Below are 56460 nucleotides of genomic sequence, written 5' to 3' on the forward strand. Positions count from 1 at the left end.
CAGAATAATAGCAAGGAGTAGTAATTTCTCATTACGCTTATGTGTTGTATGATATACTCCAGATATCGTAAATAAAAAACAGGGGTAATAAGGGTGAAAAACGTCAAGAAACCCAAGAGCACGAAGTCAAACAAAAACCTCCCAGGAAAGTTTTCTCGGCTATTTAGCAATAAAAAAATAGTGGTGCTGGTCGTTTTTGTACTAGCTTTTTCGTTAGTCGGTTCATACAGACTCTATAGCACCAGTGCAGCTGGCCAGAAGACAGTAAACACCTGCCGAGACCGTAACATTACCCTACGACGCGGCTCCACGGGGCCATGCGTAGAGACCGTCCAAAAGCTGATGACAGCCTTCAAGAATTTTAATGATCCCTCTTGGCCCGTACTCAGGGTTGACGGTCAATACGGACCCCAAACAGAAGCTACCGTTAGAAAATACCAAAAACTCTCAGGCATAGCAGCCGACGGCGTAGTGGGCCCTCAAACATGGAGAGCACTTGATCTCAGCTGCATCCACTACGACCGAGACTTTGGCAAATACTATTCCGGCTGCGACTACTTCAATGGCTAGATAGCCATGCTAACAGCCACAAGCAAGGACGGTCATGGACGCGCCCAATAAGCACCAAACCGGCTGGAACAGACACGCGTATATTGTCGTAGCCCTTGGTATTATCTTGATCACTTTGTGGTCATGGATGATGAGACTGCGTATCACCACCCTGACCGGATCGTTCTTTGTTGGATACTTGTTTGCGATGCTCGGGTTCATTACCATAGTCGCCCTCAGTGTGGCTGGTTTTTGGCTGACCATCCGCTATTTTATGGCAGAGTATGCCAGCAAGAAACGCATTTCGTACTGGTTTTTGGTAAGACTTTTTGTCGTGTGGGCAGCGGTCGAATATACGATCTCTATACTGGTAGCCATAGTCTGGATGGGACGAGGTGGTAGCCTGGACACCGTCTTGCCATTTGGCTCGTTCACTCCCTTTCTGGCCTATACGCCATTTGGGCTACTGGCCCGTTTTGTCGGTTTTTACGGCCTATCGGCAGCTTTTGTAGTGATTGCAACCACATTGGCTGGTAAAAAGCTACGACGGTTTGCTATACCACTCATACTGGGCGCCAGCATTCTGATAGCAATAAGTTGGCTGGCATACCGACAGCCAACTGGACCAAGCACCAAAGTGCAGATCATAAGCAACAAGCTCGAGGACTGGCCTGCCGAGGCATCGACAGACAGCCAAATAGTTTTGTATCCAGAATATGGCCTGGATTACGCATCTCCCCGGATCATCGACAGCTTGTTCAAGAACAATACTGCCACAGATGCCCTCTATATAGGCTCGTGGCATAACCAGACTTCAGGCGGTGCTCAAAACGAGCTAGTTTTTGGATCTCACAAAAAGGGCGTTTTTGCCAGCCGCCAAAAAGCCCGGCTGATTCCTGCCGGCGAATACATACCTTACGCAGCAGAATACATCCTAAAAGCTACACATTCCCGCACCATGCTTGCCAACTTTAAAGTCCAACGCGAACTACAACCCGGCACGGTCAAGGCCGCACCGGTCAGTCTAGGTAATGGAATCGTTGTGGGCAGTGGCGTGTGCGCTAGTATCATAGCGCCCGAAGATTATCGTCATATGACAAAGAACGGTGCGACCCTCCTAACCAATTCTGCCTCGCTTGGCATATTCGACAGCCCGATCTTCGATATCGAGCATGCCGGACTAGCAAAGTTTATGGCCACGGCCAACGCACGTCCCTTTGTGCAGTCATCCAGCAACGGCTATGCCTTTGGCCTAGACCATAACGGCAGGACACAGACCAGGATCAAACCAGGGACCAGTACCGTAACCACCCGTACAAACGCAAAGAAAACCCCCTACACATACCTTGGTGAATGGGTAGCTTATGTAGGTCTGGGTGCTATGACGTATGGCGGGCTCAAAAAACTAAGAGCCATGAAGGCCCGTCGCTCAGCAGGCACTAGGCAGCCAGCGCCGCAAGGACCAAAGCCAAAGCAGCGGTAGACGAAAGTGTCCGGACCGTATGCAGCCACACCCACCTAGAACTGGGACCCTGAAATTTCGTACGAATCTTTTCCGCTTTAGCCTCGGACAGCTGGGCAGTATCAACCTTCATGAGTTCTGCATTCAGCGGCAAATGGCCAGCTACTGTTACTGCGTTGCTGCCAACAATTTGCACAATAGTGGCTGCTAGTAGCAGCCCAAAACCCGGCTCGCCGCGCGTCAAAAATACGCCCGTGGGCAGTAAGATAACCGGCCCAAGAAAACTCAGCATAAAGACAGGATTCACAATAGTGCAATCAATAGCCTGAAACATTTCTATGTGTGCTTTTGGTTTTAGTTTGCGCAAGGCAGGGACCACATCCACGCTAAAATCATAAAGTAATCCTGCGTGAAGCACGGTCAGGACTCCTGCTGTTATAACTAGGAGAAGATCTCACGCTGCGCCTGCTAGCAAGTGGTGGCTACTCTGCAACAGTGCTGCAGTACCAAGAACTTGGTGCGTGGGATTACAAGGGCTATCTTGGCACCCGCTAGGTCACAACTGGCCCCCTGTTCAAGCTCCTGGCCATAGAAGCTTCTGGCAGGCGCCTCAATAAACTAGACGATTTGGTAGGCACCGAAGTCGAACTACCCTACATGACACCAGATACCGAAATGAGCATTGTTCACAGCTACAGAATTCCGGTCGAAGGTCCCCAGTGGCGCGAGGTGGCCGGACAAAATGGAACCCTACGGGCTCAGACCGAAAAAATGCCGCTAGAACTCTCCCAAGTATATTTTGGCACCACACAAAAACACCCGCTGTTTTGACTAATATCTAGCCGCAACCGACAGCGACAAAGTCTAGTCAAGCTTGTGCAAAATGTTCTTTATGTCCGCTGCCTGAGCTGCCACGTCTTCTAGTCCGGCGTGGAAGCGTAGTACGGTTCCTTGGGGCGAGCTAGCGTGATCAGCTAGGTCTTGGGGCTGGAAAGGCAACACCAAGCTTTTGGTGCCACCCCAGGATTCACCAATAGAAAAAACCCGAAGACCGCTCAAAATATCCTGCAGCTCTTCATTGCTGTAGACGCGGTATAGCTCAACAGCAAACAGCCCGTTGGATCCTTTTAGCTCGGTAGTAGCCGATGGCCCACCGCAAAAGATTCGCGCAACTGCCGGTGATTTTCGTACAATGCGTAACAGCCTAGCGGCACTACGGGCATGAGCAATAATACGCGTCGGAAGGGTTTCCAGCCCACGCTGGACAAGCATTGCAGAAAATGGCGACACGGTATAGCCGTGCACCCGATGGTCATAAGCAAGCTGCTTGTACAGCTGTTCGTCTCGGGTCGTCACCGACCCCATAAACACATCAGAGTACCCCGCGGCATATTTGGTCAGGCTTAGTATGCTGATATCAACACCCGTATCGAGCGGTTTGCAGAGCACACCAGACGCCCAGGTATTGTCAGCAGAAACTAACAAGCTATGCCCGCGGGCAATTGCCACCACACCCGCAATAGGTGTTGTCTCGAACGTTACAGAACACGGTGATTCTATATGAATAAGCTTGCTATGTGGCGTAATGAGACGCTGCAATGACTGGGGATCGAGCGGATCGTACATGTCATACGAAATATCGTAGCGCTCTTTGAGGTATCGGGCATATCGTTGCATCGGCCCGTACACGCCAGCTGGGAGCAACCAGTGATCACCCGATCGCAGCAAACCACCAAGTGCCGTCAAAGCCGTCATGCCGCTAGAATACAGGAGGCTACGGCTGCCATTTTCTAATTGCGACACGGCATCTTGCAAGGCATGGCAGGTTGGATTGCCCTGCAGGCCATAGCCATTATCAAGTCCGCGAGCGGTTTGTCCTGCAAGCTTCGGTGCGCCCTCGCCCGCCTGTACAAAATCCCCCAGGCTATCAAAGTGCAAGCTACTGCTCAAATGCACATGTCGAGTTATACCATTGTGTTGTCTGGACATCTTATACCTCTCCTTTTCCCGTATCGTAAAAGCCTATTGTCACATACCCTCATGTGGGCACAAGATTCGAAATTTATTGGCCGACTTGTACAACCTCGCCGCCTAGTTTAGAGACAAAGAAACTATCGTGAGAGATATAAATAATCGCCCCGTGATACTGCATGAGAGCGTTTTCGAGCTCCTCGATGCTTGGTAGGTCAAGGTGGTTGGTTGGTTCGTCGATAATAAGTATCTGAGGGTCACTGGCCAGCATTGCAATGAGCTGCAGGCGCGCCTTTTGGCCACCACTGAGTTTCATAACTGGCATATCACCATCGGCGGCGGGGTTGAACAAGTAGTCTCCCAGCAATTGCTTGATATGCTGTGGATTAATAGGCAAGTCTTTGTCTCGCAGTATTTGCTCGACCGCGCCTGATAGTGTCAGGGATAGATATTTCTGGCTTATCTCTTGTTCGTATAGTCCAATTCTCAGCTCTTTTGCCAGGTGTATTTTGCCAGCAAAGCACTGCGATAACAAAGGCGTTCCTTGGACTTGCGCCATAATAGCCTGGACCAGCGTAGTCTTGCCGGCACCATTGCGTCCGTGCAGCCGCAGCCGTTCGCCTTCATGCAGCGAAAAGCTGATCCCGCTGAATAACGGCTGACTGTCATAGCCCAGGCTCAGGTCAGTGGCTTGAACCAAGAGTTTTTCGCCTTGGTCGGTTGCTTTTGCACGGGTGCGCACACGAATGTTTGTGGCCTTGTATTTATCATAGGTGTCAGCAAGTTTATGATGCATGCTTCCGGCCGATTCTTGATCGATCCAGAATGACGGTTTATCTAGTGCGGACAGCTTCTCTAGTTCGTCCTTGGCTTTCTGTTCTTGCGATTTAAAGCGACGGATAGTGCCGGGTGTGCGTGATTTTTCTTTCATCCGGCGAAAGCGTATGACATCTTCCTTCAGGTTCTCTATGCGCTTTTGGGTCAGGTCATAGGTATTCACCTGCGCCGACATTTGGTTTTTGTTGGTCTTTAGATATTTATCGTAGTTGCCGTTAAAGGTATAACTTATGCCGTCACGGATTTCTATAATACGGTCCACGCTGCCTAACACATCGCGGTCATGGGTAATCACTACCACCGCTTCATTGGTGGCTCTGAGCCATTTGATAAATGACTCTTTGGCAATGTAGTCCATGTGGTTGGTTGGCTCATCGATAAGTGCCAGGTGACCCCGACTACGCTGTACCTTGATGAGTTCTATCATGCGCTTTTGGCCACCACTCAGTGATCCCAGCGGCTGGTGCATGTATGCTGGATCTATCTGATACGCCTCAAAAGCTTGTTCGATTTCATTCTCTAGCTGGTAGTACCCAAGCTCAGAAAAACGATCCAGTGCGTTAGTGAATTCCTGTATCTTGCGCGGAACACTGCCCATCGTGGCAGGATAGGTATCGATAATATGCACCAGCTGCCGATATTCAGGCAGGTCACCCTGAATATATTCCAAGACCGTTTTGTCTTCGAGGCCGTGGTGTTCCTGGCGGCTGCTAACAATAATAGAACCTTTACGCACTTGCACCTCGCCCTGGAAGTCCTTGTCTTCGCCAGAAAGAATATTGAACAAGGTAGACTTGCCGGTGCCATTGCGCCCGATCAGCCCAATTTTTTCTTTGTCTTGGATTTCAATAGCAACTCCTGTGTGCAGGAATTTGTTTCCAAAAGATTTTTCCGTAATAGTGGCAGATAGTAGCATGTTGTTCCTTGTCGGTGCTACTCAGTATAGCCTGGGTGACCCCTTGTCCGAAGAAATCGGCTCAAACTAAATTCTGTTACTGACGCTTTTTTGTCTTTGAAGCAGACTGCTTCTGTTTCTCGGCCCGATCGCGTTTGTGTCTAAAATGACTCTCTGCTGTCCCCGCAAAGGTAGCTACGCCCCCGGCAAGCGTACCAACAATCACGTTACCCTGGAGCGTAGTGATCGTAGCTACGATCCCGCTTACAAGAGCAAGCGGAAGCAGAATCTTGCTAGCTAAAGGCACTGGTGATGCAAGCCACATAGCAAGCGGCATGAAAGCGATCAGAATAAATAAGCTGCCAACTGGAGACATAGGCCTATTCTACTGCCAATCCTTCTGCAACTCGCGAGGATTTCTCACAACCGTAGAGTACGTACCATGGGAAGTTTGGTGGTGGCGTAGTGAGCCTCTAGCTCTTCAGGGGAGGGTACTGCCACCGTAGGGCCATATTCACTTATGCACAAACGTGCCATGATGGTTGCCGTATTACCTACCTCGTGCCAAGGCTTCTTGGCAATAATATCCAGGAGCGTGCCGGCAACCACCGAGTCACCAGCACCAGTTGTATCTACTATTGGCAGCGCGTCCTCCCTCTGTGCTCCTGGCGGCTCCCACCATGGGGCCGCTACGGCGTGAACAGTCAGGTCGTCCTCGTCACGCACATACGCTACGCTCATGTACAAGTTCTCATCCCGACCAATCGTCTCACCCGCTCCAAGGGTAATTACTGCCGACTTGCACCTTTGAAAGCGGCGCAAGTAGGCTAAAGCCGCTGCTTCGTAGTCCATTTCCATCAGCCCACTCACTTCATCTTTATTCACGAATAAATAAGTAACTGGCTCAAAGAGGTCTTGATTTCGTTCCAGCAATGATACTTGACGACCGTCCGTATCGAGACCAAAAGTATAAAGTGCCCCGGGCGAAAAACTTACAGGAGCACCATTATCGCTTACTTTTTTCAGTGTATTTTGTAATATTTGAGTCTGCTTGTCCCTTAGGAAAGTTGCAGCGTGCACTAGGGTGTCCGGCCGCTGTGCGGTTAGCTCAGTAACTCTAGCCGCATCCTGTTCACCATACTGGTTAGTTGCACTGTTGGGAGTGATTGAGTTCAGAATAAACCGGCCACCCCCTTTGTACACAATTACTTCAGTAAGGGGAGTATCGGCCCCAGGAATAACGCGCACTAAACCATCAGTATAAACACCCCTACGTTCCAGCTCTTCAAGCACACAGAGACCGTTGGGGTTCTCCCCCGTAACGCAGTTCATACCCACAGACGCGTGCCGAGCCATGGCAACAAGGGTGTTGGTGGCCGAACCACCTACATGCCTGTCTGTGTGCTCAGCCACGAATGTATTGTCGCTATCAATCCCGTAGTCTTCCCCCACTGCAGTGATTCTATCTAGATTAAGAGCACCCACACCAACAGCGTCAAGAACCGGGCTCTCTCCTTCTAGAAAACTCATAACTAACTCCAAAAGTCATTTACTTATTGAACGATCAGTCCGCTAGTATACATACCTGAAATGTAAGAATAAGTAAGTATAAATATCTGCTTCTCCAGAGTGCCAAAAAACGAATTAGATAACAAAAATTCATGATGTGCTGTTGTTTGTACGGCCGCCTGAGAATAATATTTCTAGTGCGAGACGGTAGGGTTTGTGTTCCTCGATTGACCCATCCATGCTCAGGAAAATCTATTGATGTAATGCGTAAGTGAGGATAAAATAAGAAAATGAACAAGGAGTATCTAGATTTTGCCACGTCCCTGGCTCATCAAGCTGGTGATATTATGCTCGCACATTTTCAATTTGGCGTGAGCTACGAGAGAAAAGCCGACAAGACTCATTTAACCATTGCCGACACTGCCATCAACAAAATGGTAGTAGACAAAGTGGCTAGTACTTTTCCTGAGCATAGGGTACTTGGCGAGGAAGAAAGCAGCGTAGCTAATGACAGTGAGTTTGTATGGGTCTGCGATCCAATCGATGGAACAACTTCTTACGTGTTTGGGCTAGCTACAAATGTGTTTAGCCTCGTCTTAGTTCACAAAGGTATCCCTTTGCTTGGGGTAGTGTACGATCCTCATATGAAACGCCTCTTTACTGCCGAGAAAGGTCAGGGCGCTTATATGAATGGCGAGCGTCTTAGGGTGAACAGCCTTACGGTCGAGGAGTCCGTCATTGGGTGCACGGGCAAAAGGTCCAAGACTGTAGACTCAGCTGGGCTTCATGCCGCTATTGAGCGCACAGCTCATAGAATGATGTTTCTGGGGTGTGTTGTTTATGAGGGCATGCTAACTGCCGCAGGACATATGGGCGGCCATGTTTACTCGGGCTCCAACCCCTATGACGGTGTAGCAAGTGCACTTTTTGTCAAAGAAGCTGGAGGCAAAGTGACCAACCTGCTTGGCGAGGACCAAAAGTACGATCGTGAGATCAAAGGCATAGTAGCTACAAATGGAGTTGTTCACGACGATATCCTACGCTTAGTCCAAAAGAGTTTACTTCAAAAGTAAAATAGACACTTTTTTGATACAGTGCCTATGAACTAATTCTTATTTCCGTCCGCAATATAAAAACCCCAGCTTTTGACTGGGCCTTTTTCTTTGGCAGGGGCTCCAGTTCGGTGATCGAACTCTCCTAGAGGATGACAGCATACTTTAGCAAGGCAAATTACTCTGCGTGCATTGCTATGTCATGGCGGCTAACGTACGCTAGATCTAAGATGAATTATGCACGCCGTCTCCGGCCGCTATTTATGGCGGAGTTTTGTATGGGTTTTATGTTTTATTGGCCCATCTTGTATCCCCTTATGAGTAGCAGGGGACTCGACCTACATAAGATCGGTTTGTTTTTGATATTTTCGAACTGTATCACACTCCTGTTGGAGATACCCTCCGGGTTGCTAGCTGACAGATGGAGCCGCAAGGGTGTGGCACTGGCAAGCATCGGCTCATTGCTAATCGGGACACTTTTACTCTCACGCGCACAAGTCTTTCTGGACTTCTTGCTCAGCGCCGTGTTTGTCAGCGCTTATTTTGCGCTCAGTTCAGGCATGAAAGAAGCTATGATGTATGATCTGTTGCTTGAATATAACGAACGTCCGACATATGAGAAGCAGCTTGGACGCTTGAAGGGTATTAGTGCCATTGGGAATATCGTGAGCTCGCTATGCGGGGGGCTCATTGCCGCAGCCACGAGCTTTGCTGTGCCTTTTTATATGACCGCCGTTAGCTGCGTGCTGGCAATTCCATTTTTGCTGCGCTTCAAGGAACCCCAATTGCACAAGGAGGTAGAGACATCGCGCCTTCTAAAGCACATTGCTGATTTGTTTCGCTATCTTGGAAGCCACAAGGAAATGCGCTGGCTCGTTATTACAAGTGTGCTGGCTGGCATTGAATTTTCATTTATGAGCGAGCTGGACCAGTTCTGGCCGTTGGCACTAGGGTTAGCCTTGGCATGGTATGGGCCATTAAACGCATTATTGATGGTAGGGATCGGGCTAGCTGAGCCTATAGCGGCATGGACAGCAAAGAATTATCGACGCAGCGCCATCATAGCCGCCGCATCGATTATTGCCGCTGTTGGGTTACTCATAGAAAATATTTGGATCGTTGCTTTTAGCGAGTTCCTATTGGTCGCCATGGCTACGTCTCTACGAGTTGTGCTGAGTGGACGGATCCAGGATGGGCTGCCATCATCGCATCGTTCGGGGGCTGAGTCGGCCGTGAGCACCATTGCGAGTCTGATTTTTATCGGTGTAACATTCATGTTTTCTCATTTGGCCAACACTTATTCCGTGTTTGTCGCGGCATGGATAGTGGTCGCCGTGGCAGTACTGACCGCTATTGGCATTTACTCGAGCCTGTACCTCCGCCAGTCCGCTACCGCTGCACCACCGCAAAATCAGTAATAGCTGACATACCAGCATACTTACCCAAACTTGCAACCTCCAGATGCCCCTGAAGGCTCTCATCAGGAGGAAGTTTTTGCCATACTTGAACAAATGGAGCCGCCAGTTACCCAGGCAGCCGAGCGATGACAGTGGGGAGGTGAAACTGATTTACGATTCGCTTTAAGATATACTTCCACTATGTGGTTTATCTTTTCAGCACTTGCTGGCTTGTTGTATACGGGCGATGGTTTGCTCCGGCGCCACTTTCTACGCAAGCAAAAGGACGCATGGGCATTCTCCTTTTTCTATAGTCTTGTCGGAGCTATTGTCAGCTTTCCCCTCATGCTCGCATCGCCCGTTCTGCCGACCTCGATTGGCCCTTGGCTGGGCGCACTGCTGGTAGGCTTGCTCATAGTTGGCAATAATCTTCTGTTATTCAAAGCCGCCAACCATATCGAAGCATCAATAATCGGCACTCTGTTCAAATTAAAATACGTCTGGATATTCGCGCTCAGTATCCTACTTCTTGGTAATGCTTTTGAGTGGACAAAACTCGGAGGCGTAATCCTGACTATGGCCGCGGGCATCATCATTATGCATCGGTTTAAGCGGCCGAAAGACAATACGGGCGTTTCTCTCGTATTGCTGGCTACATTGTTTAACGCCCTGCTTATCATCGCGTCCAAGTATCTACTGGACTATTTCAACGCACCAAGCCTAACCTTCTTTGCTACCTTTTTGCCCGCTCTGCTATTGAATTTTATTCTCATGCCCAGGGCAAGATCGCGCATAGGAAGTATGTTTAAGGCAGACTGGAAGGTAGTTTTTGGGATATGCGCCGTAGGGGCAGCAGCTAGCTTGGCACTCAATCAGGCGCTCTCTCTGCATGACGCAACGAGTGTCATTATCATTAGTGAGGTATTCTTGGTGCTCATTCTCGCGGGAGAGCACCTTGTACTGAAAGAGAAAGAACAGCTTTGGGTTAAACTTGGCAGTATCATGCTTGCGATAGCCGGCGCTGCAATGATCTTACTCTAAACTGCCAAAAAGCCACAGCTGCAGAGCTTTCTTGGAGCAAGCTCCTGTGAGAGAACCTACGACTTTAGTATTTTGCAAAGCAAAATCCTAGTCGTAGAACCAAGACTTGCAGCAAAGCCAAGACAAAACCCGGTCTTTCGACCGGGCCTTATCTTGGCAGGGGTGGCCGGACTCGAACCGGCAGCACGACTTTTGGAGAGTCGCCGCTTACCATTAACGAACACCCCTACGTGCTCTTACCAAATTCACTATAAATCATTTTAAGCAATTTGCCGAGAGCGCTGTCTAGATACCTTATGCTGACGCACCCCGGATATCCAATGCGTGTGTTCTTGCCAGTGTTTGGTTTTAAGTAAGGTTTATGGAACTGGGATATGGGAATTTCTGTTACTTTGGACCAGAACCGCAGCTGTTTCTCCTGGTTATGATATTCATGCAAATGTATCAGGGCTCTGAACTTGTTCTCCTGAATGGGGAATCCCTCTCTAAGTAGTGATAGGAACTTCTGGATCATGGCTGGGTCAGAGTTAATAAACTGTATACCCCCTCTTACATCCTTTCCTCCTTCGCACCAGAACAGGACAGAGCAGAGTAATTTCTTATGATCTAGGGATAAGGGTGCGTGCTCTACAATCTTGCGTGCACTCTCGCCTAGAAGATCGTCTCGCTCTTTATGTCTTTGTTTATTTAAAGCAGCGAGATGGGTAACCTTCGCTTGTTGGGCGACTCTGAGCCGCGCCTCGCTTCTATTCTTTTCGCCTTGGCTCAAATGCAAACCATGAGTCCATGAATATGCAGTTGATTTGGCAATCTCCAACTCTCTAGCTATCTCTGCAAACAAAAAGCCCTCTCGTCTTAGTGCTATTGCTTGAGATTTTATATCTTTTGAACGCATAAAATATAGTTACGTAACTTGTATACATTGTATATTAACACTCAATAACAGACCAGTCGGTTAGTACACTGCCTGGGGTAAAATTTCGCTTTGTAAAGCATAAGCTTTTTTGTATGATGGATTTTCATGCAAAACATTACATCACCCGAAGCACCAGCAGTACTCATGTTATATGGCCACCATGGCGAGCACCCGTGGGCCGAAGATATGTTTAGACGACCAGACCAGTTACAGGCTGGTTTTGCCGCCCAGGGCTTTCGGTTCGACATTGGGATGGCGCTAGACAAACCCACACCAGGCGACAAATTGCCGGAGCGGGTGCTGATTGCTCAGAATCCCCAGTATGATGAGTTTGGCGAAGTGCAAGACGCACACTTTCAGCCGGGCCGTATAGAAGATTATCCGGTGGTGATCGACCATTGGGTCGCAAACTTTCAGGACTTGGTAAAGCAACCAGATGGCAGCCTGCTGCGCACGGCCTACGGTATTGGTCTGCCGCCAGAGCGGTTGTGGAACCATAAAAGCATTCAGGGCTTTGGAAACCGCAAGGATTTTATGGATGAAGTGCTGCGCAGCGAGGGCGTAGCCATCGATACCTGGAATGTCCTGGAACTTGAAAAGCTGGGTGAGGTGCACGGCGATACAAAGGTTATATATAAACCGGTGGACGGGTCGCGAAGCAAAGGCGTAGAGGTATTTCCTAGCCTAAGTGCCTTGCGCCAAGCCGTGCAGATGGGCAGGTTGGCAACCAGTGGACTTATCCAGCCGTATTTTCCTATTCATACACCCATAGAAGGACTGGAGCCATCGGACGATGCGGGTGCCGAAACCATGAAGTACGCCAACGCACCAGACAGGGCTCACGAAATCCGCATGCATGTCCTGACTTCAACCACGGCTGATGGCGAGCTGCAAGTCGAAACCTATCCTTCCTTCGTATACACACTGCCAGATGTTGAATTTATGACGTCCGCCGGGTACGTTGCCCTCAACCCATCCTGCATCTCCGAGGGGTCATATATACATGACAAAACCGTAGCCCTAGCCAAAGCCCTAAGTGCTCGTGCCGGGGGCGATGGACCGCCTATACCGCAGTGGTATGGAGCATTCGACTGGTTTGCCGCCGGAGATATCAATAATCCAGAACACGTAAAGGCTGTCGAAGGTAACTGCCGCGGACCAGGCTTGGATGTACAGGCGGTAGCTACCCGCGAGGCATTTGTGCGAGTTCTGGCAGGCAGCGGTTTACGCAATATGGGTGTGAGATAGTTCACACACTAAACCCAGGCTTTGTCTTACTATGAACATGATTAAGCAAAAGGGGTACGAGCATGCACATTACACAAAACTTTCGTGACTATGGTAAACAGCTTTCTTTTATAGTCGCCACGTTACTTATAGCGCTGGTGGTACCAGCTTCGGCCGCAGCTGCGCCAAATCCGTGGACGGGCAGGCGAGTTCTTAATATTGCTCACCAGGGTGGGGAGTTTGAGGCACCGTCTGATACACTGTTTGCTTTTAAAACTGCCGTAGACAAGGGCGCAGATGTTCTGGAACTGGATGTACATGCTACCGCCGACGGCGAGATCGTTGCCCTGCACGATGCCACAGTAGACCGCACCACTAACGGCACCGGACGCGTAGACCAGCAAACGCTGGCGCAGCTAAAGGCACTAGACGCCGCCTACTGGTTTGCCACCAACTGTGGCACCTGCCATGACCAACCGGCTGGCAACTATACCTACCGTGGATATGCTACGGGCACACCCATTCCACCAGAGCTAAGCGCCTACCAAGCCAACGACTTCCGTGTTCCTACCTTGCGTGAAGTCCTGCAAACTTTCCCGGACAAGCTGATCAATATCGAAATAAAAGCCACCACGCCAGACACTACACCGTACGAAAATAAAGTAGCGGCCCTCATGAATGAGTTTGGTCGCAACACAGACACTATTGTCGTGTCATTCAACGACGCTTCTATGGCACTGTTCAAACTAAATCAGACAGCAGTCAGCGCCGCTCCCGGCATTGTCACCACCGGCGTTTTCTGGGCCGCTACCCAGAGTATTCTGCCCGGCATACCGCTGCCTGGCTACCACGCGCTGCAAGTACCCACCTCCTACCAGGGCCTCAATATTGTGTCGCAGCCGTTCATAACCAAGGCGCACAACAATAACTTGGCCGTACATGTCTGGACTATCGAAGATCGAGCCCAAATGGAGCAGCTGATCGACCAAGGTGTCGATGGCATCATGACCAATCGCCCTACACTTCTAGAAGAAGTCCTGACAGAGAAGGGTGTCCGATACGAACCGTAAGTGGCTTAAGAACTCATACCTACGTACTAAATACGTACCTATGAATGCTTAAAAAAATTCATCGTAGTGGGCCGCCCTGGGTTGGGGTTGTGGGCGGCCCACTACGATGTTTGTGTTCAGGGGTCCTAGACGCGCGCGTCGGCGACGATCAGGTTGGCGGTGCCGGTCGTGACCAGCGTGTCGAGCTCCTTGAGAAGCTCCGTCACGAACCTGCGGCAGGTGGTGCGGGCCATCACGCGCTGCAAGATGACGATCGCGATAGATACCTTGCCCTCGACGGATCCATTGTTCTCGACCCGAGCAGACTCGACACCGTCGACACGCTCCACCAGCGACTCCAGCACCTGGGCGGGCACCTGCGACAGGTCGAGCGCTCGGTGGGAGATGTAGTGGGTGGTACCACCCATGACGTCGTTGCAGTAGAAGTCTTCCGGCCTCAGTTCGATTTTCACGAGCATATGTATGCCTCCTGGCATGTCGTAGGGATATAGATGCAGGGTAGCAACCTTTCCTTGTGTGAAAGGCTCGTATCCTGCATATATATGCCTGAACAACTGAATGTGCTCTCATACTCTATGAGAATTGATATATTATACTATAAAATTAAAAATAAAGCAATATTTTCTCTGTAGATCATGTGTGCTTTTAAAAAATATCATCGTAGTGGGTGGCCCGGGTAGGGTTGTGGGCCAGCCCACTACGATGAAAGGGGTGTCAGGTGCTCTGGGGGTGGGGACAGGATTCGGCGACGTCGCCGTCGGCAGGAACTGTCTTCAGCTCCTCGACGAGCCAGTGCACGAAGCCCCGGGCATTGGACTCATAGAAGGGACCGGCTACCACCACGCTCAGAGACCTTCCATCGGCCACCACATGCGCAGAGATGACGTAACTGATGCGGGCAATTACTCGTCCCAGTAGCACGGGTGATAGCTGGGCAAAATCAACCCCTCCATGTCGGACTGTGAAGGTCGTGACATCTATGGACCACCGTCCGCTGCCGGTGACGCTGAAGTCTTCAACGTCCAATTGCATGCTGTCTCCTGATACTCGGATGCTGGGGCTACAGGGTGTTAGCCCTAGGGATGGGACTTGGCCTGGGTTGAGCAACGACGGCCTCGGATGTCGGAAGCGCCTGCAGCTCTTGGATGAGGTTGCACACGAAGCTGGACACGCGGGTTCTGCGCATGATCATGTCGGACACGACGACGACCACAGAGCGCCCATCTGGCCGCACATGTGCGGAGAGGACACCGTGGACCTCTGCCGCCCGTCCGACTGCAACAGCCGACAGGCTGCCAAAGTCGGCCGACGGATGTCGGACAGTGAACATCTGACCATAACTACCAACCGAGGCACCCTCGTCGATGAGGAAGGCTCCGGGATATAGTTACATTTTGTGCCTCCAGGCACTCGGGAGTTGGGTATAGATGCGAGGTATCAACCCTCGAACAAGAGAGCTGGTATCTCGCATCATACAACCTGACACTAGTAAAGTACTTATCCCTTACGAGATAAGTTACAGTACTATACCATTAAAATAGCGTAATTCAATGTCCTCGCACTCTAGATCCACACCTGTCTGCATTGCTTATCATATCCGTCTAATCTGTTATGGTTATCGCCGTAATCTGTGAAGCTGTTTGTATATAGAGGATAATTGTTATAATTTAGTAACTGATGGATAGAACTCACTTCCAGACCCTCTTTCGACTACAAAGTCTGCCTGGTGCACAAAACGCCTGTTTTGCTTCACGACGTATCAACGGATACGTCGCGTCGCAAGAACAGGCGTTTTGCACTACCAGGACAGCCTTTTCGACTACAAAAGGGGTCCAGAAGTGAGTTCTGCTAAACTTTTCTTGAACAAACCCACCCTCATTTTGCTGTATGGCTTTCCCGGCGCCGGCAAGACCTTTTTTGCCAGGCAATTATGCGACGATATCAGCGCCGCACATGTACAGGGCGACCGCATTCGGTTTGAGCTGTTTGACCAGCCCCGTTATGACCGTCAAGAGAACGAAATCGTAAACCATCTCATGGAATACATGGCCGAAGAGTTCCTGAACGCTGGTATCAGCGTAGTGTATGACATGAACGCCTCACGCTTGTCACAGCGCCGAGCTCTGCGCGACCTAGCCCGTCGGGTTAAGGCGCAGCCCGTTCTTATATGGATGCAAGTAGACGTCGAGAGCGCCTTTGCCCGCAGCAGCAAGCGTGACCGCCGCAAAGCAGACGACAAGTTTGCCATGCCGCTCGATCGCAGCACCTACGAATCCATCGCCGGACAGATGCAAAATCCAGAGATGACCGAGGACTTCATGGTTATCAGCGGCAAGCACACCTATCATACGCAGCGCAGCGCGGTTATGAAGAAGCTCTACGACATCGGACTTGTCAGTCCCGACAACGCCAACACCAAGATGGTCAAGCCCGGCTTGGTCAACCTGGTGCCCAACCCTATGGGTGGCCGCGTTGATCAGTCCCGTCGAAATATTGTTATTAGATAGGCAAAACTATGGCAGTAAAAGTTGTGACCATACCAGATTTGGGGACGGTGCATTTATACAAACGTCGTGGCGTCCGCAGCTTGCGGCTGACCATTGCTCATGATGGAGCCATAAAAGTCAGCATGCCATATTGGCTGCCCTACGCCGCAGGGGCAGAGTTTGCTCGCAGCAAACGAGCCTGGATACAGACCAAGCAGGTTGTCACCCAACCCCTGGTCCATGGTACCCGTATTGGCAAATCTCATCACCTGAGCTTTATTGCCGAAAGGGGCCGTACTACCATGGCCACTCGCATAACCACCACGGGCGAAATTCGGATCTATCACCCGCATACCGTGCAGTCCTCGCACCAGAGCGTCCAGGATGCCGCTGTCAAAGCCAGCGTCAGGGCCCTGAAGAAACAAGCCCAACGGCTGCTGCCAGGACGCCTGAGGTTTCTGGCCGGGCAACACGGCTTTCAGTACGGCACGGTCAAGATAAAGCGAATGACCAGCCGTTGGGGCAGCTGCACCGACCAGAAAGACATAGTGCTCAATTGCTACCTCATGCAACTCCCATGGCACCTCATAGACTACGTGCTACTGCACGAACTGTTGCACACCCGCATTATGGCCCACGGCCAACCATTTTGGTCCGAGATGGAAGCATTTGTGCCTAACATACAGGCAGTTCGCAAAGAGATAAAGGCCTACCGCCCAATTTTGCAGACTAGCTAACAGCTCTAGGTGGTGGAAACCACAAGCTTTGTCTATACTGGGTGTTAATGGCCAGCACCAAACATCCGCCAGTTGTCACTCCAAAAATTGCCGAGCTGGAGCGCGAGCGGCTTATAAGTCTCATCAACAGCATGGGCGACGGTGTTGTAGCCATAGACGAAAACTTCAAGATCGTGGTTACCAACGGTGCGGCGCTAAACATACTGGACATCAACACCTCTCTGGCAAACCGCAAAGTCACAGACATCCTGCACCTGATAGACAAGAACAACAAACCCATCAAGCTAGAAAAGCTCATAGCCGACACCAAGACGTCGCTGGCCTCACGCGACTGGAAACTAAAGTACGCCGACAACAACGTCATCAATCTGTACACCAGCATAGCCCCGGTACGCCTGGGCTATGGCCAGAAGGGCATGAAGGGCTATGTCATACTGCTGCGTGATATCACGCGCGAAAAGTCGCTCGAAGAAGAGCGGGACGAGTTCATTAGCGTAGCCAGCCACGAGTTGCGCACACCGTTGGCTATTGCCGAAGGCAACATCAGCAATGCCGAATTTATTTTTCACAAATCTGGCAGCGAAGACAAGGCTGTGTCTGACGCCCTGGCCCAAGCCCATACCCAGATAACTTTTCTGGCTGGTCTAGTAAACGACCTAGCCACCTTGTCCCGGGCCGAACGCGGCAACCTGACCCTGGATATCGAATCCATAAACGCCCACGAGGTGGTCAACGAAGTAGCCAAAGCCTATCAGCCAGAGGCCGCCGCTAAACAACTAGGGATAAAGACAGAGCTAGATCCATCGCTAGAACTCATCAAATCCGGCAAACTGTACGTGCGTGAAATTTTGCAAAACTTTGTCACCAACGCCATCAAATACACAGAGAAGGGGCATGTCACCATTGGCGCCCGAAAAGCTGCGGGCGGGGTAAAATTTTATGTAGCAGACACCGGCATTGGCATCAGCAAGACCGACCAACAGAAAGTCTTCGAAAAATTCTTTCGTTCAGAAGATTACCGCACCCGCGTCAACAACGGCACCGGCCTAGGCCTGTATGTCACCCAAAAACTGGCTAGCCTCCTCAAGGCAAAAATAGAGGTAGAGAGCGAACTAGACAAAGGCTCCACCTTCACTATTTTTATCCCCAATCTTCGATGAACAACAGTGCAGCTACAGGATCAGCCAGCATCGCCAAAAATTACATCGACCAGCCTTGCCTTGTCATAAGAAGCGTTCATGTTTAGCTTCAAGAACTCATTTTTAGTAAACCATCCCCATTTTGCAACATGGTCGGTTTTCTTAAGCAACTCCTCTGGCACTGATGCCCTGAAGAATAAGTTCATCCGCGGGACAGCATTCACAACGTTTCCAATGTTGTAATGCACAATCTGAAAATCAGACGAAACCTCTTTAGCTGAGACACCAAGTTCTTCCTCTACTTCACGCATCAGAGATATTTCAACCGCTTCGCCGTGGTCTACCCCACCGCCAGGCAGTGCCCACCACATATCCTGGGCCTCTTTAACCAAAAGTACTCTGTCGTTTTGAACTATTAACACCCTTATCGCGACGCGGTACAAGCAATCATCGATATCGTTTAATCGTGGATCTATTTGCATGCTCTAAGCATACCTTATCTGATAACTCGCGGCTCCATAGCTGCAGTACGTGCCAACATGTACCTTGCTTATTTTTGATCAAGAGGCGGCAGCTTTGGGTAGACGTGCATGACCGGGATGCAGATGTTACGACCTTTCCAATCTATAACCGAGAATTCGTAGCGATACATCGATATCAGGCCATAAGCCAGCTCCATGGCCGCAGCAACCGGAAAGTTCACGAGCGCTATCGGTACATTCCCGGGGTTGCTCACATAGACAATCAGTACGTGGGTTGCTACTAGCAGCACACAGGCCGCAGCGGCCAGCGCCTGCGTCGCCCCAAATCCCCAGGCGATACCCGACAGCACAACCACAAAAGGCCCATGCACCAAAAAGATCTGTATGCAGGTCAGGGCAAAGGCAACCTCTGGACGGCGCCGAATCTGCGGGTAGTGCATGCGAATAGCCGTGTCTTGCTGGTCGTTTGGGCTCTTTCTGGTCTGCACGTCTAGTTCGTCGTCGGCCCGCACAAAGCTATAGCCATCAGTCTTCAGCAGAGCACGGGCAAAGTATCCCTCGGGAATAATGGCGTGGCTTACTGCCCCAAATCCACCAAGCTTCTGGAGGGCCTTGCGCCGGATAACCCAGCACGTGCTCAAAACCGGCGGACGATTCACGTAGCGGCGTGGCAGCGCCAATTCCCACCAGTAGCGCATGGGCTGTACAAATGCCACCAGCGGGTTGCTATCCATACGACGTGGCAACACGCTAACCATATCTTTTTTACGTTCTTGGGCAGTTGCTACCAACGCTTTTATGGTGTGCGGGCCCAGACGTACGTCGACCCCACAGAATAAAATGAACTCGCCATTGGCCTCGCTAGCCAGCCGATCATACGCCTGATTCTTGGCCAGCCAACGGTCTTCCGGGGGACTTCCTTTGATAAACCGCACGCCGTCCTGGGCAAAGGATTTGATAACATCAGCTGTCTTGTCCTGAGAACAATCGTCCAGCACGAGTATCTCCAGCTTTGGATAGTCGCTGGCCACTACAGATTTCAGACAAGCCTCTAGGTCAGCAGTTTCGTTGCGAGCCGGAATGGCCACCGTAACGGTTGGCATGTCGCGATCAGCCGTATGCGAAGAACGAGGTACGTGACGTGATTTTATGAGGTTGCGTATAGTCAGCAACAGAACGCCCGCAGCCCCCACCAACTGCACCGCAGCCAAGGGTCCCAAGACGTCCCTAAACGTAGCCGGCACGGTGCTTAGCAAGAGGACCGTCGCTACCTGCAAAAATCCCAGCACCAAGCCTGTCCGTCGAGTACTATGCAGCAGATAGCTTTGGTGCATCCGACCTTGCGCGATTCGCAGTTGGTTAAACAAACGGAAGCTTGCAATCAGAACCACCACAAATGCCAGAACGGTTCCATACTCATAGAGAATACCCGCCGCTCCGAAAGCTGTGAGCATAATAGGCAACGCCACCCAAATGCGGCGGCCGCGCCACATAAAACGTCCCGTGTATAATACCCATTCCAGGGCAACACTTAGGAGAAGCAAAAGCGCGATCATTTCCTACTGACTATAGCATCTCTTAATGGCAATCGCTTGGTATCCTTAGGGTTTGCCTTCCGTGAGTCATGTGATATGCTTGACATGTGCAAGAACTACCGTACGTGGTAGTTTTTTAAATTCAGGAGTATACCAGAGTGGCAGAAGCAAAGAAGAAGCGTCGCGTAGTCAAGCAAGTCGAGACCGTTCGCGAACAAGCAAATAAGGCTCAAGCAGCCCCAGCCAAAGAGCGACGTGCTCGCCGCACGGCATCAATCGCCGCCAAGCCCATTCGGGCAACTGGTCGAGTGGTCGCCAAAGGCGCCCGACCATTTAGTTTCCTACTAAAGCCCTTCAAGACCCGGCCCTTACGTTTTGTGGGACGTCTTTTGTATAAAATCCTCTTTATTGGATACTTCCGCAGCAGCTGGCAAGAAGTCCGCAAGGTAGAATGGCCCGGCAGTCGCGAAACCGTCAAACTGACCTTTGCGGTGTTTGTGTTTGCCATTACCTTTGGCCTGGTGGTAGCCCTGGTAGATTTTGGCCTGGATAAAGTCTTTAAACAATTACTATTGAGCTAGGGTGGACAAGGAGAGATTATGACGAAACGCTATGACGCCAGCAAACAATGGTACGCCATCCATACCTACAGCGGCTACGAAGAAAAGGTGGCTGAAAGTATCCGCCAACGCGCCGATTCTTTAGACATGAAAGACAAGATCTTTCAGGTATTAGTCCCCAAAGAAAAAATGATCGAAGTTAAAAACGGCAAACGCAAGGTTGTAGAAAAGCGTATTTTCCAGGGCTATGTTTTGGTTCAGATGAAGATGAGTGAAGACGCCTGGTATATTGTACGCAACACCCCTAGTGTTACTGGGTTTGTAGGCAGCGGCTCAGAACCAACACCCGTTGGTAACGACGAGATGGAAAAGATCATGAAGCGCATGGGCCGCGAAGAGCCCAAGCACAAGATCGACTACCGCATTGGCGAAGTTGTGAGTATTACCGACGGACCATTCAAGAGCTTTGATGGAACCATCAACGAGATTGACCCTGCCAAGGGCAAGCTAAAAGTCTTAGTTAACATGTTCGGCCGCGAAACACCGGTAGAGCTAGACAGTCTCCAGGTCAAACGCGTCTAAGAGCCTGTTCCAGATCTCGCTTACATGGCTGACCTCACCCCCGAGGCCATAGCTACCGTACCGTATCATGCACTAGAAAAAGGGCATGTGGTCTATTTGCAGCAACTTGATTTAGATGGACTTTCATCTGTTATTCGTGAGGCGCTTGCCCAGGACCCACCCAAGACACACTCGTGGCGACTATTGGTGGCATGGGTATTGGAGCCTTCAGTGAAATCCCAAAAGTCCCGGGCAATGCCGGTGCCCCCTTACTCTTCGGTGCGCATCTGATTGGGCAGCTCAGGCTGAACGAACGGCTCGGTCTTGAACCACCTTCGCCGGTGTAGAACTGTTGTGAGAATTCTTACATAGTTGCAAAATTATAGTTATTTCTAAATACTATACTTAATGACCATGCAAACTTATGTTGAGGGTGGCCAGGAAGTACTCGAACACTTTACTGCGCCCGCCGATGAAATCAAGGCGCCAGATACCGAATCGCCCGAGGAGCAATCAGCCGAAGAAGTAGGCTCGCTGACAGGCGACGAAGCTACCATGTCCTATGACGGACTGGCGTCGGCCACCACCCCAGAAGCTCCAGCCACGGACGACGCTGACATGAAAGCACGGATTGCCGCTCGCCGCGAAAGACGCCACCGTCGTATGCAAACAGGCCATCGCCAAGGTGGGGCCGATGCCCTAGGCGCATTCCTCAACGAAATCGGTACCGTCTCCCTCCTGACCGCAAATGATGAAAAGGAGCTGGCTCAAACCATAGAAGCCGGGCGTAAGGCCGAAAAACGGACAAACATGGCCCAAAAAGAGGGCCGCCCACCAGAAGACAAAGACCTAGCCACTATGACCGACGGTGCAGATGCAAAAAAACGTTTCATGGTGGCCAACCTGCGGCTGGTGGTTAGCATTGCCAAAAAATACCCCTTGCCGGCCAGCATGGAGTTACTGGATCTTATCCAAGAGGGTATCCTCGGACTGGACCGTGCCGTGGACAAGTTTGACTGGCGCAAAGGGTTTAAGTTCTCTACCTATGCCACTTGGTGGATTCGCCAGGCAGTGGGCCGGGCACTTGACCAAAAAGGTAGCCTCGTCCGCATTCGTGGCGAGGCAGGCCCCAACCTCCGGCGGGCTCTCAGGGAAGGCGGCGAGGAAGCCCTAGATGGTGAACTTCTGAGAGTCTACCGCATATCCAGCCCTTTTTCGCTGAATAGGCCGAGCGATCCGAATGAGAAAAAGCTAGAGTTTGGCGATATGCTTGCCTCGGACGACAGCACCCCAGAAGACGTCGTGGTGCACGGCACCGGACTGTACCGTTCCATCGAAGAGACAAGCCATAAGATGACCGACGAACAACGTCAAGCTGTAGAAATGCGTTATATGGGGGACGACGAACCGCCCACCTTCGCCGAGATAGGCAAGGAACTGGGTGGCATCAGCGCAGAAGAGGCCAGAAAACTGACCGCCGCAGGCGTAGATGTATTGCGTGAACCTCTGGAAGTGCTCACCGAGTGGGCAAAGGCAGAAGCCCGGAAGAGAGAGCGCACCCAAGCACACAAGCGTAAGCGTGATGTACAAGCAGGCCAAGAATCTTAGCCTGTGCATAGAATTTCTCGCATTGCGGACTGGCCAGCCTCCGGGGATACGTGCGACAGCATGCCGAAGATACTTAATTGCAAAACTATACCACTTTTTAGATACTAGCCTAATGGAACTGCAAGCATGCGCAAAAACCGAACCGCTGGAATTCGCAGCCACAGAGGACACCGTTGAAGAAACGGTAGGTGAAATTGTCAGCGACGAAGCGCCCCTAGCACATAATGGGCTTGCACAAACCGTAATCCACCGCCAAATAGACACACCAGACGACCGCGAGGCCGAGCGGGCCAGTCGCCAAGAAGCCGCTCGCCAAAGGCGGCAACACCGTCTGCGCAGCCCACGCAGGACGGGCCAAGACTCTATGAGCTGGTACCTAAGCGAGATTAGCGTGGTCCCACTGCTGACCAAGAAGAAAGAGATCGAACTAGCAAAAGCCATCGAAACGGGCCGTACAGCAACCGAGCTGATCGACCAAGGACGTCGCTCTCGGAAACTTCACCAGACCGCGCAAGCAGGACAAGAAGCCAAGGATATCTTTATACGATCCAACCTGCGCCTGGTTGTCAGCGTTGCTAAAAAATACCGAGTACCACCGAGTATGGAATTACTAGATTTGATCCAAGAAGGCAATCTGGGGCTGGAGCATGCAGTTGATAAATTTGAGTGGCGCAAAGGATTCAAGTTCTCCACCTATGCTACCTGGTGGATCAAACAAGCAATCGGACGGGCGCTTGACCAAAAAGCCAACCTGATACGCCTGAAGGGCACTCTGCCAGGAGAACTACGCGGGGCGTTGGCAGCTCAGACACAAGGGTATGATGACACTACGGGCGAACAGCTCGAGGGTGAACTGGGCCTGGCCTATCGGGCCGCCACCCCCGCCTCTCTTAGCAATGGCAACGAAGATGAACCCGGGCTGGACAACCTGCTACCTTCGCCGCTCAAGGGACCCGAAGAGACCCTGATTGACAACGCCGACAGAGCAACGCAGTATCAGTCCATCGAAGAGGCCGCTCACGCCATGAATCCTACACAACTAAGCGCAGTTAAACTGCGATATCTTGGGCCCGAAAAGCTCAGCTACCGAGCCGTTGGCGAGCAGTTAGGCGTGTCGCCCGAAGGAGCCAGACGCAATGTCATGAAAGGCCTGAAGATCATTCGTCAGGCACTAAAAGACCAAATCCAGGAGCCTGAGACTATTTAGTCATAACGGCTAACATCTCATATACTTCTTTCATGACACTGCAAATTTATGGCGAAGCTGCTAATTCCGGACTATCCCCTGAAGGTGAACCAGCAGGCTCACTGGCGGTAGAGGAATCCACGTTTGTCTATGAAGCCGCGCAAAGCGAACGGCTCCGGTCCGTCCGTGAAAGGCGGCACCTCCGTCTAGGCGGCTCCCGACCAGGGACGACAGATGCATTGAGCCAGTACCTATACGAAGTAGGAAGGTACGAACTCCTCACCAAAGAGGACGAGATACAGTTTTCTCAACAAATAGAAGCTGGCCGGGACGCCCTGCAACAAATCGAAAATGGCCAGGATGCCGTCGCCCATCGCCAAGCCGTACGCCAGGGTCAAGATGCTCGTACCCAGTTCGTGCAAGGTAACCTGCGCCTAGTAGTCAGCATTGCCCTGAAGTATCCGATACCGCCCTCCATGGAACTCTTGGACCTCATCCAAGAGGGTAATATTGGGTTAGGGTACGCAATTGATAAGTTCGATTGGCAGTATGGGCTTAAATTTTCTACCTATGCCACGTTTGCGATCCGGCACGCCATTAGTCGTGGCATGGATCGCGCGGCAAACGTCGTACGTTTACCATCCGGCCTGCCAGCGCAGCTCCGAGAAGCCCTCCGGAATCAGACCATGTGCCAGGGAGACCAGTCAGGCGACGACCTGCAGGGCGAAATGGGCAAGGCCTACCGAGCAGTCACTCCAACATCTCTAAATATGCCACTAGGCGAAGGGGACGACTCCGGCGAACTAGGCCAGATTATTCCGTCAGAAGGCCCCGGCACCGAAGAGCTGGCCGCCGCCAAGGTTCTTCAGCATGAAGTCCGCAAGCACCTCGATAACGCCAGCCTCTCCCCCAAGCAAAAGTTAGCCATGCAACTGCGCTTTTTGGACCCGGATGACCCCGAGCCAACCTTTCAGGCTATCGGACAGCGTATGGGAGGCGTCACTGGCGAGGCCGCTAGAATGACCCTCGACCGCGCACTGGCCAGCTTTCAGCGCTATCTACGCAGCAATAATCTAGATGATAACCTACTGGACAACAGAGGTGAGTTGTAGTATAGTTGGTCCGTTACGCACTACAAACAAGGAGCACAGTAAAATAGGAATTTATTCATATTTTACGAGCATCCGCAGTTTGTATCGGTCCCGAAGGGACAGATACTAAAACGTAGGAGAACAGTCCAAGCTTCAATGGCACTGTTCGCAAAAGGAGAACTACTTATGGCAAAAGCCATCAAAGCAAATCTAAAAATGAAAATTCGCGGCGGACAAGCCAGCGCAGCCCCACCCGTGGGTAGCACACTGGGTCAGTACGGCGTGAACATGATGGATTTCATCAATCCCTTCAACGAAGGTACCAAAGACCGTCAGGGCCAAGACCTGACCGTCCATATTACTATTTTCGAAGACCGCACTATGGCCTGGCGCGTGGTCGGCACCCCAACCGACGATCTGATCCGCAAGGCATTAGGTGTCCAGAAAGGCTCTGGCCGACCCAACACCGAGAAGCTACCCAAGAAGCTGAGCGACGCTCAGCTAACCGAGATCGCCGAGACCAAAGCCGGCGACATGAACACCGACGATATCCCAGCCGTCAAAAAGATGGTAGCCGGCACTGCCCGCAGCATGGGCGTAGAAGTCGAAGGCTAGATATGTCACCAGAAGCCGAACCAATGATCCATCCGCTAGACACAATGGAAGCAGCCGCTCAGGCTCTCCAGGACGCCCGAGATCAGTTGAAAGAAGCAGGCGGCAACTTTAACAGAGCGCTACAGGCCGCACACCAAGTCTACGGCAGCCTAGATCCAGAGGACCGGCAAAATTTAGGACCAATAGCAGATGCAGTCATGCGTCAGAATAACAATGGCTATAGTCCCAACGACCGCTAACGTTTAACTAACTTGTGGGAGGCAGATATGCCGCTGGCACCACGAAAGGATAAGAATTTATGGCAAAGAAAGCAGAACTACTAGAACAAGCCAAAGCACTTGGCTTGGAAGTAACCGATAAAAACACCATTGCAGAGCTAGAGACCGCAATCAAAGGCGCAGACACACCCCAAGAAGAGGTTGTTATCGCCGGCGAAGCAGCAGAAGCCGCAGTTGCACCCACAGAAGACGAAGAAAAAGCCACCACCAAGGCTGGTAAGCGTAGTGTCAAAGGCGTCAAAGAAGCCGAAGAAAAGCAGGCGAAGCTAGAACGCCAACAGCATGCTGCCGAGGAAAAGGCAGAGGCCGACAAACCAAAGGTTCAGCAAAAGCCCGCTCGCAGCAAGCTCGAGCGCCGCAGCAAAACCTACCGCAAATTGGCCGAGCAGATCGAAAAAGGCAAAGCCTACAGCCTGACCGAAGGTCTGGATCTGGCTACAAAGACCAATCCTGTCAAGTTTGACGCAACCGTAGAGGTCCACATCCGCCTGGGCGTAGATCCTCGCCAGGCCGACCAGAACATTCGCGACACTCTGGTCCTGCCAGCCGGAACCGGCAAAGCCGTTCGCGTAGCCGTATACGCTGACGTTGACGATGTAGCCAAGGCCAAAAAAGCCGGCGCCGATATCGCCGCAGGCGACGAGTTTTTACAGCAGCTAGACAAGGGCACTATCGACTTTGACGTCCTGGTAGCCACCCCAGCTATGATGCCCAAGCTTGGTAAGTACGCTCGTATACTTGGTCCAAAAGGTCTCATGCCCAACCCAAAGAGTGGCACCGTTGCCGCTGACGTAGCCAAGGCCGTCACCGAGGCCAAAGCTGGCCGGGTAGAATACCGCGTAGACAGCACTGGTATTGTGCATGTTGGTATTGGCAAGGTAAGCTTTGGGGCTGACAAGCTGACGCAGAATGCCCGCGCTTTGCTGACCAGCCTAAAGAACAACAAACCCACCAGCCTAAAGGGCACCTACATAAAGTCACTGTACGTGACCACCAGCATGGGTCCCAGCATCACCATCGAAACAACCGAAGCCAACTAGGCAGTAAAAGTTGTAGTAAAAACAGCTTCGCGCAACGCGGAGCTGTTTTTCTGTAGAATAGATAGGTAATGGTGGTAATTGGAATAACCGGGCCTATCGGTCACGGTAAAACAACATTTGCAGATGCCCTGGCCCAACACGAGCCCTCTTTTTGCCACCTAGAAGCCAACATGGCCATCATCGAAGTGGCCAACGCCCTGCACGAGGTGCTACCCGCAGATATAAGCCCTCACCAGATCGATTCCATAAATGCCTGGCTGCAGTCACTGCCGGATATTCTGCAACAAACAGTAGGTGTTACGTGCTCTTTTGAGCAGATCGCCCTCACGGCCCAAGCCGTGCAGAACCAGCCGGCAGAGTATCAAAAGCTCATGTTGCACATCGAGAACCTGCAGCGCAATCCAGTCCTCGCCCAACAGGACATAACCGCCGACAACAAAACAAGTTACCGCCCATTTTTGCAGTGGCTCGGCGGCTATCTGGTGGCAAAAGTAGACCCGGGCATTTGGTTCAACGAAGTTGTGAGGCGCCTCCAGCACAGCCAGCAAGCAGGCTGCAAGGTATGTATTATTGGTGGCGTACGCTATCCTTCGGATGCCAAAATACTACGCACAGCCAATGCCAAGATCATAGAGCTGTACCGCCCCGGGCACCTCCAGACCGACACTCTCGATCCCACCGAACGCGAACGCGACAGTATCCAGGCTGACAGCACGGTTATTAGCAACGGCAGTGTCGAAGATTTGCAACACTGTGCCGCACAGATATTGCAGGACATTCAGACTGACAAGCTCCAGCAAACCTATCAGACAAAGGCGACATAACATGGCACACTACCGGACCCGCAAAGAAACCATCAGTTACAAAAAGTATCTGCATGAGCGCAAAAAACAGGGCAAGGACAGTGACTGTATTTTTTGCGAGGTCGTGCCGGGCTTTCCGCAGTTTGTGAAAGAACTCAAACACTTCAAAATCATTCGCAATATTTTTATGTACTCCAGTTGGGACGGCCAGGCCGTTCGTGAACACTTGCTACTCGTACCTCACAAGCACGTGAACTCACTGGCACACGTTTCTAAGGCTGCTGCTCTCGAGTACTTTGACACCATCACTGCTTACGAAGAAAAAGGCTACCACGTGTACGCCCGGGGATCTGGCACCTCCACCAAGACCATCATTCATCAGCATACTCATCTTATAAAGCCGGCCGGCAAGCATCATAAGCTGGTCATCTTCCTGGCCAAGCCGTACATGCGTATTGTCAGATAAGCCCCACCTGTAGTTGTATTATTGTACTAACGCTTGCATCACAGTTTTGACACCCCGTACAATACATACACATTAGAGGGAGTAATCAGTGGACCTTGAAGGTACAGGGGTTTATAGCAACAGCCAAATAAAAGCCGCCATTTCAGACGGTCATATTGTATTTCACCCTTATATAGAGGACCACATTGCCGGCAGCAGCGTGGACGTGACCTTGGGCCACTGGTTTTATCGTACCGAGCGCAATGGCCACAGCGGCTTCTACAATCCGTTCGACGAAAGCGACGTCCGGCGTTACTTTGACGGACCGTTCCATGCCGACACCCACGATTTTTGGGCGCAAGCCAATGGTCGCAAGCCCTTTGGTGGCATCCCGCCAGACCATCCCATTATTATTCTGCGGCCGGGCGAACGTATCCTGGCCCACACCCATGAATTCATCGGCATCAAAGCCCCTGGCACCAGCACCATGCAAGCCCGCAGCACGTGGGGCCGCAATGGCGTGGCCGTCTGTCTGGACGCCGGGTGGGGGGACCCTGGCTATATCAACCGCTGGACCATGGAAATCTACAACATGAACCAGCACGAGAGCGTTGTGCTGCCGGTAGGCGAACGCATTGCCCAAATGGTCTTTTACCATACCGGCCCCGTGGACGGAGAATACAAAAACCTCAGCGGCAAATACCAGTCAAATGACAGTGAAAACCTAGTAGACATCATTAACAATTGGCGCCCTGAGCAAATGCTGCCGCGAGCTTACAAAGACACCCGCCGCAAACCGAGGGAAGTGTAATGGGTGCAATTGACCAAGATCCATGGTTTTTGAGTGACAAGCTAGAAGGCAAATACCCCGTTGCATCGCCAGATGAGTTGGCCGATGAATGGCACGCCTACACAGAACGAGAAACGCACGCACTACAGGGTGTGTTAGGTGCCTACGCCAAACCTGTCGGGGAAGTATGTGCCGTCGCCTCTATCGATTTATGCGAAGTAACGCGTGACACAGCCGTAAGCCTTGGCGATTTGGTCGGCGAACCACTCGAACGCGGACAGTACTCAGAGGGCACCTGGTATTCTGTCGAAAACATGGGGTTAGATTTTGAATACTCAGTCGTACTTGGTGGGCTCCAACACCTCATGAACAACGACCTCGTAGGAGCCATCCCAGGAATTGACGAGGTGAGCCACACCTTGCGTGGCTGGCGAGAGCAAGGCGTCTATATGGCGGCCAATACATCTACCTTGCCCGGCTGCGAACTTGCTACTATCCGTCATCACCTCGAAAAAGATCTGAAAGGATGCTTTGACGCCCTTCTTCTACCTCGCAACTACGACGGCAGAGGGAAAATGACCAAGGCGCAGGCTCTGGATGTGCTCGGCCAAGAAGCCGGGATAGACATAGGGGCGCTGCCACTGGTACACATTGACGACGCTACCCACCATGTCCAGGGATTTATTGATCACTTCGGGGACCATCCGACAAGCGCATTCCTAATGCCAGCACACAACTACAACCAAGCACCCGTGGCAGAGATGCGCTGCGAAGATCCGCCTGAGGCATTCGCACGAGCACACGAATTCTTACAAAAACAAGGAGTACTGCAATGAGCGAAAAAGGTGTGTTTCTAGTCATCGAGGGCACTGACGGATCAGGCAAGGGTACCCAGTTTAAATTGCTAGAGGAACACTTACGCCAGCAGGGTCACGACGTGGTGACGTGTGATTTTCCACAGTACGATCAGCCCTCTAGCTTTTTTGTACGCGAATACCTAAACGGCAAGTACGGCACTGCGGACGAAGTAGGCCCCTATACCGGTTCGCTCTTTTACGCCCTAGACCGCTACCACGCTGCCTCCCAGATCCGGGAAGCTCTGGAAGCCGGCAAGGTAGTGCTAGCCAACCGCTTTACGGGCAGCAACATGGCCCACCAAGGCACCAAGTTCAACCACGCCGAAGAACGCCGGGGCTATTTTATCTGGTTGGACAACCTCGAGTTCCAGATGCTGGGCATCCCGCGCCCAGACAAGAGTTTCGTACTCCGGGTGCCAGCCGAGATCGCCCAAAAACTAGTAGACCAAAAAGAGCAGCGCAGCTACACCGATAAAAAACGCGATATCCACGAGGCCGACCTAGGCCACCTGCAAAAAGCCGTCCAAGTCTACGATGACCTATGTCAGCTATTTCCCAAGGACTTCCAGCGGCTGGACTGTGTGCGAGGCGACACACTGCTTTCTATCGACCAAGTTCAAAATATGCTCCGCAAAACTATCCAGCCACTGCTACCAAAACCAGCTGGCAAGAAATCAGCTGCCACCACGGCAAAAGCCCCCAGTAGTATCAAGAAGCCAGACAACCCGTACGTCAAAAAGACCAGTCATGGCTGGGAAGTGACAGAGGCCGGCAAGCAGTTCCTAGAAGCAGCCATAACCAACGTAGACGGCGATGTCTATGCCTTCAAAGATAAGCTAAGCACGCTTACGGTGGCAGCAGCCATGGCCAGACTCAGTCGCCGCGGGGACGACATGCGTGTCACCATGCTGGACGAATTTGCTATGCACGAGGGCAAAGACGAAGGCCTGATCCACCGCGTAATTACCGCCTATGGGGACGACTCCGTCCAACAGCTAGTGGGCCAACACATCGTGGTAGAGAACGCTAGCAACCTACTGACCAAACAGCTCGAATGGGGACGCTTGGCGTCCTACCTAGAACAGTCCACCCGCTATATTTACTTTGACCAGAAAGATGCCAAAGGGCAATACAAATACTACACACCAGATCATATAGATGAGCTGACCACGGCCAAATACACCGCCACCATGGATAGCATTTTTGACACCTACTCGTCCATGGCCCGCGATCTGACAAATTATTTGCAGATCCACTCATCTACCCCCAAAGAAGAGCAAGACGGTGCCTGGCGCGGGGCCATCCGGGCTCAAGCCTGCGATGCCATCCGGGCAACGCTGCCCGTAGCCACCAAGTCTACCGTGGGTATTTTTGCCAGCGGCCAGGCGCTAGAGATGCTTATCATGCGTCTGCGGGCCAGCGAAAGCAAAGAAGCCCAAGCCGTTGGCGAGCAAGTTCTGCAAGAAGCCCGCAAAGTTATCCCAACCTTCCTGGAGCGAGCCGACAAGCCCGAACGTGGTGGTGCCACCACCGCCTACCTGTCTGACAACCGCAAAGCCATGAAGTCAGTGGCCAATCGATACCTACCAGACACCCACAGTAACGGCCACCAAGCCGTTACCCTGCACAGCGTCTGGCCCCGCAAAGAACTAGACCTGGTGCCACACATGCTCTACGAATCGACGCAGCTGTCACTAGAAGAAATCACCAAAGAAGTAAACACCTGGCCCATAGACAGAAAGCTCGAAGTATTCAACACCTACATAGGAGAGCGCCTGAATCGCCGGCACCGTCCGGCCCGGGCATTGGAGCAGGCACACTACACCTGGGATCTGCTGTGTGACTACGGCATTTTCCGTGACCTGCAGCGCCACCGCATGGTGGACGACCTACAGTGGCAAGCGCTGACCCCCCGATACGGCTACGAAATACCCAAGCTGGTAGAAGACGCCGACCTGACCGAATCGTTCGAGAAGTGTTTTGACCTGTCTGCCAGGTTGTATTCCACACTCCAGGCCGCCGGCTATCTCTACGAAGCCCAGTATGCCACCTTGTTGGGACACCGCATGCGCTGGAAGATTACCTATAATGCCCGCGAAGCATTTCACCTGCACGAACTGCGTACCAGCCCCCAGGGACACCCCGGCTACCGCAAACTCGTGCTCGAAATGCACCAGAAACTGGCCGAGGTTCACCCCATGCTGGCCGAAGCCATGAAGTTTGTGAACCAAGGGGAAGACCCCGAGCTAACCCGTCTGGCAGCCGAACGCTACACCCAGTTCAAGCTGCAGCAGATGCCGGAAAATATCTAATTATTTAACCTAATTTACAAAAAAGCATAAATACAGTATAAATATACTCTTGTACGGTAGTCACCGTGACTACGAGTTTCATCGCCCTTTCCCAGCAAGGATGGTTTACCCATGTCCCGAAAGCACCTACTGGCTGTAGTCCTCGGAGTGTTCGTGGGAGTGTTCGCGCTCCTCGCAGGGGCTGGACTCGCCGTCGTACTCCTGCCGTCCGACCCTGAGCCGTCGATCACCATCGAGTCCATCAACGGCCAGAGCACGGCCAACGAAGACGCCAGACTGGACAAGCTGCAGGAGCACTGCTCCGGCGACTTAGGCCCTGACGGCATCGCCAGCAAGCTGGACACCGCACCCCTGACGCTCAACGACGAGCTGGTCTACATGGTCTACGGCGACGAAGTCACCGCGCTCAACCCACAGGCACTCGTGCAGTGCGACTACGAGGCCCCCGTGGGTGACAGCTACGTCTCGGTGTCGATCGACGCCACGTCGTTCGACGACGGCCAGGCGTACTGGGACAAAGTCATCAGCAACACCTGCGAGGGTGGCTGTGACGAGAACGAGCCCAGCGACCACCCCAACAACGTGGACGACTCGTTCGTGGTGGATGGCAACCACGCCACCTTCATCAACGTCAAGCGTGAGCGAACGGACTTCGACGGTCCGCAGTCACCCGTCGGCACGCTCATGGTGGTCAGCACCATCCAGGGAGACACCGAGTGCTCGGCCGTCTTCCGCACGGGAGACATCCAGCCCGAGAGCTTCACGCGGGTCACGGACACGCTCCGCGCGTTTGCAGATCAGGCCTGCGAGCTCGCCGCACAGTCGTCCACGGACGAGACCTGAAGTTGGCTTGGCCGGGTGGGTGGACACTGTCCATATACCAAACCACCCGGCCATTCGGCCCTTATTCTGCCAAGAAACTACCGTACACTTTTCCAGAGCGCTGCATATATTTGCAGCTCTGTGGCAAAGTTATTCAAATAAATAGATACGACCTTCGTCTATGCCCGTTTGCAGCGCGGCCAACAGGGCAGTCATGCCCACGGGGCGCTCACGCGGGATTGCCGGTAGGTCAATCCGCCGCCGGGCCTGGCGCCGGTCCACTGACCTGGACGATTCAACTCGTTGTTGTTGCGCTCGCATAGCTTCTTCACAACCGCCTCATCAGAGAAAAAGGCGCTGTCCATGTCTTCCAGCGACTCATAACCCATAATCTCCCACATGGGTCGCCTGTCGTTTGACGCAACCACGGGAATGGTGGGTGCTACCTCAATACCCGGCGGTACAAGCAGTTCACACGTAGGGTCTCTTTCGATAAGGCTCATAGTATTTTCTTTCTCTTATATCTTACTGTTTTTATGGGTAATGTGACAACTGGAGGATGGGGCTTGGAGTGATTGGTGGTGTCCTAAGACGGACAATGGCCGTGTGCGCCACTAGCCTGGGACGATCCCAAACTCCCACCAACCGGCGTACTTCTACATGCAAACGTCCCGACTAGGCCACCGCCAGGCGAGCTCTCTTGGGTGGCACGTACCGAATGCGCGTCCAGCCCGCTCGCGGATGGCCCTTGCGGTACTTGCGCAGCCTCAAGCGATCGACCTGCTTCATGGCTCTCAGGGCAACAGCGATTTGGTCAAGAGTGACACCCTTGACGTCTATGTCATTGCGAAAGTTGGCGAGGTCTCCGTAAACCACCGAGCCTTTTCTCTTCATGAAGGTTTCAATAGCACGTTGGATGTACGCCTGCATTGCATTGTCTTGTCGGGCCAAGGCCATTCCTCCAGTTGTCGTGTTCTAACTTACAAAGCCAGAACTGGTGCTATCCCCCCTAAGGGATCTATGGAAGTCAGTGCTCCCACCCAGTGAACTTGGTAGTGTAGACAAGTCCACTGGGCGGATTCGCTGACTGTTGCGAAAGTGTGGGTTAAAAAAACCGGATCCAGCCTTATGGTTGGATCCGGTAGAGTTTTGCTTTGTTGCTGTGTATTTCTATGCGGCGTTACCAGTTCCAACCATTTTGTTCCAAATGAGCACATAGCCAAACACTTGGCGTAGATTGTGCTTCATAGTGGTGGTTGAACTTTGGTAGGTCACGGTAAAAACTTTACGCTATAGCCCGATCAGTTGTCAAGCCTGGGTGCTTATGGTATGATCCACCCCATTATGCGTTTTAACCATGCTAACAGTTTGCTCCTCCTCAGCCTTAACGGGCTGTGCTTCAGCAGGGTTGAAGCCAAGGGTTAGCGCCCTCTTGCACAGTCCAAAACCAAAAAAGGCTTCAACCAGAAGTCTTTTTTAACTTTTTAGGAGAAAATTATGGCCGCCGAAGGATTAACAGTAGAGCAGGGCGTATTAAGAGACCCGAACATGGCAGATGCAGAGCACACTCGACGCGTTGCCACGCTCTCGGGGTACCCCAGCATGCAACAAAGAATAGCAGCAGCCTCTATGGATAAGGTTGATACAGTGCCGGTAGACGAGGTAACGGATATTCCTGATCTTGCCCGGCGGATGGCGATTGCTAGTACTGTGACGGTCGATCACGTCCTGTAGGGTCGTTGACAAAAAAACAGAAGGAGAGTAACTTAAGCCTCATGACACAGAGACAGCTCGTGATTGAGGTGGTGATTCTCCCCGGCTAGCGGGTCTCTTGTGCATGCCTAAAGATTTTGACAAGAAACATCCCGCGAAACCCGCGGGATTTTTATTACAAAGATAAGGAGTAAGACATGAGCGCAGAAACAGAACCAGGAATACCAAACTATATGAATGGTGAGGTACTTGCACTGTCCGATACAGACACCCCGGCAACCGAACCGGAAATTGACACGGACACTCCCGTTCAACCGCACGCTGACGCCATCGATGACATTCGCAACGAGCGAAATTCCAACTACGGCTATGGCGGGGAGAACTTCGGTGTCTAAGGTATTTGGCCCCTACAGCCCCATCAGACAGGCCGGAAGCCTGTACTACGTGTCTGGGCAAGTAGGCGTGGACCCAGACACCAACCAGTGCGGCCACACCATAGAGGAACAAACCGGACAGGTTATGGCCAACATGCAGACAGTTCTAGCATCCGCAGGACTTGATATAAGTGACGTAGTCAAATGCACCATCTACCTCAAGGATATGAGCGACTTCGCAAAAATGAACGACGTCTACGCTGGCTTTTTTGAGCCGCCATTCCCAGCCCGCGGTACCGTAGCCGTAAAAGACCTGCCGCACGTCGGGGGCGAGGCAAATATTCTGGTAGAGATCGAAGCCATTGCTTATAAGGAATCAGCGTGAGCGAACTTGATGGTGCCCAAGCGCTGGTTAGTACCCTAGAGAAACATGGGGTCGAATATATCTTTGGCTATTCCGGCGGTGCCGCTATCCCTATTTTTGATGCCTTGATCACCACCAAGACCAAGATCAAACTGATCCTGACCCGTCACGAGCAAGGCGCTGCCCACATGGCTGACGGCTATGCTCGGGCCAGCGGCAAACCAGGCATCGTCCTAGTCACCAGCGGGCCAGGTGCCGGTAACACCGTCACTGGGCTCATGACCGCCCAGATGGACAGCGTGCCTATTATCGTTATTTCGGGCCAGCAGATCAGATCCATGCTGGGCATGGATGCCTTCCAAGAGGCCGACATCTTTAATATGACCATGCCAGTGGTCAAGCACAGCTACCTGATCCGCGAGACCAACGATATCCCCAGTATTGTGGACGAAGCCTTCCATATCGCTACCACTGGCCGGCCCGGCCCGGTGCTGATAGATATCCCTAAAGATGTCAGCAGTGGCGACTTTAGCGGGGAATTCGACAAGCCCATCGATTTGCCGGCCTACAAACAACCCGCCACTATCGACCATAAGAAAATTCAGGCCATAGCCGACGCCTGGGCCAAGGCCAAAAATCCAGTCATTCTGGCGGGGCATGGCGTGTTGATTTCTGGTGCTCACAAACAATTGACCAAATTAGCAGAGCAAATGGACACGCCCGTTACCACCACACTGCTAGGCAAGGGAGCCTTCCCTGAAACCCACCAGCTGTCGCTGGGCATGCTGGGTATGCACGGCACCGCTTACGCCAACAAAGCCATGGTAGAGTGCGACTTTTTGCTAAACATTGGCTCGCGGTTCGACGACCGTATTGTTGGTGCGCCCGCTGCCTTCTGCAAAGACGCCTTTATTGCCCATGTCGATATTGACGCCAGCGAGATTGGCAAGATGATCCACCCCAACGCGGCCGTAGTGGCCGACGCCAAGGCTGGCATAGAAGCACTCAGCAAAACTGTCAAGGCCCAAAAGCATAATGACTGGAACAAACACCTAGATGAATACCGCCAGAAATACCCCCTAACCTACAGCGACAAAAACGGTCTGACCATGCAAAAGGTAATAGACGAAGTCTACAAATTTACCAAAGGCAAGGCTATCGCTGTAACAGACGTAGGACAGCATCAGATGTGGGCCGCCCAATTCTACAAAACCGATGACCCGCACATGTGGCTCAGCTCTGGCGGTGCCGGCACCATGGGTTACGGCTTTCCTGGCGCCATTGGCGCCCAATTTGCTCGCCCCAACGACGATGTTATAGCTTTTGTGGGCGACGGTGGTTTTCAAATGACACTGTTTGAACTAGCTACCGCTTGCATCCATAAGTTGCCCCTCAAAATTTTTGTCCTGAACAATCACTATCTGGGCATGGTGCGTCAGTGGCAAGAGCTGTTCTTTGACAACCGCGAGAGCGGTGTAGATCTAGAGGGCAACCCCGACTTTGCCGCTCTGGCCGAGGCCTACGGTGCCAAAGGCGTCAACATAACGTCAGCAGATCAAATTGATGCCAAGCTCAAAGAGGCCTGGGCAGTCACCGACCGGCCAGTGGTTATCAACGTAGAAGTCATCAAGACTGATAACGTCTACCCCATGGTGCCTGCCGGTGCCCCACTAGAGAGCATGATCGTTACCGCACCAACCACAAAACTAGCCAAACCCACAGGGAGTACTTAAGATCTCATGCAATGCAATTCACAAGATTCAAGACAGATGATTTTTGAGCGAAATCAACAAAATCGAGTAAGGGGTAATTGTCATTACACCGCACGAGATCTTGTTAGATTGCAGCCAAAAAGGGCTGTTTTGAAATTATGCAATTGCATTGTAGGAGGTCTTTGATGCAGCACGTTGACCACACCCTTGTCTTGACCGTTCGCAACCAGCCAGGCGTCTTGGTGCGCATTGCTCACGTCTTTGCCCGCCGGGGCTGCAACATTCGCTCGTTGCGCGTAGAACCTCACGCCGACGAGCAATGGTCTACCATGACCATCATAGTCCGTGACGTGCCACGCCTAGACCAGATGATCCACCAACTGCAAAAGCTCATAGATGTCTCTACCGTCAAAGACCACACCGCCGTCCAAAAAAACTAACGCCTGAACGTCGTCCCTATCTGGCCATTCATGGCTTGTTCGATGGCATTGTCAGCCCGGCCGTGGGCTATCCACGTTTCAATGCCGGCAGCAGTGGTCAGAGCCGCGGCGTCAAATTTGGTCACCATACCACCGGTCGCCCCGCTGCTGTTAGTGTCACCCGCCAGCTGTCTATAGGCATCTATATCGTCTATGGTCGAGATCACCGAGCTAGGGTCGCTCAAGTCTGACAACACGCCGTGCACATCGGTGAGCATTCCAAATCGAGCCCGCACCCCCATGCCGCTGGCTTGCGTCGCAATAGCAGCCCCCACCAGGTCGTTACTGACGTACCGGCTTTCTTTTGCGAGCCTGTCATCGTGAGCGTTGGTCACGGCAATGCGGCCAGCACGAGCGGCCGCAATAACATGACCACACCCGTTTTCTGAGTCCAGCTGGTGGTCTGTCAGCAAATAACCCTCCGTCTGGTGCTGGGTATTGGCATCCCATACCTCTAGCACACCCTCCCACCCAACATCTGGCAGCTGCTTACGGGCGGCAGACGAAACCAAGATGACGCCACGCCCCGTCAGCCTGATCTTATCTATCTGTCTAGCTATACCCTCAACAGAGGTCTGGTCTAAACAGTCATCTTCTACGATGGTGCTGGTGCCCACCTTGAGCACCAGCACTTCACTCATTTCTTTCATATATGTTTCCAAATTACGCAGCAGAACGAGGGTGGGTATAAAAATAACCCCTTGGTCGGGGCTGTTCTTTTGCTTGGTAATTCTTAAAAAATGTCGAAACCCCGACTGCTATAGAGGCAGCGGGCACGGGGGACTAAAGCCAATGTTCCGACAGGAGTAATGCATATCTCCCATACAATATACTAGCTTTAGCAGTTTGTCAAAATTACTAGCCGTGTCATGTCGCTTGCGGTAGTTGACAAGCAACCAAAAAAGAGGATGATAGATACGATGACTCACCGCACGATTATTGCTATCATTGCCAACCCGCTCTAGCGAGGTCGTCTGGTTTATTTACCAAGAATCACCGACCCCGCAGGGGGTTGTTTTAATTTAAGGAGCCAGCATGAGTGCACTCGAACAAGGAAACGCCTCAGACCCCACCGACCTGGTTGGCGGTGAATATGTGGTGGGTTTTTTGGAGGACAAAGTCCAGGCCCTGGACGAAGCGCCTGATACATCAACAGAGGGAGTAACCCCACCACCATACGCAGACATACGCTGGCCCGAGGATAGACCAGCTCAACCTCCCGTACGACTCAGCCAAGAAGTAGTCGTGGTCATAAATGGCCAGCCAGTCATCCGTGAAGAGTTATATGCACGCACCTATTATGGTTCGTCGTCAGTTCCCCCAAGACAGGGGTTATCATCATGAAAGACCCTCTTAAGCAAACCCTCCTGGCACGTGTCTATGATGTTGCCACAGAGTCGCCGCTGCAGCGGGCCACCAAACTCAGCACACAAGTAGGTGCCGATGTCTATTTGAAGCGCGAGGACTTACAGCCCGTGCACTCCTTCAAGCTGCGTGGAGCCTACAACAAAATAGCCAGCCTCAGCCCCGCCGAAAGAGCCAAGGGTGTTATTGCGGCCAGCGCCGGCAACCATGCCCAAGGCGTAGCTCTGAGTGCTCAGAAACTCGGTATCCGGGCTCTCATAGTCATGCCTACCACTACCCCCAGCATCAAGGTAGATGCCGTCAAAAGCTACGGCGCCCAGGTAGAGCTGGTTGGCGACAGCTATTCTGACGCCTACGATCACTGCATGCAGCGGGTCAAAGAAACCGGCATGACTTTTGTACATCCCTTTGACGATCCACTGGTCATAGCCGGGCAGGGAACTATCGGTCGCGAGTTGCTAGAGCAACTGCCAGATATGACCCATGTCTTTGTTCCTGTCGGTGGCGGGGGGCTCATCGCCGGTGTCAGTCAGTTCATAAAAGGTATCCGCCCAGATGTAAAAATCATCGGTGTCGAGCCCGAAGACAGCAATGCCATGCAGCAGTCGTTACAGGCCGGCAAGGTAGTCACCCTGGACCACGTAGGGATCTTTGCCGATGGCGTAGCTGTTAAGAGCGTTGGCCAGCTCACTTTCCAGATCACCCAGAAATATGTAGACCAGGTCATCACCGTCAGTACCGATCAAATGTGTGCTGCCATCAAATCACTATTCGAGGATACTCGCAGCATTGTCGAACCAGCCGGTGCCCTAGCCGCAGCTGGCGTGCAACACTACAAGCTACCAAAGGACGCCAAGGCCGTAGCTATCTGTTCTGGTGCCAACGTCTCCTTTGAGCGCTTGCAGCAAATTGCCGAACGTACCCTGATAGGCTCCGGCAAAGAAGCGTTGTTTGCCGTCACCATGCCTGAACAAGCTGGTGCCCTACACACCTTTTGCCAACAGGTGCTGAATGGCCATAGCATCACTGAGTTCAATTATCGGCTCAACAAGCGCGAAGGTGCCCATGTATTGGTTGGTGTATCTGTAGCCAACGAAGCAGACAAGCTTGCATTCATGAAAAAGATGCAGCAAGATGACTACGAGCACATAGACTTATCAGGCGACGATATCGCCAAAGAGCACGTCCGGCACATGGTAGGGGGACCAGCTGATCAGGCTAAGTCTGAGCGCTTGTATCAGATCGACTTTCCGGAGCGACCGGGTGCCCTGGGCGGCTTCCTGGCCGCCGTTGGAACAGCCTGGAACATCAGCGCCTTTCACTACCGCAATGCGGCCAGTGACACCGGCAACGTATTGATAGGCTTCGAAGTAGATAACCCCACAAAGCTAGAGGACAAACTGTCCCAAGCAGGCTACCAATGGCGAAGCGTAGACCACAGTCCTTCACTTAAAGTATTTATTGAGTAACCAAGGAACTAGCATGGCAAACGGAAGAATGTTAGAGAGATCGCCCATTGCAGAGAATCGCAGAGCAATGCAAGACAGAGGGGTCGACCTGAGACGAGTTGAAGCGATGGCACTACATGCAGACCTTCAACACCAAAAAGAGCTGGCGCCGCCCGTCGGCCGCACCGCTCTGGACGGGGCAAAGATTCAACTCCCCAAGGAAGAGGAAGAACAGCCTACCGAACCCATAGACATTGTGTGATGTACTACCTAGAAAGCCCCTGGAACAAAACAAGTTTTTATGAGATAATATACACTTTCCTGTCCATCGATTTCCTCTAGGAGGATACGGAGTCATGACTGACCCCCAGGAAAGCACCCACACCCAGCCGAGCTTCTACATCGAGAACCCGGCGGACGATGCCAAGGCCAACGAGATCGTCGTGGTCTTCAGCTTCCAGCTGTTCGGCACCGAAATCAGCGCCATCCGCGCCTACGCCAGGCAGTTCGAGGGCTTCGGCAGCATCCACGAGCAGGAGGGCAGCACCCAGCTGACCTTCAATCTGCTACCGCAGTTCAACTACACGGAGCAGCGTGACATCGTCGTCAAGGCCATAATGGCCAGCGTCGAAGGGATCGAGAAGATCGAGGAGCCGAAGGTCAAGAGGTACTTCATGCCGCTACTCAAGCGCGCCGTGCCCGATGTGCTGGCTCCCGAGGTCGTCAGTGGCCCGTGCTATAAGGTGCACAAGGGCGCCTATGCCGCCGCTCATCGTGTGATCAGCTTGAGTGTCCGCATCACCGATGATCAGCACGAGCAGGTCAGCCAGATGCTCGATCGATCACCGGCGACCCGCCGCATCGACCCCTTCACCACGCAGTTCGTGGTCTTCTACAACGACGATCACTTCGTCGATGCCGGCCTGGAAGCACTGATCCACGAGACGGTGAAGAGCGTCTTCGGTGACGACATGACACTCGTATCCAACGACGCCCTCTTCGAGTCCACCGCCGTTCCGGCGAAGGAGCAGCCCGAGCAATAGGGGTGCACTAGTCAGTGTGGGTAGGCAGGTACGAGCGCATCAGGATGTTTTTGCGGAATTTCCGTAAACCACCCCGATCCTCGCACCTGCCGCCCACACTGACTCCCTACATACAATTGACTTTTATTAACAGATACGGTAAGCTCTCTTAGTTACCAAAGACAGCGACGGGCAACAGCCTTGATAATGTCGCCGAGGTGCAAACAATTCGTTTTTTGTTTTGTGAGCACGCTTAGAAGCTTCTTGGTAACAGGAAGCTTCTTTGGTTTCTTAAGCAAGGATTTACCGGTCGAGAGTCTTTGCTCAAACTCATAACAATAGGGAGAAGCATTAATGGCTTTAACCAAAGATAAGAAAAATGAAGTCATCGATGAAGTCAGCAAACTGCTGGCCGACTCAAAGATGACCGTCGTAGCTGCTTACCAGGGTACTCCTGTAAAGGCTATGCAAGCACTCCGCCGCGAAGGCAAAAGTACTGGCACTCAGATGAAAGTCGTCAAGAACCGTTTGGTCATCAAGGCCATCCAGGGAACTGACAACCTCAAAGATGTCGATACCAGCGCCCTGAACGGAATGCTTCTATACGCCTTTAACAACGAGGACGAGGTAGCACCTGCCCAAACACTGGCAAACTTTGCCAAAACCCAACCAACGCTTGCGTTTGTTGGCGCTTTTTCTGCAGAAGGCAAGTTCCTGAGTGCAGAAGAAGTAACCGCACTGGCTACACTGCCCAGCAAGAACGAGCTTATTGCTCAGGTTGTTGCAACGCTTCTGTCACCAGTCAACGACATCGTAGGCGCACTTTCAGGCAACCTACACGCCTTGTTGGATGGCATCGAGGCTAAAGCCTCGGCTTGAGTGTGCGTGCACGTTTAGGCGGCACATCTTGGGCGCAGATCTTGCGTCTGAGTCCTCACCGTACCAAGGTACGCCTCGGACTCAAGCCTCGATCCGCATCCCAACCTGCACTCGCCTAAACATCCACTTCACAGTGGTAAATTGACAAGAAAACTAAGGAGATATACATGGCAACTGATCTAAAGAAATTCGCAAAGGAACTGACAGAACTTACTGTTCTTGAAGTTAACGAACTAAAGACTATCCTGAAGGATGAATACGGCATCGAGCCAGCAGCAGCCGCTGTAGCAGTAGCCGGTCCAGCAGCTGGCGGCGACGCTCCAGCAGAGGACGCAAAGTCTGAATACGACGTCGTCCTGAAGGACGCCGGTGCTCAGAAAGTAGCAGTCATCAAGGCCGTTAAGGATCTAACCGGTCTGGGTCTGGGCGAAGCCAAGGCTGTCGTAGACGGCGTCCCAAAGACTGTTTTGGAAAAGGCAAAGAAGGAAGACGCAGAAGCCGCCAAGAAAGCCTTGGAAGAAGCTGGCGCAACTGTCGAACTAGCCTAAGTTCGTCTCCATTCCAAAAACCACTTCTTCGGAGGTGGTTTTTTGGTTTGGCATTCAGTTTATTTCAGTAAGTAAAGTGTTATAATCCCGAAAAATAGTAGGCGCAGTATTGCGCAGGAATGGTATGGAAATATCCCCTGATATTGTTGTTTTGAGTGGCGGAAGTGGCGGTGCCAACCTGGCCCAGGGTCTTGTGGAAAACCTGGGACATAGAAGGCAGGCTATTATTGGCGCTACCTGGGACAACGGCGGTTCTACTGGTCTTCTAAGAGACCGCGCGCCCGAAGCTGTCGGCGATCTGCGCCGAATTATCGACGCCGTCGGTCAAGCCGACACCACCCACCTCAATACCCGTTTTTCTAGTCGCGATCTGTCAGAACTCGACGAGGCGGTAGCCCAGTTCGACCAGGTCGTCAGTGTGCCAGGCATGGCCGCCCGACAAGTGGGCCTGACCATAGACGCCGCCTACAGGGTAGGTCATGAGGTCAACAAAGCATCCCAAAGAGGTATAAGAGGGCACACACTGGGGAACTTTATACTAGCGGGCCTCGCCCAAGAGCAGGGAATCTTAAGTGCCGTGAGAACCCTGAGCATTGCCGTACGCGCCCAAGCAGATATCTACCCAGCAGTAATTGGACCGCAAGAAATCGAGATGGACGATGGCGGCGTCAAGATCAGAGGCGAACATGCCATCGACACCCATTCGGTACAACATCCATACGATGCCTACGTATATTTCAGAGAAGGCGTTTCGCCTTCCAGTCTTGCATACCAAGCCCTCAGCCAAGCCCGCCTGGTTGTGGCAGCACCTGGCAGTCCTTATACGTCCATTGCTCCTGGGCTACGAGCTTTTCGTGAGGCTCTGGCCGAACAGCAAGCACGTGGCGGATTGTTTGCCGGCGTTGCCAACTTGGTCAATATGCCCCACGACACCGGTGGCTGGCGGGTGAGCGACTATGCCCGGACACACCGCAACCACGCCAGGCGACCATTCGACGTCATACTTCACAATAGTAACTACCAGGACCTGCCTGACGCGGCTCGTAACCGCGCCGTTCAGCGCCATGAACCGGACGAAGGCGAGGGCTCCCCGCAGGTCATTAGTAGCAACTTTGTGGGCCACGCCACTGTAAAAGATGCGAACGATTCAGCGGTCCGTACTGAGGTGACACACGATAAACGCGCCCTGGCCGAGGCCCTTGAGGAAATTCTGCTGACAAGCGGCACAACACCACGCCGGGCTACTATTTCAGTCTCTTCATAAGATGTACCTTTTCCACAGTTTTCTACCTGTTTCTTTGACTTGCTTGACATGACATGGTACGGTTAGCAGTAAGTGTACCAAATAAACACTTACAAGAGAGACCTACTTGATGGCGGAAGTACCAGACAAACAGATCAAAAGACTGAAGGCACTCATCACTGAGTCAGAAACCAGCCTAGCGGCAGCTAAGGAGTTGCTATTGAGCTTGGTGGGCGAAGACCCGGAGATGGCAGCAGCCGCACATGCCGACGAGAACCTAGGCAAGGTTATTGAAGGCGTCTTTGACGGCCAAAACATGGTCGGCTCAGACGGCAAGACCTATCCCGTGCCTGCAAACTACGCCAGCAAGTCAAAGTTAGTACAGGGTGATATCCTCAAACTAACCATCGCCGACGACGGCGCTTTTATGTATAAGCAAATCGGACCTATCCCACGCAAGCAAGTAGTGGGCCTGCTGACCCAAGAAAATGGTCATTATTACGTAGACGTCAGCAACAAGCAGTACCGCGTACTACTAGCCAGCGTCACTTACTTCAAGGCAAAACCAGGCGACCAAGTCAGCGTGAACGTACCAGAAGACGACAGCCACGCCGAATGGGCAGCCCTCGAAGCCGCTTTATAAACAAATGTCCGAACTCATCGATCTTGTAGATCGTAACGGTAAACTTATTGTTACCGGTGTCGAACGCAACGACGCCCTGGAATATCCCCAGGGCTTTATGCAAATTGCAGTTGTCGTGGTATTTAACGACCAGGGTGATATTCTCGCCCACCAGCGCGCGTCGACAAAATCTGTCGACCCAGACTGCATAGATCACATCTGCGGCGGTATTCAATCAGGCCAAACCCCGGAGCAGGCAGCCCAGCAAGAGGGCGACCAAGAGACGGGCGTAACATACAACCGCCTGGTACGAGCCCACCAAGGAGTTAACGCCTACAACCGATATCGCTACATCTTTGGGGCAATCAGCAACGACACACCGCAGACCAAAGAGCCGGACCAAGTTCAGTGGGTAAAATGGGCAAAGCCACACGAACTAGAAGAGTGGCGCGATCAACAAACCTATCCATTTGTCGAAGAATATTTTCTAGAAATCGAACTAGCCAAGCGTGCACTAAACCTGGCCTAGTCATAACTAACTTCTTGTATGTCAGAAATTCGCCCCGCAGCTCATTTTGCATGTGCTAGAGTAGGATTTTACTGATATGAAAAGGAGTGACTTATGGAATTAGCACAAAGCAACGACACACTTGCAAATATAGACGCTTGGCAAACAGACGACGCAGATCAAGCCGACAGACAAACGTCCACCGATGTCGATGCACCTATATCAGTAGAGCCCCCGCAGACGTCTGCCGACACCGAGAGCACAGGAGCGATCGTAGACCAAGCCCCTGACACGCTGGAGGCTCCCTCCAACCAAAGAAAGAAAGGCAGCGTGGTAGTTGGAGCAATCATGCTCGCAGCAGGAATATTTTCCACACAGAGCGGTGGCGGTCCTTACGATGGCCGCTAATCCAAGTTACTCGCACCCATGCCAGATCTTATGCCACAGCTACCACTCTCCGAACCAGCGCCTCAAGGGCCAGATTACGACCTGCGTCTTTTCGGCGAACTAGCAGCTTGTTTTGATGTTCGGCTCACGGAGACAGAGATTGTAGACTACGGTATCACTCTAGCGACCATGGGTGTGCTTGATGATATCCTTGACGAACCAATAGATGGTACCGTCGCACGAGCAAACCACCAAGCACATCTGAATGCCATAGCCAACAATACCCCCGAGGCCCTGACACATAACCCTCACAACATACTCGGCACATATGCCGTACGCTTTGCTGAGTGGAGTCCTGATAGGCAGTATCATCACATGCATCACTTTTCAGCGATTGGTGACATTGCACTGCAAAAACGAGAGACAGACAACGTACAAGAACTCTTCGCTCTCCTAAAAGAAGAAGGCAGACGATACGCCAGTGTTTTTATGCCCGACCAGAAAGGTCGAGACACACATGCCTTTGACACATTCCTAGATAGTGGCGGCATCTGTGCCGTTCTGGCTGACACGGCATGGGACCTGAAGGGAGACTACCAACAGGGCTTGGTGCAGGTAAAACCAACTACCGCAAATCGAGCCTACTTTTTGGGACGTATGGTACCTTTTGCCCGACATGTCCTAGAATCTGCTACCCCGCAACAGAGCAAACAGCTCGGCCAACTGTTGCGTGGAGCCGTGCTGGGAGCATCAAGCAGAGTATCCGTCTCCAAGGTTGGGTCAACGGGCTAGTCTCTGGTTAGTAGGATATATTTGTTTTACAACAGTGTCGGTATGACCCTTGACGTATAATGAAGTGATGGTACAACTTGCGACTAGTTATGCAGATTCTTTTACGGCCGAGACAGACCCACTGAATGATACTTTTTCTCGCCTAGACGCCATGCTGCGCTCGGCCCCGACATGGGGGAGGGCTACTTCTTTGAGCCATTTACTATCGAATCTATCGGCAGAGACATAGACTGTCTGAAGTTTTCTGCCAATGGGCTAATAAACGTACAGCTACGCCAAGCAGTAAACATGCCTGATCCCGAAAGAGATATCCGCATCGAGCTGAATACTGCACATCCCGCCCTGTCACTCATCATAGAACACGAAGATCGCTACTGGCACTCCACCAGAAAAAGTTCATGGATCGTATCCCGGGACGGATCTATAGAGCACGCAATGCTAGACTTTGCTACCGTAGAGCATGGCCCCGTAACAGACAGAACCAAGCGAAACCACCTCAGCTTTGTGTTGGGTGATTTTACCGTGGCCAAGACTATACCGCCTCCCGTGTACTAAGCCCTACGCCAAGTTGGTTTTGTTTTACAACAGCGGGAGCTGGTCTAAGGCCCTATAATAAGAGGGATGGGGAGAGCACTATACCGGAAATACCGGTCTAAGAAGTTGTCTGAAATTGTGGGGCAGGAGCACGTCACCACAGCGCTTTCTAATGCGCTAAAAAATAACACCATTAGCCATGCTTATTTATTCACCGGCCCCCGGGGTGTAGGCAAGACATCTATTGCCAGAATTCTCGCTCACGAAGTTAATAATCTACCGTATGACGAAGACACCACCCACCTGGACATAATAGAGATAGACGCCGCCAGTAACCGCCGCATAGACGAGATCCGCACCTTGCGCGAGCGTGTACACAACGCTCCCACCAGCGCCAAGTACAAAGTCTATATTATCGACGAAGTCCACATGCTAACCAAAGAAGCTTTCAATGCACTCCTAAAAACACTCGAGGAGCCACCGGCACACGTCATATTCATCCTAGCCACCACCGAAGCACACAAGCTGCCAGAGACCATTATCAGCCGCACCCAACGCTATACCTTCAAACCTGCCGACCCCGAAGACGCCGCCAAACACCTGAAAGAGATTGCCACAAAAGAGGGCATAACCATCAGCAATGACGCCTTAGACTTGGTGGCCAAGCATGGCAACGGGTCGTTCCGCGACAGCATATCGCTGCTAGACCAAGTCAGTAACACCGCAGACAAGATCGAACTGACAGATGCCCAACGAGCTCTGGGCATAGCGCCCACCGAAGCCATTCAGCAACTTGTTGCCGTGGCCACCAGTGGCGACAGCCAGCAAGTGGTCCAGCGACTGCAGAGTCTGTATGATCAAGGCTTTCAGCCAGCCCAGGTGGCCAAGCAACTATCAGGCGAGCTGCGAACGCAAGCCATCACTGCAGGAGCAAGCCTGCCCGCAGACAAGGCTCTGGACATAGTACGAAAACTCTTGGACGTGCCTGGGTCGCATGACCCAGCAGCCTTGTTGGAGATTATTGTGCTTGGGGTGGCCTTGAGCCAGCAGGGCACACAGTCATCGGGGGTTCGAATCCTGCCGCCCCAGCCAAAGAACAAGCCAGCGGAGCCGGTCCAGACCCCAGAACCAAAAGCCGAGCCAGCCAGCCCACCAGCAGTAGTACAGCCAGGACCGCCAGTAGAGGAGGCTTCGCAACCCGAACCCGAAAAAACGCCCACCCCAGCTTCGGCACTACCCACGACCACCCTAGACGAAGCCACCTGGCAGCAAGTACTTCAGACTATTAAGCAAAAGAACAATACGCTCTACGGTATTACCCGTATGGCCACACCTATATTTAATGATGGCGAACTAATCCTGTCGTTTGAATTCCCATTCCATCAAAAGCGCGTAAATGACGTCAAGAACAAGCAAATTATTAGCGACTCTATTACCGAGGTCACTGGTATGCAAGCCGGTATTAACTGTATCGTAGACAAAAAGACCAGCACGCCGCCGCAGCCCACGAGCCGGCCAGAAATCGCCTTGGACGAATCACCCCAACCGGCAAGCCCCTTAGACACCATAAGCAATATTTTTGGTGGTGGCGAAGTGCTAGAGTAACAAAATGAGGCTAACCCGCTCTTCCTTTCTACTGCAAGACATTCTGGCGGTACCAGCTGCCAGTTTTGCTCGTCGACGTACCTACGGGTATGCCTCCTCACAAGAACTAACAACTGGCACTCACCAGAAATGTCTTTCGTTATCAGAAAGAAGAGCGGGTTAGCCTCATTATGGACCCAAGGGACCAACAGAGGGCTAAGATCCCACCGCAGAATCTAGACGCCGAGGCATCTCTCTTGGGCGCTATTCTGATCGATACCGATGCAATTGTTAAGATTGCCGACATCATTCACCCCGAAGATTTTTACGACGAACGCCACCAGCGTATCTACGAAGCCACCCAGCAGCTGTATGAAAAACACAGCCCCATAGACGTCCTGACACTATCCGACCAACTAAAAGGTGCCAGTCTGTTGGACATGGTGGGTGGCGCTTCATACCTGACAGAGCTCACCAATTTTGTACCCACGGCCGCCCATGTCGAACAATATGCCGAGATTGTTGCCCAAAAAGCCATGCGCCGCCGGCTTATCAAAGCCTCACAAGATATCGTGGGGCTGGGCTATGACGAGACACAAACCCTACAAGCCCTGGTAGAAGAGGCCGAAGCCAGTTTGTTCAGCGTCAGCCAGCGCCACGTCAAACAAGACATCACCTCGCTGGAAAGCATTCTGGCCGGAAGCTTTGACCGATTGGACGAGCTACACAAGGACAAGGGCAAATTGCGTGGCATCCCGACCGGCTATAGAGACCTAGACAACATCCTGGCCGGGCTGCAGCGATCGGACCTAATTGTCCTGGCGGCGCGTCCTGCCATGGGCAAGACCGCCATGGTCCTAAACTTGGCTCAAAACATCGCCTTGGCGGGCGAACCAGTGCTGATATTCAGCCTAGAAATGAGTAAAGAGCAGCTGGTAGACCGCATGCTGTCCCGCGAGTCTGGCGTAGACGCCTGGGCACTGCGTACCGGCAACCTGACCGATGCCGACTTTGAGAAAATCGGCCAAGCCATGGGCTCGCTGTCTGAAGCTCCTATATATATAGACGACAGCCCTGGCATTACAGTTAGCGACCTCCGTACCAAGGCCCGCCGTGAAGCGCATCAACGACCGCTCGGGCTCATCATCGTAGACTACCTGCAGCTCATGAGTGGTGGGGCACGGTTTGGCGGAGAGAGCAATCGTGTCCAAGAGATTTCTGAGATATCCCGTGGGCTTAAAGGGGTCGCGCGCGAACTGAACGTTCCACTAATAGCACTGTCACAGCTCAGCCGCTCGGTAGAGAGCCGCCATCCTCAGATCCCACAGCTGGCTGACTTACGCGAATCTGGTTCTATCGAGCAAGATGCCGACGTAGTAGCCTTTTTGTACCGCGAAGAATACTATAACCCCGACACAGATCGGAAAAACATCATGGACGTCTTTATCAAGAAACATCGCAACGGCCCCGTTGGTGGTGTTGAATTATACTTTGACCTAGAAAAACAGCGCATTCGCAGCCTCGATACCAAGCGCAGCACTCCATTTGATGACTAGTATTGCTACACTAGATACATGGCAAGTGACAAAGAAAAAGAGATGTGCAAGAAAAAGGTTCGCTTCTCCAGCGATGCCGCTGCTCAGTCAGCCCTGAAAAAAATCAACCCCGCAAAAAGGCTAAAGAGACCATACCGTGTATATAAGTGCCCAGTCTGCTCAGGCTACCACCTAACCTCCCAACCCAAGCGTTAGCGCATAAATAAGTAAAATTTAGTCCGAATTCACTTCGGCTAAATTTTATCTATTCTCAGGAGGAGCAGTCCGAGCAGGCGATTCATTCGACTGCCCGGCACGTTGAGGAACCCGCTCGGGGTTCCTCAATACGGGTGGTATACTTGTATCAAATGAAGCGAGTTGGAAACTGGTTTGCGAGTAGTTGGCACCCCATGGCTCTGTTCCTGGGCTGTGTCACCCTGATCTTTATATTGTTGTGGCTACAGCTAGGCACGCTTGTTCCGGGCTTTAGCCAAAACGAGCTAAACCAGCGCGCCGCCAGCGGCACCGTCAAGGCTATCGTAGACAATCCTATGGGCGCCCCACATAAAGGCCTGCAGCTAGTCGCCCACTACACTAAACGCATTGGCCCCGGGGCTATGCGTTCGGCCAGTGCGGCTATTGCCTTGGTGGTAGCTTGCAGCTTTTACTACGTCCTCAAGACCTGGTATAGCCGACGCGTCGCGGTGCTGGGTGTACTCATGTTTATTACTTCGGCTTGGTTTTTGCACAGCGCCCGTTTGGGTACTGACAGCATTTTGTCAGCACTACTTATCACTGCCTTGGCTGCGGCACTGTGGCTACAGCGATCGCGCGGCAGCTTCATTGCACTCTTGGTTGGGGCAGCTGTGGTTATCGGCCTGTTTTACGTGCCTGGCATGATATGGTTTATCATTCCAGCCTTTTTGTGGCAGAGCCAACGCATTGGCCGACTCCTAGAGGATGTTCCTTTTCCACTACTGGTAGTCATTATCCTGGGCGGCTTGGTAGTGGTCGGCCCTATTGGCTGGGCCATTTACCAAGAGCCCGGTTTGGCCAAAACCTTCTTTGGTCTGCCGCAGACCTTCCCGGCGCCGCTAGAGATCGTAAAGAACACCGCCAGAGTACCAGTAGAAATATTCTTTAGGGGACCAAACAATCCAGAGTTTTGGCTGGGTCGGCTACCGCTGCTGGATTGGTTTACCATTGGCATGTTTGTCATAGGCGCCTATGGCTACGTCAGCAAACTCAAGCTAGATCGTACATGGCTGTTTGTGTATATCTTTGCAGTGGGCTCGCTACTGGCTGGCCTAAAAGGGCCCGTATCTAGCACGCTCCTATTGCCCTTTGTCTACGTGATGGTCGCCGGAGGTATTGGGCTCATGCTACAACAATGGTTTACGGTTTTTCCGCGCAATCCAGTGGCCAGGGGAGTAGGGACAGCGATGATTATTCTGGCAGTCGGCGCCTCGTGCCTGTATAACACCACACACTATTTTGTGGCCTGGCCAGATGCCCCAGCCACTAAACAAACCTTTGTCCATAGACCCTAGAGCACAATCCTAACCTCTGTTACAATATCTAGAGCCAATTTTTTGCATTAAGAAGGAGTTTATTATGGGACGATTTGATCAAGCTAAGATGTTACTTCAGGTTAAGAAACTGCAGAAAGAACTGCAGAAAATGATCATCACTGCCGAGCAAGGTGACGGTGCCGTAAAGGTAGAGATCACCGGCGAACAGAAGATCAAGAAAATCCACATAGATCCTGAGCGCGTCGACCTAGACGACATCCAGGAACTAGAGCGCTGGATAGAAGACGCCGTCAAAGACGCTATACAACAGAGTCAAAAAATCGCCGCTGAAAAAATGCAACCCTTCATGGGCGCCCTCAGCGAACTCGGCATGTAGGAGCCTCCATTTTGCAGATACTGCCACCGGCACTAGAGAAAGTTATTGAGTCCCTAGGAAAACTCCCTGGGGTTGGGCCACGCACAGCCGAGCGCTATGCGTACTATCTGCTCAAAGCAGACCCCACCACGTCCAAGCACCTTGCAGAAACCCTGCAGGGACTGCACGAAGGCGTAACATTCTGCAAAAAAACCTTTGCCCTCATAGAAAAAGGCAAGGAACTGTCAGACCTGTACACCGACCCCTCGCGTGACAAAAAGCTAGTGGCCGTGGTGGCCGAGCCCTTTGATATTGTAGCTCTGGAAAAAACTGCCCAATACAAAGGCACCTACCATGTACTGGGCGGTCTGGTATCACCCATTGATGGTGTGGGGCCCGAGCAACTGCATATCGCCGAACTCATGCAACGCATAGACGAAGACAACGTCGAAGAAATCATCTTGGCTACTAATGCCAGCGTAGAGGGCGAATCAACCGCCCTGTACATTCAGCAGCAGCTAGGCGACCGGCAGGCTAAGGTAACGCGGCTAGCCCGCGGCCTGCCGGTAGGCGTAGACCTAGAGTATGCTGACCAGATTACACTGGGGCGAGCGCTCGAGGGCCGGACTGTTCTTTAACTGGCGGCACTGTAGCGATAACAACCCCTAGCAGCACTAACTGCATGCCGGGAACGCGTCGTACATACCTGTCAGTGTGCCACCCCTTTAACTTTTCGGTGCGGTACGGCCCCAGGCCTAACGCGTCGAATTCAAGTGACACGGGCATTAGTTCTGGAGGGCTGGTCTTTTTTGTTAAGCGTGATATGTCCCATTTTTCGGCCACAATAACCCAATCGGGCTCGTCAATTACCTCAAGCTGTTTGCTGCGTGGGTCACCCATGTAGGTCTGACGACGTGCCTGACCAGTGGGATCTGCTGGGTCTCTGTAGCGTTTACCAACTGCCAAGACAGCCATTGTCCGTACTGCCTCGTCGTCCATAACCAATTCGACCACCATGCCGACCTCCAGGTCCTCTGCGGCAAGTTGGTCTGACCCAAAGTCAGGACGCTCTTCTGCAAGCTCGGGATTATAAGTACTCCCCATTACACACCTCTCGTTTAGTTTGGTCCTTACTATAGTTAAGCCATTTGACCACTGTCAATCTGTTATACTGCTTTTATATGCAAGATAAAATCAAACAACTCGTTGATGAAGCTCAAAAAATCGTCATCCTCCAGGCCGACAATCCAGACGCCGACAGCCTAGCCAGTGCCCTCGCGCTCGAGCAGCTACTGGGCGAAATGAACAAAGAAGTGCACCTCTATGGCGGCGTGGATATGCCTGGCTACCTAAAGTACCTAAAGGGCTGGGACCGCGTGTCTCCGGAGCTACCCCATCAGTTTGATCTGAGTATTATCGTAGATGCCTCTACTATGACGCTGTTTGGTAAATTGGTTGAGTCTGGTCAGCACAAAATGCTGGCCAATAAACCATGTGTTGTACTGGACCATCATGCCGAAACCGACAACCTGGTGCCGTTTGCCACGGTCATGCACAACAAGCCAGAGCTGGCCTCTACCGGCCAGGTTATCTACGAACTATGGAAAGAGCTGGGCTGGCCAGTAGACGCGACAGCAGCAGCATTCATCATGACCTCTATCCTGGGTGACACGCAGGGCCTAGCCAACGACCTCACCACCGCCAGTACTTACCGGGTCATGGCAGATTTGGTAGACCTGGGCGTCAACCGACCGCAGCTAGAAGAAGAGCGCCGTGACCTGAGCAAAATGCACCCCGACATCTTTCGGTACAAGGCCACGCTGATTGAGCGCACCGAGTTGCACGCCGACGGACGGCTGGCGCTGACAACCATCCCCCATGACGAAATCATGGAATACAGCCCGCTATATAACCCCAATGCCCTTATTCAGAACGAGCACCTACTGACGCAAGGTGTCCTGGTGTCAGTGTCTATGAAGAGCTACGCCGACGGACGTATCACGGCAGCCATCCGTTGCAACACCACTGCGCCTATCGCCGGGCAGCTGGCCGAGCATTTTGGTGGTGGTGGGCATGAATACTCCAGCGGCTTCAAGATCACCGGTGGCAAGTCACTCGACGACACCAAGGCCGAGGTAGTCAAAACTACCATGCAACTGCTAGACGGGCTTGAACAGAGTTAAGCGGTTTGCTAGACTGCACCTGAAATGAAACAGCACCGTACACCTACCACTTGTTGTCAGCCTACCTGTACATAAGGTGAGGCTTATTTCTTTTACGCAAATCTGCAAAAAAGAGCCTCACCGGCTCTTTTTTAATGCGTAACAAGGAAACCTTATGGCAATCACCGACATACAATTTACCGCAACGACTTCTCTGGAATTTCAGCCGGGTGGTGTCGTGCTGGCCGAGCTGGCCCATGCAGATGACGAATTCGAAATAGCCCACGGCCTGGCAGGAGCTGCCGCAGCCCGCGACGCAGGGCTAATCGCCCGGGTCATGGTGCACTACGCAACCGATAGCGCAGCCAGCTCCAACCCAGGCCACAGGCCAAACCAAGATCGGACTCAAGAGACACTGGACAGCCTGCTAAGCGTGTTTGGCATACCTGCGGACGATGTTATGTTTGGCGACCTACCAGACGGAACGCTGTCGCCAACCGACCCCACTGTAGTAGAGAGCGTGTTGGACTCTATGCGGGTCGCTGGAGCAACCGACGTCCTCACCCTGGGCGCCGGCTCGACCAATCCCACCTATCCTAACCACAGCGATCATAGCGCCGTTCACCAAGCAGTATTGATAGCAAGAGATCGAGGCGTGAATGTATGGGGGCTCGGCCCGGACAGCCAGGCCACCGCACATGCCACAGGCAGCCTGGCGACCAAGCTAGCCGTCATGACCCAGCATGGCAGTCAGTTTACCGCCATAGACAGGGCAGAGTGGCCAGAAGCCTGGGGCGCAAACTTACCCACTGGCTGGAGGCTGGTAGGAGGCTTTGCCGTAGACGCCTATACCGCCGGCGTATTAGATAGATACCAGGACATCCTGCACCAGGAACACTACGTCCGATACCCAAAAGATCCGTAATGATATACTAACAACCATTGAAGGAAACAGATGAAACTACACAACACCCTGACCCGAAAAGTAGAAGAATTCAAGTCACTAGAACCCGGCGCGGTTCGCATGTACACCTGTGGTCCCACTGTCTACGACCATATTCATATCGGTAATCTAGCAGCCTATGTCTATGCCGACATAGAACGCCGTGTACTGTCAGCCAGTGGCTACGAGGTCCGGCAGGTCATGAACTACACCGATGTAGACGACAAAACCATTCGCCGCAGTGCCGAACACTACCCAGATCTGTCCCCAGAAGAAGCTCTGGCCAAACTGACAGACAACTACAAGCAGATATTTTTAGACGATATCACTGCCATAGGCAATGATGTGGCGGCTATTACATTCGTGAGCGCTGTTGCCAGTATCGAGGGTATGCGTGCCCTTATCACCGACCTACACAAAGACGGCTTTGCTTATATTGCCGACGACGGTGTGTATTTTTCTATAGAAAAATATCGGGCCAGTGGCAAAAAGTATGGTCAGCTGCTAAAACTAGATGCCAGCAATACCAGCAGCGCCCGCATAAACAACGACGAATACGACAAAGACTCTGTACATGACTTTGCACTCTGGAAAACCCGCAAGGGCAACGAACCCGCCTGGGAATTCGAGCTGGACGGGCAAGAGCTGCTGGGCAGGCCAGGGTGGCATATCGAATGCTCAGTCATGAGCGTGAACAACTTGGGACAACCCTTCGACATACACACCGGCGGCGTAGACAACGTCTTTCCACACCATGAAAACGAAATAGCCCAGAGCACAGCCGGCAAGGGCGATATCTATGCTCAGTACTTTGTACATAACGAACACCTGCTAGTAGACGGCAAAAAGATGGCCAAGTCAGCCCAGAACTTCTTTACCCTGCAAGACATCCGCGAGCGCGGGTACGAGCCCATGGCTTTCCGCTTAGTCGTGTTGCAGTCTCACTACCGGTCGCAGTCCAACTTTAGCTGGGACATCCTAGATTCAGCCACCAATTCGCTGCAAAACCTGCGCGCCTGGGCAGATCTACGGTTGCAATCTTTTAGCTCACCAGAATTGGCCACATATAACCAAGAAGCCGGACAG

At 52.3% G+C, this 56460-nt stretch carries 65 protein-coding genes, 1 tRNA gene, 1 pseudogene and 1 other annotated feature (1 of these 68 running past the window's edge); of the genes and pseudogenes, 51 read left to right on the top strand and 16 right to left on the bottom strand.

Annotated features, from left to right (window positions below; genetic code table 11):
* Positions 1 to 180 precede the first annotated feature (180 nt).
* Positions 181 to 570, top strand: a complete 390-nt coding sequence (locus tag VK694_05445) for a peptidoglycan-binding domain-containing protein (protein HTE58161.1) — start codon at positions 181 to 183, stop codon at positions 568 to 570.
* Between the two features lie 34 nt (positions 571 to 604).
* Entirely contained in the window at positions 605 to 2032 is a 1428-nt protein-coding gene (locus VK694_05450) for a hypothetical protein (GenBank protein HTE58162.1), read from the top strand.
* On the opposite strand, the gene VK694_05455 is transcribed toward VK694_05450, so the two are convergent.
* Complete coding sequence (locus VK694_05455; GenBank protein ID HTE58163.1) at positions 1989 to 2396, bottom strand: anthrone oxygenase family protein; 408 nt, start codon at positions 2394 to 2396, stop codon at positions 1989 to 1991. The two genes, VK694_05450 and VK694_05455, sit on opposite strands and share 44 nt — an antisense overlap.
* Before the next feature lie 242 nt (positions 2397 to 2638).
* Here VK694_05455 and VK694_05460 point away from each other — a divergent pair, with 242 nt between their 5' ends.
* Positions 2639 to 2842 carry a hypothetical protein gene (locus VK694_05460; protein ID HTE58164.1) on the top strand — a complete coding sequence of 68 codons (204 nt, stop codon included), beginning with the start codon at positions 2639 to 2641 and terminating at the stop codon, positions 2840 to 2842.
* A 33-nt stretch (positions 2843 to 2875) separates the two neighbouring features.
* Here VK694_05460 and VK694_05465 read toward each other — a convergent pair whose 3' ends face one another.
* From VK694_05465 to VK694_05480, 4 genes are all read right to left on the bottom strand, one after another.
* Complete coding sequence (locus VK694_05465) at positions 2876 to 4000, bottom strand: PLP-dependent aspartate aminotransferase family protein (GenBank protein HTE58165.1); 1125 nt, start codon at positions 3998 to 4000, stop codon at positions 2876 to 2878.
* Between the two features lie 73 nt (positions 4001 to 4073).
* Positions 4074 to 5735, bottom strand: a complete 1662-nt coding sequence (locus VK694_05470) for an ABC-F family ATP-binding cassette domain-containing protein (protein HTE58166.1) — start codon at positions 5733 to 5735, stop codon at positions 4074 to 4076.
* Positions 5736 to 5811: 76 nt separating this feature from the next.
* Entirely contained in the window at positions 5812 to 6090 is a 279-nt protein-coding gene (locus tag VK694_05475; protein HTE58167.1) for a hypothetical protein, read from the bottom strand.
* A gap of 44 nt (positions 6091 to 6134) precedes the next feature.
* Positions 6135 to 7244 (bottom strand): carbohydrate kinase family protein, encoded by a 1110-nt coding sequence (locus VK694_05480; protein HTE58168.1) that lies wholly within the window; start codon positions 7242 to 7244, stop codon positions 6135 to 6137.
* 269 nt (positions 7245 to 7513) lie between these two features.
* Between VK694_05480 and VK694_05485 the strand changes: the two genes are divergently transcribed.
* From VK694_05485 to VK694_05495, 3 genes are all read left to right on the top strand, one after another.
* On the top strand, positions 7514 to 8296 hold the full coding sequence (locus VK694_05485) for an inositol monophosphatase (protein HTE58169.1): 783 nt from the start codon (positions 7514 to 7516) through the stop codon (positions 8294 to 8296).
* Between the two features lie 266 nt (positions 8297 to 8562).
* Positions 8563 to 9693: an MFS transporter gene (locus VK694_05490; GenBank protein ID HTE58170.1), complete on the top strand. Its 1131-nt coding sequence runs from the start codon at positions 8563 to 8565 to the stop codon at positions 9691 to 9693.
* Positions 9694 to 9873: 180 nt separating this feature from the next.
* Entirely contained in the window at positions 9874 to 10713 is an 840-nt protein-coding gene (locus VK694_05495; protein ID HTE58171.1) for a DMT family transporter, read from the top strand.
* A 154-nt stretch (positions 10714 to 10867) separates the two neighbouring features.
* Here VK694_05495 and VK694_05500 read toward each other — a convergent pair.
* Together VK694_05500 and VK694_05505 are read right to left on the bottom strand one after the other, a co-directional pair.
* Positions 10868 to 10941 (bottom strand) — tRNA-Trp (locus tag VK694_05500).
* Positions 10940 to 11608 (bottom strand): hypothetical protein, encoded by a 669-nt coding sequence (locus tag VK694_05505; GenBank protein ID HTE58172.1) that lies wholly within the window; start codon positions 11606 to 11608, stop codon positions 10940 to 10942. The genes VK694_05500 and VK694_05505 overlap by 2 nt, the downstream gene beginning before the upstream one ends.
* A 126-nt stretch (positions 11609 to 11734) precedes the next feature.
* On the opposite strand from VK694_05505, the gene VK694_05510 reads away from it, so the two are divergent.
* Together VK694_05510 and VK694_05515 are read left to right on the top strand one after the other, a co-directional pair.
* The gene (locus VK694_05510; protein ID HTE58173.1) at positions 11735 to 12877 is read left to right on the top strand and encodes a hypothetical protein; all 1143 of its coding nucleotides are present in this window, start codon (positions 11735 to 11737) and stop codon (positions 12875 to 12877) included.
* Positions 12878 to 12939: 62 nt separating this feature from the next.
* Positions 12940 to 13926, top strand: a complete 987-nt coding sequence (locus VK694_05515) for a glycerophosphodiester phosphodiesterase (GenBank protein HTE58174.1) — start codon at positions 12940 to 12942, stop codon at positions 13924 to 13926.
* Positions 13927 to 14051: 125 nt separating this feature from the next.
* On the opposite strand, the gene VK694_05520 is transcribed toward VK694_05515, so the two are convergent.
* The 3 genes from VK694_05520 to VK694_05530 all read right to left on the bottom strand — a co-directional run bounded on the left by VK694_05520 (position 14052) and on the right by VK694_05530 (position 15256).
* A complete protein-coding gene (locus VK694_05520) occupies positions 14052 to 14384 on the bottom strand; it encodes a hypothetical protein (protein ID HTE58175.1) in 333 nt (110 codons plus the stop codon).
* Positions 14385 to 14640: 256 nt separating this feature from the next.
* Positions 14641 to 14958: a hypothetical protein gene (locus VK694_05525; GenBank protein ID HTE58176.1), complete on the bottom strand. Its 318-nt coding sequence runs from the start codon at positions 14956 to 14958 to the stop codon at positions 14641 to 14643.
* 28 nt (positions 14959 to 14986) lie between these two features.
* Positions 14987 to 15256 (bottom strand): hypothetical protein, encoded by a 270-nt coding sequence (locus VK694_05530; GenBank protein ID HTE58177.1) that lies wholly within the window; start codon positions 15254 to 15256, stop codon positions 14987 to 14989.
* Positions 15257 to 15764: 508 nt separating this feature from the next.
* Here VK694_05530 and VK694_05535 point away from each other — a divergent pair.
* From VK694_05535 to VK694_05545, 3 genes are read left to right on the top strand one after another with little or no spacing between them, the layout of a single operon-like run.
* Positions 15765 to 16433, top strand: coding sequence for an AAA family ATPase (locus VK694_05535; protein HTE58178.1), 669 nt, complete (start codon positions 15765 to 15767; stop codon positions 16431 to 16433).
* A gap of 8 nt (positions 16434 to 16441) precedes the next feature.
* Complete coding sequence (locus VK694_05540; GenBank protein HTE58179.1) at positions 16442 to 17149, top strand: SprT family zinc-dependent metalloprotease; 708 nt, start codon at positions 16442 to 16444, stop codon at positions 17147 to 17149.
* A gap of 47 nt (positions 17150 to 17196) precedes the next feature.
* The gene (locus tag VK694_05545) at positions 17197 to 18309 is read left to right on the top strand and encodes an ATP-binding protein (protein ID HTE58180.1); all 1113 of its coding nucleotides are present in this window, start codon (positions 17197 to 17199) and stop codon (positions 18307 to 18309) included.
* 20 nt (positions 18310 to 18329) lie between these two features.
* Here VK694_05545 and VK694_05550 read toward each other — a convergent pair whose 3' ends face one another.
* Both VK694_05550 and VK694_05555 read right to left on the bottom strand, forming a co-directional pair.
* Positions 18330 to 18770: an NUDIX domain-containing protein gene (locus tag VK694_05550; protein ID HTE58181.1), complete on the bottom strand. Its 441-nt coding sequence runs from the start codon at positions 18768 to 18770 to the stop codon at positions 18330 to 18332.
* Positions 18771 to 18838: 68 nt separating this feature from the next.
* On the bottom strand, positions 18839 to 20326 hold the full coding sequence (locus VK694_05555; protein ID HTE58182.1) for a glycosyltransferase family 2 protein: 1488 nt from the start codon (positions 20324 to 20326) through the stop codon (positions 18839 to 18841).
* A gap of 137 nt (positions 20327 to 20463) precedes the next feature.
* On the opposite strand from VK694_05555, the gene secE reads away from it, so the two are divergent.
* From secE to VK694_05630, 15 genes and pseudogenes are all read left to right on the top strand, one after another.
* Positions 20464 to 20886, top strand: coding sequence for a preprotein translocase subunit SecE (gene secE, locus VK694_05560; GenBank protein HTE58183.1), 423 nt, complete (start codon positions 20464 to 20466; stop codon positions 20884 to 20886).
* Between the two features lie 18 nt (positions 20887 to 20904).
* Positions 20905 to 21447, top strand: a complete 543-nt coding sequence (gene nusG / locus VK694_05565; GenBank protein ID HTE58184.1) for a transcription termination/antitermination protein NusG — start codon at positions 20905 to 20907, stop codon at positions 21445 to 21447.
* Between the two features lie 24 nt (positions 21448 to 21471).
* Entirely contained in the window at positions 21472 to 21717 is a 246-nt protein-coding gene (locus tag VK694_05570) for a hypothetical protein (GenBank protein HTE58185.1), read from the top strand.
* A 123-nt stretch (positions 21718 to 21840) separates the two neighbouring features.
* The gene (locus VK694_05575) at positions 21841 to 23034 is read left to right on the top strand and encodes a sigma-70 family RNA polymerase sigma factor (GenBank protein HTE58186.1); all 1194 of its coding nucleotides are present in this window, start codon (positions 21841 to 21843) and stop codon (positions 23032 to 23034) included.
* A gap of 112 nt (positions 23035 to 23146) precedes the next feature.
* A complete protein-coding gene (locus VK694_05580) occupies positions 23147 to 24241 on the top strand; it encodes a sigma-70 family RNA polymerase sigma factor (GenBank protein HTE58187.1) in 1095 nt (364 codons plus the stop codon).
* Between the two features lie 32 nt (positions 24242 to 24273).
* Positions 24274 to 25332: a sigma-70 family RNA polymerase sigma factor gene (locus VK694_05585; GenBank protein ID HTE58188.1), complete on the top strand. Its 1059-nt coding sequence runs from the start codon at positions 24274 to 24276 to the stop codon at positions 25330 to 25332.
* A 165-nt stretch (positions 25333 to 25497) separates the two neighbouring features.
* Positions 25498 to 25926 carry a 50S ribosomal protein L11 gene (gene rplK, locus VK694_05590; protein HTE58189.1) on the top strand — a complete coding sequence of 143 codons (429 nt, stop codon included), beginning with the start codon at positions 25498 to 25500 and terminating at the stop codon, positions 25924 to 25926.
* A 2-nt stretch (positions 25927 to 25928) separates the two neighbouring features.
* On the top strand, positions 25929 to 26165 hold the full coding sequence (locus VK694_05595) for a hypothetical protein (GenBank protein ID HTE58190.1): 237 nt from the start codon (positions 25929 to 25931) through the stop codon (positions 26163 to 26165).
* A gap of 386 nt (positions 26166 to 26551) precedes the next feature.
* Positions 26552 to 27244 (top strand): annotated as a pseudogene (gene rplA, locus VK694_05600) (50S ribosomal protein L1).
* A 68-nt stretch (positions 27245 to 27312) separates the two neighbouring features.
* Positions 27313 to 28068, top strand: a complete 756-nt coding sequence (locus VK694_05605) for a hypothetical protein (GenBank protein HTE58191.1) — start codon at positions 27313 to 27315, stop codon at positions 28066 to 28068.
* Position 28069: 1 nt separating this feature from the next.
* Positions 28070 to 28513 carry a hypothetical protein gene (locus VK694_05610; protein HTE58192.1) on the top strand — a complete coding sequence of 148 codons (444 nt, stop codon included), beginning with the start codon at positions 28070 to 28072 and terminating at the stop codon, positions 28511 to 28513.
* An 88-nt stretch (positions 28514 to 28601) separates the two neighbouring features.
* Positions 28602 to 29303: a deoxycytidine triphosphate deaminase gene (locus VK694_05615; GenBank protein ID HTE58193.1), complete on the top strand. Its 702-nt coding sequence runs from the start codon at positions 28602 to 28604 to the stop codon at positions 29301 to 29303.
* Positions 29303 to 30118 carry a hypothetical protein gene (locus VK694_05620; GenBank protein HTE58194.1) on the top strand — a complete coding sequence of 272 codons (816 nt, stop codon included), beginning with the start codon at positions 29303 to 29305 and terminating at the stop codon, positions 30116 to 30118. Before VK694_05615 ends, VK694_05620 begins: the two co-directional genes overlap by 1 nt.
* The gene (locus VK694_05625; protein ID HTE58195.1) at positions 30115 to 32451 is read left to right on the top strand and encodes an FAD-dependent thymidylate synthase; all 2337 of its coding nucleotides are present in this window, start codon (positions 30115 to 30117) and stop codon (positions 32449 to 32451) included. The genes VK694_05620 and VK694_05625 overlap by 4 nt, the downstream gene beginning before the upstream one ends.
* A gap of 111 nt (positions 32452 to 32562) precedes the next feature.
* On the top strand, positions 32563 to 33294 hold the full coding sequence (locus VK694_05630) for a hypothetical protein (GenBank protein HTE58196.1): 732 nt from the start codon (positions 32563 to 32565) through the stop codon (positions 33292 to 33294).
* A gap of 191 nt (positions 33295 to 33485) precedes the next feature.
* Here the strand turns inward: VK694_05630 and VK694_05635 are convergent, their stop codons facing one another.
* Positions 33486 to 33776, bottom strand: a complete 291-nt coding sequence (locus tag VK694_05635; GenBank protein ID HTE58197.1) for a hypothetical protein — start codon at positions 33774 to 33776, stop codon at positions 33486 to 33488.
* 172 nt (positions 33777 to 33948) lie between these two features.
* Entirely contained in the window at positions 33949 to 34167 is a 219-nt protein-coding gene (locus tag VK694_05640) for a hypothetical protein (GenBank protein ID HTE58198.1), read from the bottom strand.
* A 603-nt stretch (positions 34168 to 34770) separates the two neighbouring features.
* Here VK694_05640 and VK694_05645 point away from each other — a divergent pair.
* From VK694_05645 to ilvN, 5 genes are all read left to right on the top strand, one after another.
* Positions 34771 to 35007 carry a hypothetical protein gene (locus VK694_05645; GenBank protein ID HTE58199.1) on the top strand — a complete coding sequence of 79 codons (237 nt, stop codon included), beginning with the start codon at positions 34771 to 34773 and terminating at the stop codon, positions 35005 to 35007.
* A 176-nt stretch (positions 35008 to 35183) separates the two neighbouring features.
* Positions 35184 to 35381 carry a hypothetical protein gene (locus VK694_05650; GenBank protein HTE58200.1) on the top strand — a complete coding sequence of 66 codons (198 nt, stop codon included), beginning with the start codon at positions 35184 to 35186 and terminating at the stop codon, positions 35379 to 35381.
* Complete coding sequence (locus VK694_05655; GenBank protein ID HTE58201.1) at positions 35356 to 35745, top strand: RidA family protein; 390 nt, start codon at positions 35356 to 35358, stop codon at positions 35743 to 35745. Before VK694_05650 ends, VK694_05655 begins: the two co-directional genes overlap by 26 nt.
* Positions 35736 to 37457, top strand: coding sequence for a biosynthetic-type acetolactate synthase large subunit (ilvB, locus tag VK694_05660; GenBank protein ID HTE58202.1), 1722 nt, complete (start codon positions 35736 to 35738; stop codon positions 37455 to 37457). Before VK694_05655 ends, ilvB begins: the two co-directional genes overlap by 10 nt.
* A 164-nt stretch (positions 37458 to 37621) precedes the next feature.
* Complete coding sequence (gene ilvN, locus VK694_05665) at positions 37622 to 37876, top strand: acetolactate synthase small subunit (protein HTE58203.1); 255 nt, start codon at positions 37622 to 37624, stop codon at positions 37874 to 37876.
* Here the strand turns inward: ilvN and VK694_05670 are convergent.
* Entirely contained in the window at positions 37873 to 38565 is a 693-nt protein-coding gene (locus VK694_05670) for a hypothetical protein (protein HTE58204.1), read from the bottom strand. The genes ilvN and VK694_05670 overlap by 4 nt on opposite strands.
* Positions 38566 to 38950: 385 nt before the next feature.
* Here VK694_05670 and VK694_05675 point away from each other — a divergent pair, with 385 nt between their 5' ends.
* The 17 genes from VK694_05675 to recR all read left to right on the top strand — a co-directional run bounded on the left by VK694_05675 (position 38951) and on the right by recR (position 52907).
* Positions 38951 to 39259 carry a hypothetical protein gene (locus VK694_05675; protein ID HTE58205.1) on the top strand — a complete coding sequence of 103 codons (309 nt, stop codon included), beginning with the start codon at positions 38951 to 38953 and terminating at the stop codon, positions 39257 to 39259.
* Entirely contained in the window at positions 39256 to 40749 is a 1494-nt protein-coding gene (gene ilvA / locus VK694_05680; protein ID HTE58206.1) for a threonine ammonia-lyase, biosynthetic, read from the top strand. The genes VK694_05675 and ilvA overlap by 4 nt, the downstream gene beginning before the upstream one ends.
* A gap of 13 nt (positions 40750 to 40762) precedes the next feature.
* Positions 40763 to 40990: a hypothetical protein gene (locus VK694_05685; GenBank protein ID HTE58207.1), complete on the top strand. Its 228-nt coding sequence runs from the start codon at positions 40763 to 40765 to the stop codon at positions 40988 to 40990.
* 94 nt (positions 40991 to 41084) lie between these two features.
* A complete protein-coding gene (locus VK694_05690; protein HTE58208.1) occupies positions 41085 to 41771 on the top strand; it encodes a hypothetical protein in 687 nt (228 codons plus the stop codon).
* Between the two features lie 137 nt (positions 41772 to 41908).
* Positions 41909 to 42045: a sequence feature (ribosomal protein L10 leader region), on the top strand.
* A gap of 59 nt (positions 42046 to 42104) precedes the next feature.
* The gene (gene rplJ, locus VK694_05695) at positions 42105 to 42629 is read left to right on the top strand and encodes a 50S ribosomal protein L10 (protein ID HTE58209.1); all 525 of its coding nucleotides are present in this window, start codon (positions 42105 to 42107) and stop codon (positions 42627 to 42629) included.
* Positions 42630 to 42796: 167 nt separating this feature from the next.
* A complete protein-coding gene (gene rplL / locus VK694_05700; GenBank protein HTE58210.1) occupies positions 42797 to 43177 on the top strand; it encodes a 50S ribosomal protein L7/L12 in 381 nt (126 codons plus the stop codon).
* A gap of 124 nt (positions 43178 to 43301) precedes the next feature.
* Entirely contained in the window at positions 43302 to 44441 is a 1140-nt protein-coding gene (locus VK694_05705) for a 2-phospho-L-lactate transferase CofD family protein (protein ID HTE58211.1), read from the top strand.
* 109 nt (positions 44442 to 44550) lie between these two features.
* Positions 44551 to 45063: a hypothetical protein gene (locus tag VK694_05710; protein HTE58212.1), complete on the top strand. Its 513-nt coding sequence runs from the start codon at positions 44551 to 44553 to the stop codon at positions 45061 to 45063.
* 4 nt (positions 45064 to 45067) lie between these two features.
* Positions 45068 to 45571, top strand: a complete 504-nt coding sequence (locus VK694_05715; GenBank protein HTE58213.1) for an NUDIX hydrolase — start codon at positions 45068 to 45070, stop codon at positions 45569 to 45571.
* A 93-nt stretch (positions 45572 to 45664) separates the two neighbouring features.
* Positions 45665 to 45958, top strand: coding sequence for a hypothetical protein (locus VK694_05720; protein ID HTE58214.1), 294 nt, complete (start codon positions 45665 to 45667; stop codon positions 45956 to 45958).
* A 30-nt stretch (positions 45959 to 45988) separates the two neighbouring features.
* The gene (locus VK694_05725; protein ID HTE58215.1) at positions 45989 to 46729 is read left to right on the top strand and encodes a hypothetical protein; all 741 of its coding nucleotides are present in this window, start codon (positions 45989 to 45991) and stop codon (positions 46727 to 46729) included.
* 171 nt (positions 46730 to 46900) lie between these two features.
* Positions 46901 to 47284, top strand: a complete 384-nt coding sequence (locus VK694_05730) for a hypothetical protein (GenBank protein ID HTE58216.1) — start codon at positions 46901 to 46903, stop codon at positions 47282 to 47284.
* A gap of 66 nt (positions 47285 to 47350) precedes the next feature.
* Entirely contained in the window at positions 47351 to 48868 is a 1518-nt protein-coding gene (dnaX, locus tag VK694_05735; protein ID HTE58217.1) for a DNA polymerase III subunit gamma/tau, read from the top strand.
* A 170-nt stretch (positions 48869 to 49038) separates the two neighbouring features.
* Positions 49039 to 50403 (top strand): replicative DNA helicase, encoded by a 1365-nt coding sequence (gene dnaB, locus VK694_05740; GenBank protein ID HTE58218.1) that lies wholly within the window; start codon positions 49039 to 49041, stop codon positions 50401 to 50403.
* Positions 50404 to 50750: 347 nt separating this feature from the next.
* Positions 50751 to 51932, top strand: a complete 1182-nt coding sequence (locus tag VK694_05745) for a hypothetical protein (protein ID HTE58219.1) — start codon at positions 50751 to 50753, stop codon at positions 51930 to 51932.
* 64 nt (positions 51933 to 51996) lie between these two features.
* The gene (locus tag VK694_05750) at positions 51997 to 52290 is read left to right on the top strand and encodes a YbaB/EbfC family nucleoid-associated protein (protein HTE58220.1); all 294 of its coding nucleotides are present in this window, start codon (positions 51997 to 51999) and stop codon (positions 52288 to 52290) included.
* An 11-nt stretch (positions 52291 to 52301) separates the two neighbouring features.
* Positions 52302 to 52907 (top strand): recombination mediator RecR, encoded by a 606-nt coding sequence (recR, locus tag VK694_05755; protein ID HTE58221.1) that lies wholly within the window; start codon positions 52302 to 52304, stop codon positions 52905 to 52907.
* Here recR and VK694_05760 read toward each other — a convergent pair.
* On the bottom strand, positions 52867 to 53373 hold the full coding sequence (locus VK694_05760; GenBank protein HTE58222.1) for a hypothetical protein: 507 nt from the start codon (positions 53371 to 53373) through the stop codon (positions 52867 to 52869). The genes recR and VK694_05760 overlap by 41 nt on opposite strands.
* Before the next feature lie 77 nt (positions 53374 to 53450).
* Between VK694_05760 and VK694_05765 the strand changes: the two genes are divergently transcribed.
* The 3 genes from VK694_05765 to cysS all read left to right on the top strand — a co-directional run.
* Complete coding sequence (locus tag VK694_05765) at positions 53451 to 54452, top strand: DHH family phosphoesterase (GenBank protein ID HTE58223.1); 1002 nt, start codon at positions 53451 to 53453, stop codon at positions 54450 to 54452.
* Positions 54453 to 54606: 154 nt separating this feature from the next.
* Positions 54607 to 55356 carry a PIG-L family deacetylase gene (locus VK694_05770; protein HTE58224.1) on the top strand — a complete coding sequence of 250 codons (750 nt, stop codon included), beginning with the start codon at positions 54607 to 54609 and terminating at the stop codon, positions 55354 to 55356.
* 30 nt (positions 55357 to 55386) lie between these two features.
* Positions 55387 to 56460, top strand: the 5' portion of a protein-coding gene (gene cysS / locus VK694_05775; protein HTE58225.1) for a cysteine--tRNA ligase. It continues 321 nt past the right edge of the window; only the first 1074 of its 1395 coding nucleotides appear in the window; the start codon lies at positions 55387 to 55389; its stop codon lies off the right edge, out of view.

This window comes from Verrucomicrobiia bacterium, from assembly GCA_035489575.1.
Classification (GTDB): Bacteria; Patescibacteriota; Saccharimonadia; order Saccharimonadales; family JAGQNK01; genus DATHJY01.

Bases quoted from the DNA above. Each gene is read 5' to 3' on its own strand.
- VK694_05450 (HTE58162.1), top strand. From the start codon at position 605: ATGGACGCGCCCAATAAGCACCAAACCGGCTGGAACAGACACGCGTAT.
- VK694_05465 (HTE58165.1), bottom strand. From the start codon at position 4,000: ATGTCCAGACAACACAATGGTATAACTCGACATGTGCATTTGAGCAGT.
- VK694_05470 (HTE58166.1), bottom strand. From the start codon at position 5,735: ATGCTACTATCTGCCACTATTACGGAAAAATCTTTTGGAAACAAATTC.
- VK694_05475 (HTE58167.1), bottom strand. From the start codon at position 6,090: ATGTCTCCAGTTGGCAGCTTATTTATTCTGATCGCTTTCATGCCGCTT.
- VK694_05480 (HTE58168.1), bottom strand. From the start codon at position 7,244: ATGAGTTTTCTAGAAGGAGAGAGCCCGGTTCTTGACGCTGTTGGTGTG.
- VK694_05485 (HTE58169.1), top strand. From the start codon at position 7,514: ATGAACAAGGAGTATCTAGATTTTGCCACGTCCCTGGCTCATCAAGCT.
- VK694_05490 (HTE58170.1), top strand. From the start codon at position 8,563: ATGTTTTATTGGCCCATCTTGTATCCCCTTATGAGTAGCAGGGGACTC.
- VK694_05495 (HTE58171.1), top strand. From the start codon at position 9,874: ATGTGGTTTATCTTTTCAGCACTTGCTGGCTTGTTGTATACGGGCGAT.
- VK694_05505 (HTE58172.1), bottom strand. From the start codon at position 11,608: ATGCGTTCAAAAGATATAAAATCTCAAGCAATAGCACTAAGACGAGAG.
- VK694_05510 (HTE58173.1), top strand. From the start codon at position 11,735: ATGCAAAACATTACATCACCCGAAGCACCAGCAGTACTCATGTTATAT.
- VK694_05515 (HTE58174.1), top strand. From the start codon at position 12,940: ATGCACATTACACAAAACTTTCGTGACTATGGTAAACAGCTTTCTTTT.
- VK694_05520 (HTE58175.1), bottom strand. From the start codon at position 14,384: ATGCTCGTGAAAATCGAACTGAGGCCGGAAGACTTCTACTGCAACGAC.
- VK694_05525 (HTE58176.1), bottom strand. From the start codon at position 14,958: ATGCAATTGGACGTTGAAGACTTCAGCGTCACCGGCAGCGGACGGTGG.
- VK694_05530 (HTE58177.1), bottom strand. From the start codon at position 15,256: ATGTTCACTGTCCGACATCCGTCGGCCGACTTTGGCAGCCTGTCGGCT.
- VK694_05540 (HTE58179.1), top strand. From the start codon at position 16,442: ATGGCAGTAAAAGTTGTGACCATACCAGATTTGGGGACGGTGCATTTA.
- VK694_05545 (HTE58180.1), top strand. From the start codon at position 17,197: ATGGCCAGCACCAAACATCCGCCAGTTGTCACTCCAAAAATTGCCGAG.
- VK694_05550 (HTE58181.1), bottom strand. From the start codon at position 18,770: ATGCAAATAGATCCACGATTAAACGATATCGATGATTGCTTGTACCGC.
- VK694_05555 (HTE58182.1), bottom strand. From the start codon at position 20,326: ATGATCGCGCTTTTGCTTCTCCTAAGTGTTGCCCTGGAATGGGTATTA.
- nusG (HTE58184.1), top strand. From the start codon at position 20,905: ATGACGAAACGCTATGACGCCAGCAAACAATGGTACGCCATCCATACC.
- VK694_05570 (HTE58185.1), top strand. From the start codon at position 21,472: ATGGCTGACCTCACCCCCGAGGCCATAGCTACCGTACCGTATCATGCA.
- VK694_05575 (HTE58186.1), top strand. From the start codon at position 21,841: ATGCAAACTTATGTTGAGGGTGGCCAGGAAGTACTCGAACACTTTACT.
- VK694_05580 (HTE58187.1), top strand. From the start codon at position 23,147: ATGGAACTGCAAGCATGCGCAAAAACCGAACCGCTGGAATTCGCAGCC.
- VK694_05585 (HTE58188.1), top strand. From the start codon at position 24,274: ATGACACTGCAAATTTATGGCGAAGCTGCTAATTCCGGACTATCCCCT.
- rplK (HTE58189.1), top strand. From the start codon at position 25,498: ATGGCAAAAGCCATCAAAGCAAATCTAAAAATGAAAATTCGCGGCGGA.
- VK694_05595 (HTE58190.1), top strand. From the start codon at position 25,929: ATGTCACCAGAAGCCGAACCAATGATCCATCCGCTAGACACAATGGAA.
- VK694_05605 (HTE58191.1), top strand. From the start codon at position 27,313: ATGGTGGTAATTGGAATAACCGGGCCTATCGGTCACGGTAAAACAACA.
- VK694_05610 (HTE58192.1), top strand. From the start codon at position 28,070: ATGGCACACTACCGGACCCGCAAAGAAACCATCAGTTACAAAAAGTAT.
- VK694_05620 (HTE58194.1), top strand. From the start codon at position 29,303: ATGGGTGCAATTGACCAAGATCCATGGTTTTTGAGTGACAAGCTAGAA.
- VK694_05625 (HTE58195.1), top strand. From the start codon at position 30,115: ATGAGCGAAAAAGGTGTGTTTCTAGTCATCGAGGGCACTGACGGATCA.
- VK694_05630 (HTE58196.1), top strand. From the start codon at position 32,563: ATGTCCCGAAAGCACCTACTGGCTGTAGTCCTCGGAGTGTTCGTGGGA.
- VK694_05635 (HTE58197.1), bottom strand. From the start codon at position 33,776: ATGAGCCTTATCGAAAGAGACCCTACGTGTGAACTGCTTGTACCGCCG.
- VK694_05640 (HTE58198.1), bottom strand. From the start codon at position 34,167: ATGAAGAGAAAAGGCTCGGTGGTTTACGGAGACCTCGCCAACTTTCGC.
- VK694_05645 (HTE58199.1), top strand. From the start codon at position 34,771: ATGGCCGCCGAAGGATTAACAGTAGAGCAGGGCGTATTAAGAGACCCG.
- VK694_05650 (HTE58200.1), top strand. From the start codon at position 35,184: ATGAGCGCAGAAACAGAACCAGGAATACCAAACTATATGAATGGTGAG.
- VK694_05655 (HTE58201.1), top strand. From the start codon at position 35,356: ATGGCGGGGAGAACTTCGGTGTCTAAGGTATTTGGCCCCTACAGCCCC.
- ilvN (HTE58203.1), top strand. From the start codon at position 37,622: ATGCAGCACGTTGACCACACCCTTGTCTTGACCGTTCGCAACCAGCCA.
- VK694_05670 (HTE58204.1), bottom strand. From the start codon at position 38,565: ATGAAAGAAATGAGTGAAGTGCTGGTGCTCAAGGTGGGCACCAGCACC.
- VK694_05675 (HTE58205.1), top strand. From the start codon at position 38,951: ATGAGTGCACTCGAACAAGGAAACGCCTCAGACCCCACCGACCTGGTT.
- ilvA (HTE58206.1), top strand. From the start codon at position 39,256: ATGAAAGACCCTCTTAAGCAAACCCTCCTGGCACGTGTCTATGATGTT.
- VK694_05685 (HTE58207.1), top strand. From the start codon at position 40,763: ATGGCAAACGGAAGAATGTTAGAGAGATCGCCCATTGCAGAGAATCGC.
- VK694_05690 (HTE58208.1), top strand. From the start codon at position 41,085: ATGACTGACCCCCAGGAAAGCACCCACACCCAGCCGAGCTTCTACATC.
- rplJ (HTE58209.1), top strand. From the start codon at position 42,105: ATGGCTTTAACCAAAGATAAGAAAAATGAAGTCATCGATGAAGTCAGC.
- rplL (HTE58210.1), top strand. From the start codon at position 42,797: ATGGCAACTGATCTAAAGAAATTCGCAAAGGAACTGACAGAACTTACT.
- VK694_05705 (HTE58211.1), top strand. From the start codon at position 43,302: ATGGAAATATCCCCTGATATTGTTGTTTTGAGTGGCGGAAGTGGCGGT.
- VK694_05710 (HTE58212.1), top strand. From the start codon at position 44,551: ATGGCGGAAGTACCAGACAAACAGATCAAAAGACTGAAGGCACTCATC.
- VK694_05715 (HTE58213.1), top strand. From the start codon at position 45,068: ATGTCCGAACTCATCGATCTTGTAGATCGTAACGGTAAACTTATTGTT.
- VK694_05720 (HTE58214.1), top strand. From the start codon at position 45,665: ATGGAATTAGCACAAAGCAACGACACACTTGCAAATATAGACGCTTGG.
- VK694_05725 (HTE58215.1), top strand. From the start codon at position 45,989: ATGCCACAGCTACCACTCTCCGAACCAGCGCCTCAAGGGCCAGATTAC.
- VK694_05730 (HTE58216.1), top strand. From the start codon at position 46,901: ATGGGGGAGGGCTACTTCTTTGAGCCATTTACTATCGAATCTATCGGC.
- dnaX (HTE58217.1), top strand. From the start codon at position 47,351: ATGGGGAGAGCACTATACCGGAAATACCGGTCTAAGAAGTTGTCTGAA.
- dnaB (HTE58218.1), top strand. From the start codon at position 49,039: ATGGACCCAAGGGACCAACAGAGGGCTAAGATCCCACCGCAGAATCTA.
- VK694_05745 (HTE58219.1), top strand. From the start codon at position 50,751: ATGAAGCGAGTTGGAAACTGGTTTGCGAGTAGTTGGCACCCCATGGCT.
- VK694_05750 (HTE58220.1), top strand. From the start codon at position 51,997: ATGGGACGATTTGATCAAGCTAAGATGTTACTTCAGGTTAAGAAACTG.
- VK694_05760 (HTE58222.1), bottom strand. From the start codon at position 53,373: ATGGGGAGTACTTATAATCCCGAGCTTGCAGAAGAGCGTCCTGACTTT.
- VK694_05765 (HTE58223.1), top strand. From the start codon at position 53,451: ATGCAAGATAAAATCAAACAACTCGTTGATGAAGCTCAAAAAATCGTC.
- VK694_05770 (HTE58224.1), top strand. From the start codon at position 54,607: ATGGCAATCACCGACATACAATTTACCGCAACGACTTCTCTGGAATTT.